Source organism: Aeromicrobium sp. (assembly GCF_047606445.1).
In the GTDB taxonomy this organism is placed as follows: domain Bacteria; phylum Actinomycetota; class Actinomycetes; order Propionibacteriales; family Nocardioidaceae; genus Aeromicrobium.
This window is the reverse complement of the sequence record NZ_JASGEK010000055.1, coordinates 1-40,625: the sequence shown is the minus strand read 5'-3', so window position 1 is coordinate 40,625 and position 40,625 is coordinate 1. Positions and strand designations below refer to the sequence as shown.

The following is a 40,625-nucleotide window of genomic DNA, read 5'->3' as shown; positions in this document are numbered from 1 at the left end:
GCGCCGTGTCCAGGGTCTGCGTCAACAGATGCCGCGTCGCCTCCTCGAAATCGGCCCGCGTGACACTGACCTGCTCGTCTTTGTCCTGATAGCGGCAGCGCACCTTCACCTCGCCGCGCCGCGTCAACCGGATCTTGGTGTCCTCCGCCTGACTCAACAGCTCGACCTCGAAGTCCGGATCGCTCATCGGATCCTCGTCACCGAGACCAGCCTGCGTCACGAACTTCTCCACGATCAACTCCGCCAGCGCCTGGTCCCAATCCGCGCCACCCAACGACCGGTTCCCATCAATCGCGACGACGTCGACCTTGCCTGGACCGACCGTCATGACCGTCGTGTCGAAAGTACCGCCACCCAGGTCGTAGACCATCACGGTCTCCTCCTGCTCACCTCGGACACCCACCGACAGCGCCGCGGCGACCGGCTCGGTCACGATCCCGACGACCTCCAAGCCCGCGATCTCGCCAGCCTGCTTGGTGGCCTCCTTCTCTCGCACGCCGAAGTACGCCGGCACCGTGATGACGACCTTGCTGACATTGCCTCCCTGCTCGGAGTTCGCAGTTCTGACCAACTCGGACAGGGTCAGCGCAGAGATACTCTCCGGAGTGAACGACTTACCCCAGAACTCCAACTCATAGTCGTCACCCATACGGCGCTTGATCAACGAACAAGTGTTGTCCGGCTCGGTCAGCTGCGACCGCTTCGCCTCCGCGCCGACCACGACGTTGCTCTCGTCCTCGAAGAAGACCACCGACGGCGTCGTCTCATCGCCCTCGAAGTTCTTCATCACCTCCGGCTGGTCGAGGTCGTTGATGTGGGCGATCGCTGAATAGGTCGTTCCCAGATCGATGCCATAGACCTTCTCGCTCATGCTTCAGACTCCTTCAGTGGGTGGGGTATCGGTGGCACCGACGACGGGCGGCTCATAGACGTACGCACGGACCCGAGCGGGCAGGAGCACTCGCTCGGCACCGATGTAGGCGAATCCCTGACGGATCACCTTCTGGATCCGGCGATCGAGCGTCGGATCCTCCGTCGCGACTTTCTGCACGACGTGGTGCTGACGCGGGTTGACCTCGAGATTCACGGTCGCGCCGACCGATTCGATGTCGAGATCGTCGAGCGCCTGCTCCAACTGATGTACGAAGTCGGCGAAGTCCCGTTCGGAACGGGCCTCCTCCCGGACTCGGGCATCCTCACCAGCCTGACGGGCCAACTCGTGGAGGCCCGCAAGCTTGGTGATGACGGGTTTGAGCAGCTCCCGCACCTGATCACCCTGCAACTTCTCGATGCGCGACTGGGCGGTACGAATGTTCTCCTCGTACCGTTCGGCTCGCGTGTGGAAACGACCAACCTGCGCGCCAAAGCCGTCGACCGTCTCCTGCAACGAGCGCACCGTGTCACTCAGCTCCATGAAAGCCTCCGACTCGACGAACGATGAGGCAGCCGCAGGCTGGTCGACCTCGACCTGGTCCGGCCTCGACTCCCGCTCCGACGTCTCCTCGTCCAGTAGCCCGTCCTCGAGGATCACAGTCCCGTCCGACGTCCCAGTGGCGTCGTCGCCGTCCGGATCCCCGGGATCGGGTCGCGACGGCGGCACAGACCGCTGACCTGCCGACTGCGGCGGAGGCGGAACCATCGGTTTCACCACTGGCCGATGCAAGCCTTCGTCTTCCTGATCGTAAAAATCGTCGCCCTGACTCACACGGGCCTCCTTGAGGACCATCAACACACCTGACCTCTGGAACATAACGGAAGAAGACTCCGCAGCGCAGCACTTCCTTGTCCCCATTTTCGGTGACAGGCAACCTCTTGACCCGCCACCCGTGAGCGGTTAGCTTGACCCCGTCGCCAAGGTTCCTGAGGCTGATGCGAGACGGCAGGCGCCACCAACCGTTCTCCACAACGCCCGCCTGCGGGACTGCCGCGAGGATCGCCACATCCACGAACCCACGTCGTAGTAAGGGAGCACCATGGGCATCGGCTGGAAGGTGACACGAGGCGTTTTCGCGGCGAGCAACTCCATCGGAAAACAAATGTCCAACTCCGCCGCCACAAGCGCCGCGATACGCAAGGCCAACCGCGGCCAACGAGCTGTCAAACGTGGCTTCATCGGCCCCTGGGACGAGGTGCCCGCCAACGCTCAGGACTTTCTTGACTACTCGGGCGTCGCCACCCCCGAAGACTTAGACATCCCCCCGTGGGCATTCCCCCTCGGCCGCTACGTCCTACCCAAAGCCACCATGTTCGGCGGTGGCTTCCCCTCCAAGAACGAGATAGGCCTCTCCCCGGAACTCGCCAACCGCCACACCGTGGTCTACGCGCCAGCCGGCAGCGGCAAGACAGCCTCGGTGATCGTGCCGTGGATCTACGAGGCCATGGAGCAAGGATATCTCGTCGTCGCCCTCGACCTCAAAGGAAACGGCGACCTTCTCTCCCAAGTACGGCAATACGCCGCGGCCAAGAAACCGTTGCCCGACGTGGCCATCACCAACTTCGACTACACCGATCCGCGCGAGTCGGTGACGTGGAACTGGATTCGCGACCTCAAAGACGACGAGGCCGCGACCGAGGCCGCGACCGAGGCGCTAGTGGGCCGCAAGCGCGACAACGACCCGAACAAGGAATTCCATCTGCGTGACATGAAGTGGATGCGTGGCCTCCTGGAATACGCCAGTTCCAGCGGCCACAGTTGGACCGTCGGCTCACTGCTGCGGCTGCTCGACGACCAGCCACGCTTCGCCCGCTACATCACCAATGCCGCCCCGGAACGGGCCCGCAGCCGCCTCGCCGACCTCGTTTACGACGCCGACTACTACACCAAAGTCCAGTTCGTGAGCACTTACCTAGAAATGCTCAACACCCCGGGATTCAACAGAGTCACCTCACGACGTGGGCTGCGCATGAAGAACACCGGTGATGAACCAGGACTGCTCATGGTGACCGCCCCCCTTGCGGACGGCAAGATGTCCGAGGCGGTTTCAGGACTCTTCCTCTCACAGTTCCTCACCACACAGCTGCACAAGTTCAACACAAGTTCGCGACCAGTCCTGCTCGTCCTCGACGAGGCTCCCCGCCTGCAAGAACGCCTCAACCTCCCGAAACTCATGGCGACTTCACGGAGTTCCGGTTTGAGCGCGCTACTCGCCCTGCAAGAGATTGAGGATTTCAAGAAAGACGACCGAGAGACGATCCTGTCGAACTGTGTCACGCATATCCTGCTGCCCGGAGCTGGCGCCGAGACCACCGGTTACTTCGGCAAGCGTCTGGGAAGCCGTCAGGTTTCCCGCAAGACACAGTCGCTCAACTATTCGCGCCAAAGTGGGCCGACCTTCCAGACCGGAGTACAGATGAACGAGGTTCCCGTGCTCGGGCGCACTGAAATGATGTCGCCACCCGGCGGATCCCACCACGCGCTCGTGCATTGCCACGAGTTGTCGCACAAACCGATTCTCGTCGACTTGACCCGCTACGATCTGCTCGACGGCTGACCCGCTGCGACGTTAGCGCCCCCGCTCCCGCTCCCGCTCCCGCTGAGCCTGCACTGTCTGACGAGTGGCGTTCTGACCGACCTTACGGACCGCCTCCTTACGCGCCGCCTCTTGACTGGCGACGATTCCGCTACGCCCCAGCGCACGATCACGTGACTCATTCCGCTGAGCGACGATCCTAGGCCGTTCGACGGGTTCACTCCCTCTATCCAAGTTGCGTTCAGGGGAACGCCCCCTCTGCTCACCAGCCATGTCTGCCTCCTTCTCCGACACAAATAATTAATGAGATTCATTCTCATGAATTTTAAATAAGACACCCCTCTTTCTAACAAGATCCGTCGCACCCGGCAACCCTCACTTTCGGTGACACCGAAACCTATTCATCTCCGCCCCAACCCTGCTACGTTCACAGAAATCACCCCTTCCCATTCGAGGAGAGACCATGTCAAAGATCGCCAAGTGCCGCCGCTGTTCGTCCGATGTCTACAAGTGCACCAGCTGCAACGGCCAGACGGCCAGAAGCTTCCTGGGCGACCGTCTGACCTGCACCCGATGCAACAACAGCGGTGGCCTCTGCCCCCAGCACGACGGCCACTGGCAGTGAGTGACCGGCGGCGTCGACACAAGGTCGACGCCGCCGCTCTGCGGGTCAAGTCCCTAGTCGAAGGATCACACGATGCCCACGCCTAAGCCAGCCGCCAAACGCTGACGCGCATGCCGGAACGCCACTACTCGACCTTCTGGCAGATCGGACGAGTGCAACTCTCACCGCGCTACCAAACGCACGTTGAAGTCGAGGTCGAGACCTCCCCACCCGCGCCGCCGACAGCTAAGCGCTGAACGGACGCACCGTTGACGTGCCGGGAACTTCCCATCACGCCGACTCGACGCGACCATTACGAGATTCTCCCAGGCTTCCACTCCGAACCCACCGGTTCCCAAGACGGGGTCGCGGCGAGTCCAGCGTCCGATAGCAAAGGCTCTCGGCGAAGCGGCTCCGCGCCGAACACGACGCGGTGATGGATGGGACCTACTACTACGACGCCGACGCACCACCACATTTCGACGATGCACCGGCACTTGTCCGTCCACACCAGAAACGCCCCGGCGTCTATCGACTGAAGCAGTTTCCCCACTTTCATGGGGAGCCGAGAGCGACGTCAGAGCAGGTGGAGGTCCGCGGAGGTGATGACGCCGGTGGAGACGACGTGGTCGACCAGGTGTTGGCGACGGTAGGTCTGGGGTTTGCCCGCGACGCCGCGCAAGCCGGGGACGCCACGCGCGGCGAACGCCTCGCACACGGAGTCGAGCATGCGCTGATAGGCGTAGACGGTCCAGCCGAGCGCGCGGGCGGCGTCGGCGTTGCTGGGCACGTCGACCACCGACCCAGGACGACGCAAGAGCCCTTCGGCCAGCACGACGAGCAGTGGCGCTGCGCCGGGGTCAAGGCCGCTCGGGCCGCGTCGGACGCCGAGTCCGTGGGGACGGACTCCTCGAACACCGGGTCGCAGGCCCGGACGACCGCCTCGTGCTCGGCCCCCGCCCACCTGATCGACACCACCGTCTCGGGCAGGACCACCGGCACAGGCCGCGACGGCGACACGGCAGACCGGAGCTGCCCCCGGTCGCCGCTGACCACGACACGCGCCGCCGGCTCCAGCGCCCCCAGCCACCACAGGCCGTCGCGTCGCCGGAGCTCGACCACCGGCCGTCCGCCGTCAGGCTCCTCGCCCCACTCGACCAGTCCGAGCGCGCCGCCGTCGCCGACGGTGAGCGCATGGTCGTCGACGACCACGAGCGTGACGCCCTGGAGCGTCACTTTCAGGCCCGACATGCGTCCTCCTCCGTCCGTCGTCTCACCTCAGATCATTCTTCCGAGAGCGCGACACGAACGCGAGCGCCTCTTGTCCTCATTTCTGAGGACAAGAGGCGCTGAGAAGGGGGAAATTCAGAGGGCGAGGTGGGCGCGCACGACGTCGGCGAGCTGGTCGGCGACCTGGGCCGCCTCCTCCTGCGTGGGAGCCTCGACCATGACACGGACCAACGGCTCGGTGCCGGACGGGCGCAGCAGCACCCGGCCGGTTCCGGCGAGCGCGGCGGTCGCGGCGACGACCGCGCCCTGCACCGCCGGGTCGGTGTCGGCGCGCGCCTTGTCGACGTTCGGCACGTTCACCAGGACCTGCGGCAGCCGGGTCATCACCGACGCGAGGTCGGCCAGCGAACGACCCGTGGCGACCATGCGCGCGGCCAGCAGCAACGCGGCCAGCACGCCGTCGCCGGTGGTGGCGTGCTCGGCGACGATCACGTGGCCGGACTGCTCCCCGCCGAGCGAGAAGCCCCCGGCGCGCATCGCCTCCAGGACGTAGCGGTCGCCGACGGCGGTCTGCACCGCCGTCAGTCCCGCAGCCTCCATCGCCTGGACGAAGCCGAGGTTGCTCATCTGCGTCACGACGACCGTGTCGGCACGCAGCGAGCCGGACTCCTTGAGCGCCAGCGCCAGGACCGCGAGGATCTGGTCGCCGTCGACCTCGCGCCCTGCGGCGTCGACGGCCAGGCAGCGGTCGGCGTCGCCGTCGAAGGCGAACCCGGCGGCCGCGCCGTGCTCGACCACCGCGGCCTGCAGGCCCGCCAGATGGGTCGAGCCGCAGCCGTCGTTGATGTTCAGGCCGTCGGGCTCGGCGTTGATCGTGACGACCTCCGCGCCGAGCACGGCGAAGACCCGCAGAGCCGACTCGTAGGCGGCGCCGTGCGCGCAGTCGAGCACGACCTTCAGCCCGTCCAGACCGGCGGGCGAGGCGGCGACGAGGTGGTCGACATAAGCCGACAGCTCGTCGTGGGCGTCGCCGACCCGGCCGACCTCGGCGCCGGTGGGACGCTCCCACGGCTCGCCGAGGCGCGCCTCGATCTGCCGTTCGACGGCGTCGTCGAGCTTGAGCCCGCCGCGCGCCAGGAACTTGATCCCGTTGTCGGGCATCGGGTTGTGGCTCGCCGAGATCATGACGCCCAGGTCGGCGCCGAGGCGCTCGGTCAGATAGGCGCAGCCCGGCGTCGGAACCACGCCGAGCCGCAGCACGTCGACGCCCGCCGAGGCGAGGCCCGCCACGACCGCTGCCTCCAGGAACTCCCCGGAGGCACGCGTGTCGCGAGCGACGACGGCCGTGGGACGGCCCGGAGCCGAGAACTCGCCCCGCTCGCCCAGCACGTGGGCGGCGGCGACCGCCAGATCGACGGCCAGCTCGGCGGTCAGATCGCGATTGGCCAGACCCCGCACGCCGTCGGTTCCGAAGATCCGACCCACGAGTCGATCAGCGCTTGCTGTACTGAGGCGCCTTGCGGGCCTTCTTGAGGCCGGCCTTCTTGCGCTCCTTGACGCGCGCGTCGCGCGTGAGCAGGCCGGCGCGCTTGAGCACCGGACGGTTGGCCTCCTCGTCGACGCCGTTCAGCGCGCGGGCGACGCCGAGACGCAGCGCGCCGGCCTGGCCGGTCATGCCGCCGCCGTCGACGCGGGCGATGACGTCGTAGCTGTCCAGCTGGCCGGTGGCCGCGAGGGCCTCCTTGGCGATCTGCTGGTGCAGCTTGTTGGGGAGGTACTCCTCCAGCGGCTTGCCGTTGACGGTCCAGACGCCGGTGCCGGGCACCACGCGGACGCGGGCGACGGCCTCCTTGCGGCGGCCCGTCGCGTTGCCGGGGGCCACGACGGCCGGACGGTCGGTCGCCGAGGCGGCGATGCCGGCGGACTCGGAGGTGTAGGCGACGCCGCTCTGGGTGTCGTCGAGGGTGCTCTGGGCCACGGTGCTCTGCTTCCTAATGCTCACTGAGAGATCTGCGTGATCTCGAACGGCTGGGGCTTCTGCGCTTCATGCGGATGGCTCGGGCCCGTGTAGACCTTCAGCTTCGAGATCTGGGCACGGCCGAGACGGTTCTTCGGGAGCATGCCGCGGACCGACTTCTCGATCGCCTTGCGGGCGTCCTTCTCGAGCAGGTCGCCGTAGGCGATCTGCTTGAGGCCGCCCGGGTAGCCGCTGTGGCGGTAGACCTGCTTGTCGGTGCGCTTGGCGCCCGAGAGGGCGACCTTCTCGGCGTTGACGATGACGACGAAGTCGCCGCCGTCCACGTGCGGCGCGTAGGTCGGCTTGTGCTTGCCCCGCAGCAGCGTGGCCGCCTCGACGGCGAGACGGCCCAGGACGACGTCCTCGGCATCGATGACGTGCCAGCGACGGTCGATGTCAGCAGGCTTGGGGCTGTACGTGCGCACGGCGTGACCCTTTTTCTCGAAGAAGTTGACAGACTCGGAGCGGGCTCCGAGAGAAATTCCACAGCGCCCGGGCGAACGGCTCGCGGGCACAACGACTCACAAGACTAACCAGACACGGCCCGTTGGTCAAAACGAGGGGGCGAACTCCACCTCGACTCATCACTTCCACGCCGCGCGTGAGCGCGGGTAGACTTCCGAACATGACCACGGCCGAACTGTTGAAGCAGGCGCGCAAACTCCCGCGCGAAGAACAGTTGCGGCTCGCCCACGACCTCTACATCGAAGCCGACGGCCCCTACGAGGATGGCGCCGAGGTGGAGTCCGCATGGGCTTCTGAGATCGGCCAGCGCCTCCGAGGAATCGTCGATGGCAGCGAGCCGGGCGTCCCTCACGATGAAGTGATGAAGCGCTTCAGCCGATGAACCCTGAGCCACGATGGCACACGGAGGCCATCGGCGATCTTGATGACGGCTACCAGTGGCACGAGGAACGCCAACCCGGCTTGGGTAGTGATCTCGCCGCAGAGTTGGACGTTCTCATCAAGCAGGCAATGGCGAGCCCGCTCCAACAGAAGCAGTACGAACACCCGAAACTCCCCGCCGGATGGCGGGTGCGCAAGATCCAACTGAGACGGTTCTCCGAGTACGGGCTGATCTACACGGTCGTCGAAAACACCTTCTGGGTCGTCGCTGTCGCACATGCGAAGCGACGGCCAGGCTTCTGGATCGACCGAATGAAGGCCTTCGTCCGACAGCAGCCCTGAGGTGTGAGCGAGTCCTACGAGCGAGCCTTGAAGGGACAGGGAGCGCAACGCGCCGACCGCGCCGCCAGATCGTCTCGCCCCCCGCGCGAACCCACAGATGCGCGCGGGGGCGAGGACGGGCTAGGTTTGCCTGCAGCGAGCGTCACACCCCGGCGCCACCGTGTACGTCACAGGAGACCCATCGTGACCGGAAAAGACACCCTGACCGTCCGCGACAACCGCACCGGCGAGGAGTACGAGGTCGAGATCACCGACGGGGCCGTGCGCGCCACGGACCTCGGCCGGATCGGCAAGACCGACGACTCCCCCGGCCTCAGCCTCTACGACCCGGGCTTCACCAACACCGCCTCCACCCGCAGCGCCGTCACCTACATCGACGGCGAGAAGGGCGTCTTGGAGTACCGCGGCTACCCGATCGAGCAGCTGGCCGAGCACTCCACCTATCTCGAGGTCGCCTACCTGCTGATCCACGGCGAACTGCCCACGAAGGAGCAGCACGACCAGTGGGTGCACGACATCACCTTCCACACCTTCGTGCATGAGAACCTCAAGGACCTCATGCAGAGCTTCCGCTACGACGCGCACCCGATGGGCCAGCTGCTGTCGAGCGTGGGCGCGCTGTCGACCTTCTACCCGGAGGCGACCAACGTGAAGGACCCCGACGTCCGCATGGCCCAGATCGTCCGGCTGATCGCGAAGATGCCGACGCTGGGCGCCTGGTCGTTCCGGCACGCGCAGGGCAAGCCCTACGTCTACCCGAACAACGAGCTGAGCTACACCGAGAACTTCCTCTCGATGCTGTTCAAGATGAGCGAGCTGAAGTACGACGCCGACCCCCGCCTGGTCAAGGCGCTGGAGGTCCTGTTCATCCTGCACGCCGACCACGAGCAGAACTGCTCGACGAACGCGGTCCGTTCGGTGGGCTCGTCCCAGGTCGACCCGTACTCGGCGGTCAGCGCCGGCATCGCGGCCCTCTACGGCCCGCTGCACGGCGGCGCCAACGAGGCGGTCCTGCGCATGCTCAAGCGGATCAAGACCAAGGAGAACGTCGCCGACTTCATCGCCGGGGTCAAGCGCGGCGAAGAGCGGCTGATGGGCTTCGGCCACCGCGTCTACAAGAACTACGACCCGCGCGCGAAGATCATCAAGAAGGCCTGCGACGACGTCTTCGAGGTCACCGGCGTCAACCCGCTGCTGGAGGTCGCGCAGGAGCTGGAGAAGATCGCGCTGGAGGACGAGTACTTCGTCAAGCGCAAGCTCTACCCGAACGTCGACTTCTACTCCGGCCTGATCTACGAGGCGCTGGAGTTCCCGCCGGAGATGTTCACGGTGCTGTTCGCGATCCCGCGCACCGCCGGCTGGCTGGCCCAGTGGGTCGAGCTGGTCGACGACCCGGAGCAGAAGATCGCCCGCCCGAAGCAGATCTACACCGGCCCCCGCACGCTCGACTTCACGCCCGCCGCCCAGCGCTGGGCCTGACGTCGGCGGAGCAGTCCGGCTGATCCCGTCGAACGAACGCCGGGCCGACCATCCCCCCGAGATGGTCGGCCCGTGCGGCGCATCACAGAGACTAGTCACACGTAGTCCTTTGTGACTAGTCCGCTGATGAGACCCCTCGACCGGACGGCGAGCGGAACACGGACTGGCCTGAATGAAAAGTGTCCTGACCTGCGACGACGCGCCTCGAAGCCATTCCGCGACATCTCACCCGCCCACTCACCCGCGTCTCACGATGCGGGACGAACTACACGTCGTAGGCGGCGACGATGCGGTCGGCGGCCTCTGCGGCGCCCAATCGGCCGGCCAGAATCTCCTCGCGCACCCGCTCTCGCTCGGCCTTGACGCCGTCGTGTCGGGTCAGCCGGTCCTCCAGCTCCTCGCGCACGAGCGCCCAGGTGAAGTCCAGCTGCTGGCGCGCGCGCTTCTCGGCGAGCCCGCGATGCCCCATGAACTCGCGGTGGCGCAGAATCCGGCTCCACACCGTGTCCAGGCCCGCGCCCTCCAGGCCCGAGCAGGTGAGCACCGGCGGCACCCAGTCCTGCGTGCCCGCGTAGACCAGCCGCAGCGCTCCGGCGAGGTCCTTGGCGGTGATCTCGGCCTCGCGGACCCGCTCGCCGTCGGCCTTGTTGACCGCGATGACGTCGGCGATCTCCAAGATGCCCTTCTTGATGCCCTGCAGCTGGTCGCCGGTGCGGGCGAGGGTGAGGAAGAGGAAGGTGTCGACCATGCCCGCGACGGTGATCTCGGACTGGCCGACGCCGACGGTCTCCACCAGCACGACGTCGAAGCCGGCCGCCTCCAGAATCGTCATCGCCTGGCTCGTGGCCCGCGCGACGCCGCCGAGGGTGCCCGCCGACGGCGAGGGTCGGATGTAGGCGTTCGGGTCGACGGCGAGCCGCGCCATGCGGGTCTTGTCGCCCAGCACCGAGCCGCCCGTGCGCACGCTCGACGGGTCGACCGCCAGCACGCCGACCTTCTTGCCCTGCCCCGTCAGATGGGTGCCGAGCGCCTCGATCGTCGTGGACTTGCCGACCCCGGGGACGCCCGAGACGCCCACGCGCACCGCGCCGCCCGCGTCGGGGGTCAGCTCGGTCAGCAGCTCGCGCGCGGCGACCCGATGGTCGGGACGACGCGACTCGACGAGCGTGATGGCCCGTGAGACGGAGGCGCGCCGACCCGCCCGCACGCCGTCGGCCAAGGCAGTCACGTCGATCACCCGCCCGAGTCTAGGGGTCGGGACCGAGCGGGCCGGACGCCACTCACGAGAAGACGCGCAGCACCAACGCCAGAAAGAGCCACGCCGTCAGGACCAGCACCGACGTGAAGGCCACGCCTCCGCCGATCCGATACCAGGCGCCCGACGTCAGACCGCTCGGCGCCACGGCGAGGTCGAACCGTCGCGGATCGCCCAGGTCGTAGACGACCTCGACCGCCTGACCGACCGCGACCGGCTCGATGGTCGCCCCGGTCAGCGCCCGCGCCTCGACCCGCGCGCCGTCGCGCGCCCTGAACTGGACGACGGGGAAGAACAACGCGACTCCACGTCCATGCCGACGACGAGGCCCTCGACGCGCGACACCCCACGCGCGTAGTCCGATTCCTCTTGTTCGACACGCGCGGCGTGACCGAAGACGGGGATCGCCACGAGCGCGAGCCCCAGCCCGGTCAGCAACAGCGTCATTCCGACGGTCATCACCGCTTCCTCTCCGTCGCCTGCCGTGAGCGCCTAACCCTATCGCTTCCCATACCTAGAGGAACGAGGTATATTACCTAGCAGATCTAGGCATGGAAGGTACTCATGCGCATCGACAAGGACCTCGTGGCCGCCTCGGCCACCCCTCTCGTCCTGGCGATCCTCGCCGAGACCGAGTCGTCCTACGGCTACGCCATCGCCCAGCGCGTCGGCGAGCTGTCCGAGGGGCGCATGGCCTGGACCGACGGCATGCTCTACCCGCTGCTGCACCGGCTCGAACGACTCGGCCACGTCTCCTCGTCCTGGCGGCGCGCCGAGGACACCGGCCGCCGCCGCAAGCACTACACGATCACCGACGCCGGCCGTTCCGCGCTCGCCGAACGACGTCGGCAGTGGCAGGTCGTCGCCGACGTCCTCGACGCCGTGTGGCGCGTCCCCCTCCCCGCTCCCACCCTGACAGGAGTCCGCGCATGAGCCCCCTCGACACCCAGATCGGCCAATGGCGGAGCTATCTCGAACGCCGCCCCGCCGTCACCGCCGGCGACCTCGACGAGTTGGAAGGACATCTGCGCGACCAGATCGACGCGCTCACCGGGGCCGGGCTGAGCGCCGACGAGGCCTTCCTCGTGGCCGTCAAACGCCTCGGCGCCGTCGACGCGATCTCCCGCGAGTTCGCCGTCGAGCACTCCGACCGCCTCTGGCGCCAGCTTGTGCTGCTGCCCGACGAGCCGCGCAGCCAGGCCGTCGTCGACGAGCGGCGGGCCGCGCTGGTCGTCGCGGTCGTGCTGGGCGTCGGCGCCGGGCTGCTGCTGCGCGCGGCGACCCTGTGGCTGCCGGAGGAGGTCGCGTTGCGCAACGCCAGCCTGATCGCGCTGGCCTTCCTCGCGGTCTACTTCATGCACGCGCGCAAAGCGCCTCCGGCGACGATGGCCGTCGTCGCGGCCGGCTTCGGCGGGACCTCGCTGCTGGTCAACCTGTTCCCCTTCGAGCTGGGCGGGGCGACCGAGTTCCTGGTCATCGCGCACACCCCGATCCTTCTGTGGAGCCTGGTGGGCCTGGCGTACGCCGGCTGGCGGTGGCGCGACAGCGCGGCGCGCATGGACGTCGTCCGCTTCACCGGCGAATGGGCCGTCTACTACGTCCTGATCGCGCTCGGGGGCATGCTGCTGCTCGGCCTGACACTCGCGCTGTTCGCCGCCGTCGGCTCCTCCGTGGCCGAGGAGCTGGCGCCGTGGATCGTGCCGATCGGGGCGGCGGGGGCGGTCCTGGTCGGCGCGTGGCTGGTCGAGGCGAAACAGAGCGTCGTCGAGAACATGCTCCCGGTGCTGACGCGACTGTTCACACCGCTCATGGTCGTGGTCCTGCTGGCGGCGCTCGCGGCCTTCGCCACCCATCCGGACCTGATCGGCGTGAACCGGGACCTGCTGGTCGTGATGACGCTGATCCTCATGGTCGTGCTCGCCCTGCTGCTCTACGCGGTCTCCGCCCGCGACCCCCTCGCCCCGCCGGGCCTGTACGACCTGCTGCTGACGGCCGTCGTCGCGCTGGCGCTCGTCGTGGACGCGGCCCTGCTCGTGGCGATGCTGATCCGGATCGCCGAGTTCGGCGCCTCGCCCAACAAGGTCGCGGCGCTGGGCCTCAACATCGTGATCGCGGTCAACCTCGTGTGGTCGGTGGTCCTGTCGTGGCGCTTCCACCGCGGCCGCGCCCCCTTCACGGCGCTGGAGGCCTGGCAGACGCGCTACCTACCCGTCTACGCCGTCTGGGCCGCCGTGGTCATCGCCGTCCTGCCTCCGGTGTTCGGGTTCGCCTGAGATCGAAGCCGGGCAAAACTGTCCGCACCCCGTGAGATGGTGTGTCACGATATGAGGGAATGGAGAAACAATCATGGCCCCACTTCTGACACCTAGCCGAGATGATCTGACCACCGAACGTGACAGCATCCTCGCCACAGTCGGCCTCAGCTACGAGGAGTTAGCAGAGAGGTCCGCGCGCTATCAGCTCGATGCCACGACCGACCGCCTCTTCCGTCGCCTGACCGACATTGCCTATTTGCTCGGCGATGAGTGACGACGCGCCTCTCCCTGGCCTCGACGACCAAGCACGACGATTCGCCACCGACCTCACCACCATGCTCCACACGGTTCTGGGCGATGGGGTACCCGGCTTCATATCGGAGGCTTCTCCGGTCACTGACAAGCCACAACGCCGTGTCATCGTCAAGACCATCGACGACCAAGAGATACCGCTACGAGTGGACGGTGTCGAGGCTCTTCAGCTCATCGCCAAGTTCACCTGCGAGTGGGACCATCAAGACGCTTATCTCGCTGTCCGCACGTCAGAGTTCCATGTCCGTTCCGCTGGCTCCCGCTCGAACGAGCCGCTGTTCCGCTATGAATTCGTCGACGCTATGCAGTCAGTGCTCCCCTCAGCACACCTGCACGTGCACGCTCATCGGGACGAGACGCTCTTCCAGCTCTTCCGCTCCACTACCTCGAAACGCGCCCAGAGCCGAGCCCGCAAGGCACTCGATCATCATCTGACCTCGCCTCGTCTGTCTGACATCCATTTCCCGCTCGGCGGACCTCTCATGCGTCCCGGTTTGGAAGACGTTCTCGGCCTACTCATCACCGAATTCTGTGTCGACACCGTCAAGGGAGCCGAGGAAGCACTGACCCAAGGACGACTTCATTGGCGACGTCAACAAGTCGGCGCCCTCGTCCGCGAGGCGCCTGAGCAAGCGGTCCGAGTGCTCAGGGAGATGGGATACGACGTCCGGTGGCCAGATTCCAAGAACCCGGAGCCGTGCGAGCGCACCGAACGCCTCGCCCGTCCCTGAAGCCTCGTCACCAGGTGTCGATGTAACGACCGTCGGAGAGAAGTCCGGGAGCCTATTCGTCCACGTCGGCGATGATCCAGCGGCGAGTGTCGGCGGCCCAGAGTTGGCGGCTCTGGCACAGCGCTCGTTCACGCTGACGCCCATGAACGCGAGCACGCGCGGCTCGACCAGCAGGTCGACGTTCCCGCGAGCGGCCTGGCCCTCCAAGTACCGCGTCGTGCGCTGGGCCACGTGGTCGCGGATCGACCGGCACAGCTCGCGGATCTCGGGGTCGGACAGTGGCCGCGCCGTAGCCGAGCCGTTCGAAGACCGCGCGGGCCGCGGCGACCAACTGCTGACGTCACCACGTCCCCTCGCGGTCCCTCTCCTCGCGGACCGCCCACGCCTTACCCCTGAGGCCATGGCGTCGCCGGTCAGCCGTCGAGTTGCGCGCGCAGCTTCTCGAGCAGCGACAGGGCCGAGTCGGCGATGACCGTGCCCGGCAGGAACACCTCGGCGGCGCCCATGTCCTTGAGCGTCGGCACGTCGTCGGGCGGGATGACGCCGCCCATGACGACCATGATGTCGCCTCGGCCCTGCTCGGCCAGCGCCTTCTTCAACTCCGGCAGGAGCGTCAGGTGGCCGGCCGCCAGCGAGGACACGCCGACGATGTGCACGTCGGCGTCGATCGCCTGCTGGGCGACCTCCTCGGGGGTGGAGAACAGCGGGCCCACGTCGACGTCGAAGCCCATGTCGGCGAAAGCCGTGACGATGACCTTCTGGCCGCGGTCGTGGCCGTCCTGGCCCATCTTGGCGACGAGGATGCGCGGACGGCGACCCTCGGCCTCCTCGAACTCGGCCGTCGCGTCGATGACGCGCGCGATGTTGCCGCCCTGCCCGGCTTCCGTGCGGTACACACCGGAGATCGTACGGATGACGGCCTGGTGGCGTCCGTAGACCTTCTCCAGCGCGTCGGAGATCTCGCCGACCGTCGCCTTGGCGCGGGCCGCGTCGACCGCGAGCGCCAGCAGGTTGCCGTCGAGCGAGCCGTCGGTGGTCGAGCCGCGCTCGGCCGAGGCGGTCAGCGCGTCGAGGGCGCGGCGCACGTCGTCGGCGTTCCGCTCGGCGCGCAGCCGCTCCAGCTTGGCGACCTGCGCGGCGTAGACGGCCGCGTTGTCGACCTTCAAGACCTCCAGCGGGTCCTCGTCACGCAAACGGTAGGTGTTGACGCCGACGACCGTCTGCTGGCCGGAGTCGATGCGGGCCTGGGTGCGCGCGGCGGACTCCTCCACGCGCATCTTCGGGATGCCCTCCTCGATGGCCTTGGCCATGCCGCCGGCGGCCTCGACCTCCTGGATGTGCGCCCAGGCGCGGTTGGCCAGCTCGCGGGTCAGCTTCTCGACGTAGTACGAGCCGCCCCACGGGTCGATGCTGCGGGTCGTGCCCGACTCCTGCTGCAACAGCAGCTGGGTGTTGCGGGCGATGCGCGCCGAGAAGTCGGTCGGCAGCGCGATGGCCTCGTCGAGCGCGTTGGTGTGCAGGCTCTGCGTGTGGCCCTGGGTGGCCGCCATCGCCTCGATGGCCGTGCGTTGAACGTTGTTGAACACGTCCTGGGCGGTCAGCGACCAGCCCGACGTCTGCGAGTGGGTGCGCAAGCTGAGCGACTTGACGTTCTTCGGGTCGAAGTCCTTCACGAGCCGCGCCCACAGCGCGCGACCGGCGCGCATCTTGGCGATCTCCATGTAGAAGTTCATGCCGATGGCCCAGAAGAAGCTCAAACGCGGCGCGAAGGCGTCGACGTCGAGACCCACGTCGAGGCCGGCCCGGATGTACTCGACGCCGTCGGCCAGCGTGTAGGCCAGCTCCAGGTCGTTCGTGGCCCCGGCCTCCTGGATGTGGTAGCCGGAGATCGAGATCGAGTTGAAGCGCGGCATCTTGGCCGCCGTGTACGCGAAGATGTCGGAGATGATCCGCATCGACGGCGCGGGCGGGTAGATGTAGGTGTTGCGGACCATGAACTCTTTCAGAATGTCGTTCTGAATGGTTCCGGCGAGCTTCTCCGGTCCGACGCCCTGCTCCTCGGCGGCCACGATGTAGAGCGCGAGCACCGGCAGCACCGCGCCGTTCATCGTCATCGACACGCTCATCTCGTCGAGCGGGATGCCGTCGAAGAGCGTGCGGGTGTCGTAGATCGAGTCGATGGCCACGCCCGCCATGCCGACGTCGCCGCGCACGCGCGGGTGGTCGGAGTCGTAGCCGCGGTGAGTCGCGAGGTCGAAGGCGACCGACAGGCCCTTCTGGCCGGCCGCGAGGTTGCGGCGGTAGAAGGCGTTGGACTCCTCGGCGGTCGAGAAGCCCGCGTACTGGCGGATCGTCCACGGCTGGGTCGTGTACATCGCCGGGTAGGGGCCGCGCAGGAACGGAGCCTGGCCCGGGTAGGTGTCGAGCGCGTCGGCGCCGTCGAGGTCGGCGGGCGTGTACAGCTCCTTGACGCCGATGCCCTCAGGGGCCAGCCACGGCTCGGAGCCGCCGACCGCTTGGGCGTAGGCGTCGGCATCGGGGGTGGGCGCCTGCTCGGGATCGAGCGGAAGTCCGGCGAAACTGCTCGGGACGGTCATCGCGCGAGCTCCTCTCGGGTACGGCGCAGGAAGGCCAAGGCGTCGAGACCGGCGAAGGCCTCGTCGACGGGGCCGATGTCGCGCCAAGAATCCGGCACACGTCCAGCGACGATGATGTGACGGGCGCCCGCCTCGCGCAGCGCGGCGACGAGGTCGGCTCCCCACTCGGCGTAGAGGCCGTCGGCTCCGGCGAGGACGGCGACGGGCGAGCCGTCATAGGCCGCGACGACGCTCTCGACGCCGTCGGTGGCTCCGGCGACGGTGACGTCGATGCCGCCCGCCGCGAGCAGGTTGGTGGCGAAGGTGGCGCGCGCGGTGTGCGCGGCGACCGGGCCCATGGTGGCGAGGAAGGCCTTCACAGCGACCGGCTCGTCGCGCATCGCCTCGTACTCGTGGGCGTAGCGGAAGACCTGAGGCGCGCTCGGGTACCGGCGGCGCTCGGGCAGCTCCTCGTACAGGTTCGGGAACTCGCTGACGCCGGTCAGCGGCATCGAGCGCTTGGCGATCTTGGCCGCCCGGGCGGTCGTGATCTGCTCGATCTGCTCGGCGATCCGCTCCCGCGCGGCGAGCACGCCGCCCGCCGCCTCGATCTCGCCGAAGGCCGTCCAGGCGGCGCGGGCGAGGTCGTCGGTGAGCTTCTCGATCACATGCGAGCCGCCGCCCGGGTCGGTGACCTTGGCGACGTGGGACTCGGAGATGAGCAGGCTGGAGGTGTTGCGCGCGATGCGGCGGCTGAACGCCTCCGGCAGGCCCAGCGGCTCGTCGAAGGGCAGCACCGTGACCGCCGTGGCCCCGCCGACGCCGGCCGCGAAGGAGGCGACCGTGGTGCGCAGCATGTTCACGTAGGGGTCGTAGCGGGTCATCATCGGCCGCGAGGTGACGCCGTGCTGACGCTGGCCTCGGTTCTCCTCGGCGACGCCGCTCAGCTCGGCCACCCGCGCCCAGGCGCGGCGGGCGGCGCGGAACTTGGCGATGGTCGGGAACTGCTCGTCGGTCGCGGCGATGCGGAACTCCAGGAGCCCGGCGGCCTCGTCGGCGCTGAACCCGGCCTCGGTCAGCAGCCGCAGGTAGGCCGCGCCCGCCGCCAGCAGGTAGGCGAGCTCTTGGACGTCGGAGGCTCCCTGGTCATGTACGGCCGTGCCGTCGACCACGAGGGCGCGGACGCCCAGCGGCAGCGCGATCTTCGCCGCCTCGACCGCCACGGCGAGGTCGGTCTCACCGGTGCCCCGGATGGCATTGCCAATCGGATCGACGCCGAGGTTCGTGCCAGGATGGGCGGTGATCGCCTTGTCCTCGATGACGGCGGCGAGCGCGCGGGCCGCGCCGAGCGGGTCGTGCGCGTCCTGCACGACGACCGGCGCGAGGTCGAGGAAGACCGGCTCCAGAATCGTCGCGAGCGCGTCGGTCGGCACGCCGTCGGCGCCGACGGTCAGCCACAGCGAGTTGACGCCGTTCTCCAGGTCGCCGAGCACGTCGTCGGCGGTGCGCTGACCGTCGGGATCGGTGAACCAGCCGCGGATGTCCCAGGCGCGGTTCTCCCGCGCGGCCTCCGTGCCCCGGGTGAACGAGCCTTGGCCGGGCAGACCCGGCTCCGGCAGCGACGCGGACGCCGCGGGCGTGCCCAGCGGCGTCACCTCGATGCCGTCGAGCGTGCGAGTGGTGAGCTTGGCCCAGGCCTCGGCGTCGGGAGCGTCGTCGGCGAGCTTGCGGGTCTTGCGCAAGACGGCGGCGGTGGCTTTCTCCCATGCCTCCAGGGTCGGCGTGAGTCCCTCGGCGAGCGGAATCGTCTGCTCGGCGGGGACGGCCGGCGAATCGGCTGACATGAGGGGCATCGTATCGAGACGCCTCACCGGCCCGTTGGCGCGGGCGTCAGGCGCGGCGAGGAAGCCGGCTTTTCATTCCCCGGGGCACGCGGGAGCCGCCGCCCGAAGCTGTCGAGGGGACGTCACGGCGCTAAGCGGTCGCGGACCCACCCGTCCCCGTCGCGGGTGAAACGAATCCGGTCGTGCAGGCGGTTCGCGCGGCCCTGCCAGAACTCGAAGGACGCCACGACGAGGCGCAGACCGCCCCAGCCCTCGGGGCGCCGCCCGGCGTCCGGGGAGGCGGCCGCCTCGGCCCAGCGGCGCTCCAGCTCGGCCCGGTCGGCCACGACCTGCGACTGCGGCGAGGCGGCGGCGCTGATCCGGCCGCCCTCGGGCCGGGTGGCGAAGTAGGCGTCGGACTCCTCGGCGCCCACCTTCTCGACCATCCCCTCCAAGCGCACCTGACGCGCCAGGTCGTGCCAGAGCAGCACCGCCGAGGCGCGCGGATTGGCGGACAGCTCCCGGCCTTTGCGCGAGTCGTAGTTCGTGTGGAAGACCGCGCCCGCGGCGTCGAGCGACTTCAGCAGCACGATCCGCACCGACGGCGTTCCGTCGGGCGTCGCGGTCGCCAGGGCCATCGCGTTGGGCTCGCCGATCCCGGACTCGACCGCCTCGGCGAGCCAGCGGTCGAACAGGGCGTGCGGATCGTCGCCCGCGTCGGACTCGTCCAGTCCGGCCTGGCCGTACTCGTGTCGCATCGCGGACAGTTCAGGGGTGACCATGCCCGCAACGCTAGCCAGGTGGCACGATGATGACCATGACTGAGGTACACCACGGACTCGAAGGGGTCATCGCCTTCGAGAGTCAGATCGCCGAACCGGACAAAGAAGGGTCGGCCCTCCGCTACCGCGGTGTCGACATCGACGACCTGGTCGGCCGCGTCCCCTTCGAGAAGATCTGGGGACTGCTCGTCGACGGGACCTACGAGCCGGGCCTTCCGCCGGCCGAGCCCTTCCCGATCCCCGTCCACTCCGGCGACATCCGCGCCGACGTGCAGAGCGCCATCGCGCTGACCGCGCCGGCGTGGGGCATGGGCCAGCTCTACGACATCAGCGACGAGCAGGCGCGCGAGGATCTCGCCCGCACCGCCGTCATGGTGCTGTCGTATGTGGCGCAGGCGGCGCGCGGCGTCGGCCAGCCGATGGTCCCGCAGGCCGAGATCGACAAGGCCTCGACCATCACCGAGCGCTTCCTGACCCGCTGGCGCGGCGAGGTGAACCCGGCGCACGCCAAGGCGATCGACGCCTACTGGGTCTCGGCGGCCGAGCACGGCATGAACGCCTCCACCTTCACCGGCCGTGTCATCGCCTCCACCGGCGCCGACGCGGCCGCTGCTCTGTCGGGCGCGGTCGGCGCGATGTCGGGTCCGCTGCACGGGGGCGCCCCGGCCCGCGTGCTGACGATGATCGAGGAGGTCGAGAAGCGTGGCGACGCGCGCGCCTACGTCAAGGAGCTGCTCGACTCCGGCGAGCGTCTGATGGGCTTCGGCCACCGCGTCTACCGCGCCGAGGACCCCCGCGCCCGCACGCTGCGCCGCACCGCCAAGGAGCTGTCCGCGCCGCGCTCCGAGGTCGCCGAGGCGCTGGAGCAGGCGGCGCTGGCCGAGTTGCGCGAGCGTCGTCCCGACCGCGTGCTGGAGACGAACGTGGAGTTCTGGGCCGCGATCGTGCTCGACTTCGCCGAGATCCCGCCGCACATGTTCACCGCGATGTTCACCTCGGCCCGCACCGCGGGGTGGAGCGCGCACATCCTGGAGCAGAAGAAGACCGGCCGCCTGATCCGCCCCTCGGCGATCTACACCGGCCCCCAGTCGCGTCGCGCCGACGAGGTCGAGGGCTGGAACCCCGCCTGGGCGACCGCCTGAACCACCCGCGCCCTTCCGGAGACGCAGGATGATGGTTTAAGGCAGCGATAGCTGCCGCGATCCATCATCCTGCGTCGAAGCACCGCGATCAGCGCGCTCGACCAGGGTCGCCGCGTGGGACCGCGACCCCGCCGGGTTCCACGTGCTCTGAGTCACGCGCTTATTGTTGGGACAGTGAATTCCTGGGTGGTCAAGTCCGTCGCGGCGGTGGTGATGTGTGTCGCCATCGTCGCCATCGCGTTGGGCTTGAACTCCCCCGACGGCTCGGTGCGCGACGACGACGCCCCGAACACGGTGGCCTCCGACGACCCGAAGCCCACTCCGTCGGCGGAGCCCGCGACCGAGGACGAAGCCGAGCCGGAGCCCGAGGCGACGCCCGAACCGACGTCGACCTCCCCGGCCGCCGGCCTCTGGCCGGGCCGTCCTGCGGCGGCGACCGAGAACGGCGGCGTGGTCGACTGGTGCCCCGCCGTGCAGGTCGAGGTGTCAGCGTCGGCGCGTTCGGCCGTCGGCGACGAGGCCGCACGCCAGGCGGCCTGCCGGGCCATCGCTTTCACCTTCGATGTGCGCTATTCCCGGCTGTCGCTGCCGCGCCAGTCGTACACGGCGGCCGACTTCGCGCCAGTGGAGGCCTTCCTCACCGACCACGCGCGGACGAGCGTCTACCCGCCGCGTGTCGACGCGGTGATCGCCTCGCCGCGCGACCGCGCCGCCCGGGAGGGCACCGGCGTGGTGCTGCTCGACGGCCCGGGCGCCGGCGCGGGCCGCAGCTACTTCGGACCGGCGTGGAGCGACGCGGGTTACGCGAACGGCGCGTGGATCCATCCCACATGGTCGACGATCTCGGTCGACCTCGACCGGGGCGGCTCCCGTCCGCGCCTCGCCGTCTCCTTCACCGCTTCGGCCGACCTGCCGGTGCGCGCCCCGGACGGCTCCACCGAACTGCTCACCGTCGACACCGACGCCACCTACATCATGGTCGGCGGACCCGACTGGAAGATCAACGGCTGGACCCTCCAGACCAGCTCCCACGGCTACACGCCGATGCGCTGACAGTCTCACTGGATCTCCTCGGCGATGCACGCCTCACGCATCGTGAAGGTCTGGGCAGTACCGTGAGCGGGTGAGACTGCGCATCGACCTGGCCTACGACGGCACTGAGTTCTCCGGATGGGCCGCCCAGCCCGGACTCCGCACGGTGCAAGGCGAGCTGGAGCAGGCGCTCGCCACGGTGCTGCGGCTGTCGGAGCGGCCTCAGGTGGTCTGCGCGGGACGCACCGACGCCGGGGTGCATGCTCGCGGCCAGGTGGCGCACGTCGACCTCGACACCCACCCGGGAGTGCTGGAGCGACGGCTGCGACGGCTCGTGCCCGGCGACATCCGGGTCAAGTCCGTCACCGAGGCGCCCGAGGGGTTCGACGCCCGATTCGCCGCCGTGGAACGCCGCTACGTCTACCGCATGACCGACCATCCGGCCGGCCCCGACCCGATGAGCCGGCGCATGATCGTGGCGAATCCCCGCCCGCTGACCGTCGACCTGATGAACGAGGCCGCCGACCACCTGCTCGGCGAACACGACTTCGCCTCGTTCTGCAAGAAGCGCGACGGCGCGACCACGATCCGCAACCTGCTGGCCCTGCGCACGATGCGCGGCGGCGAGACCATCGCCACGACCGTCCGCGCCGACGCCTTCTGCCACTCGATGGTGCGCGCGCTGATGGGCTGCCTCGTGGCCGTGGGCGAGCGTCGGCACCCGCCGGAGTTCGCCGCGGAGATCCTGGCCGCGCAGGTCCGCGACCCGCGCGTCAAGGTGATGCCCGCGCACGGCTTGGTGCTGGAGGAGGTCGTCTACCCGCCCGACGACCAGCTCGCCGCCCGGGTGGAGCAGTCCCGCCGCCGCCGCGACGAGCGACCCCTCCCCCGCCTCACCACCCCCTGAGGCGGTGAGTTATCCACCTTTGCCGCCAGGTCGGTGTCTCATCCACGTTATGAGCGCTCATAGGGTGGATGAGACACCGGCTTGACGGGGATCAGCCGAAGACCTCCTCGAGCGTCGGCGCGGTCACCGCTCGGTCAAGCCACCGCTCCAGTTGCTCGCGGTCCGCGCCCATCACTCGCTCGCGGACCGACTCGGACACGTCGAAACTGCGCCCTGCCAACACCCGCAGCAGACTTTCGGCCTTGCCCTTGACTTCGCCCTCGGCCTCGCCCTTGACCCAGCCCTTCTCAAAGGACTGCTGGTACTCGTCGCTGAGCCACATCCGAGGAATCGCCGTCGTGCTCATATACCTACTCCATTCGTCACGCACCGCTGCGCTCATCACGGCCTTGACCAGATCATCGTACGCCGCGACACCGTCAGCGCCCAGCTTCGCGAACACCTCGTCCAATGCTGCCGTGTACGCCGGAAACGCCTCGACCACACTCGCCTCCCGCATATGGGCCACCATGCCCAGCACCGCCGCCGCGGGATTCCTCACCGCCTGCTCCGGGTCGACGACCAACGGCACATCATCGGGCGTCACGATCAACGGCCGCACCAACAAGCTGATCCCCGACCCGTCGAACGTCTCCCGATACCGGGCGCCAAGCCGTCGGTCGGGGCAATACACGACCAGCGCGGCATGCGCCTTCACCTCGTTCTCCAGATGCGCCAGATACGCCCGCCACGTCCACAGCTTCCCCCGGTCGAGCGCACGCTGCACCTCGAACACCACCGCGAGTTCAGCCTCACCGTCCTCACCGGCGTAGACGAAGGCGGCGTCCGCGTGGAAGGTGCTCGGCTCCACGACACGCGACGACTCGGCGAACGGTGTCGCCGTGACCGACGGCGACACCTTCACCCCGAACGTGGACGACAACATCTCCGTCACCAGTTCGGGGGCACGTCGGACCAGTTCGATCACGACTTCATGTTCAGCGGACGGCATGGACCGACCCAACCGCAGAACGCCTGATCTGTCACCGGACTTATCCACACCACGGCCCTTGAGACACGAGCTCAGTGAGCCGTCATTTCGAGACCCCGGACGGGCCCGTGCGAACACGCGGGGTGGAGACGACGATCTGAGGCCGGGCCTTGCGGGCCGCCGAGGCGCCCGTGGCACCCCAGCGGCCCTTCCTCGGCCGTCTGGCCGCGCTGCTCAGCGGAACAGCACCCGCGCCGTGACGACGAGCTTGCCCTGCTGCTGGTCGACGGAATAGCCCGCCGACTCGATCACGTCGGCGAGGTCCTCGCCATTGTCGGCGATCATGTCGTTATTGACGAACATGAACAGGTCGCTCTTCCCGGCGTCCGGGATCACCTGGGTGAAGCTGTCCTGCGAGCCGAGATCGCCGGACTGGTCGGCGGCCTGCTCAGCCCAGGACTCGTCGTCCGTCCAGACCGAGAAGCCGTCCATGTCCTGGGCTTCCACCGACGTCGTCTCGCAGTACGCGTACGACTCGCTGTCCGTCCAGTCGTCGAGGTCGATGCGACCCTCGTCTTCCATCGCGTAGATGAACTCCTCGAAGTCGTAGTAATAATCGTCGTCGAGGTACTCGTCCCACCAATAGGACTCCTCCAGCGCGTACCAGTCGATGTCGCTCTCGTACTCCTCCTCGTAGAGCTCGGCGTCGAGGTAGGCGCCTCCATCGCTGAACACCGACTCCCCGCTGGCGATCACCAACCGGCCGGTGTCCTCGATCACGCAGTCGGCATCGCTCTCCGGCTCGTCAGGGAAACCCGAGTACGGCGATTCCGGCGTCGAGGCGGCCACCGCGAAGAAGTCGTCGTCGTCCCAGTCGTCGACATCCCCGACATAACCGATATCGAACGGATCACCTTCGACCGGGCCGAACAGCCAGCTGATGAACTCCCCTCCGTAGAGGTCCATCGAGTCGGAATACCCGAAGCCGTCAGAGTAGTCGTCGGCGACGTGCGCGCCGGCGCTGTCGCCCAAATTTCCCCAGTAGGCCGCGTACACCGAGTCGCCCGGCAGCGTGGTGGGGTCGAAATCGCCCTGCTCGACGCCGACGATCTCCTCGCCGAGCACGACGCCCGACACCTCGGCCACATCGCCGTCGACCCGGAAGGTGACAGCCTGCGAGGCGAACACCTCCTGAAGGCCGTCACGCGTGTCGGAGGTCATGTAGTCGTCGCCCAGCTCGGTGAGCCGCTCGCCGCTGAGCCACCCGGTCGCGATGCCCAACTCGCCCAACTCGGCGATGGTCTTCGAGAAATGCTCGTCGTCGGCCAACGACTGCTCCTTCGCCGCCTCCAGCGCGTCGTCGGCGGCGTTCTGATTGGCCGCGACGACCGCCCACTCGCCGTCGTAGGCGACGCCGAGGTCGTCGTCGAACTGGTCGGCGAGGTCGGGCAGGGAGTACTCCAACTCCTCGCCCCACTCGTCGTAGTAGTCGTACGCGCAGTCGTAGAGGTCGCGCAGTCCGTCCTCGGAGGCCTCCGCGTCGGTGGTCCGCACGACCAGGATCGGCGTGCCGCCGTCCTCCGGCGTCACGGCCGCGGCGATCGTCGAGCCGAGCCACGGCTCGATGTCGTCCTCGTAGTCGGTCGAGGAGCAGAACAGGTCGAGGACGGCCTGACCGGCGTCACGCTGCGCCGTCGCCGGGTCCTCGTCGACGGTGTAGTCGAGCGCGTCCAGGCCCTCGCTGAGCCGGTTCAACAGCTGCGCGGCCTCGACCTTCTGCGCGGCGCCCGGATCGGCGGTGAACTCGACGTAGGCCACCGCGTCGGCGGGGATGTACTGGGCCGCGTCGAGGTTGGATCCCTTGAGGAAATTGACGGCGAACACACCGCCCACCGCCACCAGCGACAACGCGGCCACGCCGACGACGCCCGCGACGGCCGCCCGTGCGCCGTAGCGAGGGATCTGCGCCGGCGACGCGCCGGTCTCTGTCGGGGGGGTGGAACGAGGGGTTCGGTCATATCGGGCCTTTCTCGGAGCGACGAGCGGGCTGTCTGAAAGCAGACTAAGGGCGCTGCCGATGTCCCGCCATGGGGAGAAGTCCCCTCATCTGCTCGGCTCCGGCCAGGGCGGAGACGCTCGCGAGCGTGAGTGCGAGACTGAAGTGTGAGCCACTACTTCGAGACGCCGGACGGGCCGACCACGACACGGGAGGTGGAGGCGACGATCTGGGGGCGGGAGCTGCGCTTTCAGACGGCGGGAGGGGTGTTCTCCGCTGACGGCCTCGACCACGCGACCGCCGTGCTGCTCGGCCACGACGACGCGCCGACCGGACGCGTGCTCGACCTCGGCTGCGGGTGGGGGCCGATCGCCTGTGGGGTCGCCGCCGCCTCACCGGAGGCCGAGGTATGGGCGGTCGACGTCAACGAGCGCGCCCGCGACCTCACCGCCGCCAACGCCGAGCGACTCGGCCTGCCGGTGCGGGTGGCCGCCCCGGAGGACGTGCCGACCGACCTCCGCTTCGACGCGATCTGGTCGAATCCGCCGATCCGGATCGGCAAGCAGGCGCTGCACGAGCTGCTGCTGCTCTGGCTCGACCGGCTGGCCACTGGCGGCGAGGCCCGCCTGGTCGTCGGCAAGAACCTCGGCGCCGACTCATTGCAGCGTTGGCTCGTCAGCCAGGACTACCCCACCGACCGCCTCGCCAGCGCCAAAGGCTTCCGTGTCCTGCGGACGAGACGCCGCTAGTCCGCGAAGACGTCGTCCAGAGCCGGGGCCGCGAGCACTCGGTCAAGCCACCGTTCCAGTTGCTCATGGCCGACGCCCATCACCCGATCACAGAGCGACTCGGACACGTCGAACCCGCGAGCCGACAGAAGCCGCAGCAGACTCTTCACCTCGCCCTTGACCCAGCCCTTCTCAAAGGACTGTTGGTACTCGTCGCTGAGCCACATCCGAGGAATCGCCGTCGTGCTCATATACCTACTCCACTCATCACGCACCGCTGCGCTCGTCACGGCCTTGACCAGATCATCGTACGCCGCGACACCCTCAGCGCCCAGGCTCTCGAACACCATGTCCAAGGCCGCCTCATAGGCCGGGAACGCCTCGCTCACCGACGGCGACACGCTCACCCCGAACCGCGACGACAACAACTCGGTCACCAGGTCGGGCGAACGCCGGAACAACTCGATGACGACCTCGTGTTCGGCAGAAGGCGTGGACCGACCCAACCCTGGAACCTCAGATCTGTCACCCGTGTTATCCACAATGAGGTGACGCACGCCGAGACGGCTCCGACACGTCACTCCTTCAAGAAGTCGTCGAAGAAGTCCGCGCTTCGACGAGTGACCTCATGATCGGGTCCGAGCACCTCCCGCTGCCGCTCCCACACCTCCATGAACAGCCGCCTCGCCTCAGGCGTCACGCCCGCGCACAGCATCGCCACCGCCTGCAGGAGCCGCGTCGCCAGAGTGGACGCGTCATCGGCTCCCCGGACGCGAGCGAGCCTTTCGGCCGCCTTCGCGAACATGTCGGCGGCCAGCTGGTCCTGGTCGTCGGCCATGGCCAGCTCCCCCGCCTCGAACCACGCCTCCATCGTGTCGGCGTGGTCAGGGCCGAGCGTCCGTTGCCGCCCGTCGGCCACCAACGACGCCACGTCAACGGCCGCGTGCGTCCGACCGTCCTTCTTGCGCGCCATCACCACCCACGCCAGGGTGTCGAGCACCGCCGGGTGGTCGAGGTCGTGATGGCGCTCATAACCACGAGCGGCCTCCCAGAAGAGCTTCTCGGCCTGCGCGTACAAACCCGCGCCATACAGCGCCTTGCCCTCGTCGACGCGCGCCGCAGAAGTCTCAGGATGGTCGTCGCCCAGCTCACGCGAGCGCCACCGGACCGTCTCGCGGAAAGCCGACGCCGCCACGTCGTAGCGACGGACCATCAGTGCCGTGTTCCCGGCCAACGTCACCATCATTCGGCGACGCGCGTCGTCCGCGCCGAACACCCGTGTCCGGCGCTCGACGACTTCGAGGAAGACCTCCAACGACTCGACCCACCGCTTGACCTGGCCCAGACGTATGCCCAGCATCTCCAACTGCTTCAGCGACTCCACGTCGTCGGGGCCCTTCGCCCGCGCCAGGGCCTCCACGTGGGAACGCCGAACCTCGATCTCCTCCTCGTCGCGGCCCGCCTCGGTCAGCGCCTTGACCCACAGCTCCTGCGAGACCAAGGTCTGTCGGTGCTCAGATCCCCACACTCGTCGGCCCCTCCGCACCACGTCCTCGAACAGCCGCGCCGCCTCATCGAACTCGTCGAGGCACAGACGCACCGTCGCCACCGACTGTCGCGCGTCGAGGACACGTGGGTCGTCAGCCTCGTACAGCCGTTCTCTCGCCTCGCTCAGGCGTACGCACAACGGCAACGCCTCCCGGTACCGCTTGGCATGGAGCATGTCGTTCGCGAACAGCCCCACCACCCGTAGCGTCTGCTGATCGTCAGGCCCGGACACCGCCTCCCGCCGTGTCAGGACGCCGCGATATCGGCTCGCAGCGTCATCGACGGCGCCGGAGCGAACGAGACTGCCCGCGTAGGCGAGTTCGGCCTCCATCGTCGCGTCGGCTTCCGGCCCGTCGTGCCGAACGTGCCAGGCGACCGCATCGCCGTGGTGCCGGGCCGCCTCGTCGTAGCGTTCCCGGTCGAACGCGACCAGCGCGGCCGCCCGCGAACACGCCGGAATCTCCGTGTCGCCCGGATTCTTCGCGTGCTTCGATTCTTCGACCAAGTCGTTCAGCACGCCTGCCGCCTCCTCGAGGCGACCTGCCCGGTGGAGGCGCTCGCCCAGAATCCGCCGACCCATATAGACGAAGCGGCTGTTCGGACCGTGCGCGTCGGTCAACGCGTCGAGGTAGAAAGCCTGGCAGGACACCGCCATCGCCCATTGGCCGGCGTACGCGAGGCAGTCGGCCGTTCGCCCCAGGGCGTAATGCGTCAGCCAGTGATGCTCGCCCAACGCGCGACGCGACTGGTGGTAGACGTCCCGGTACCCAGACGCAGCCGCCTCGAAGTCTCGCCGCTCCCAGAGGGAGACCGCCGCCGCGTACCGCTCTGCCAACGCCTCGGCGCTCTCACGCCCGTGCGCGGCCTCGGCGGCGCTCACTGCCTCTCGAACCTGGTCTGCGGAAGGGACGCTCATAGCGGCACTCTACGGCGCAGCGCCCGGCACCCAGCTCCCCTGGGGGCGGTGAGCTGTCCACGTTTCCCCGTGGAGCGGTGGCTCATCCACCGTATGAGCCCGTATAACGTGGATGAGCCACCGACAACCCGCCAAAGGTGGATAACTCACCGCCTCAGGAGGCAAAAAAACGAAGCGCCCGCCACCTGCGAAGGGTGACGGGCGCTTCTGAGGCGAGAGGCCTCAGGCCTCGGACTTCTCCTCGGCCGGAGCATCGTCGGCGGTGTCGGCCGCCTCGACCACGTCGGACTCGGTGGCCTGCTCCTCGGCGGGAGCCTCGGTCACGACGTCCTCGGGCTCAACCGGGACGGCCTCGGCCTTCGGGGCGGTGTTCTGCGCGCCGAACTCCTTGGCCTCGACGATCTCGATGACGGCCATCGGGGCGTTGTCGCCCTTGCGCGGACCGATCTTCGTGATGCGCGTGTAGCCGCCCGGACGGGTGGCCATGGCCGGGCCGATCTCGGTGAACAGGGTGTGCAGGACGCCCTTGTCACGGATGACCTTGACGACCTGACGGCGGTTGGCCACCGTGTCGGTCTTGGCCTTGGTGATGAGGTGCTCGGCGTACGGACGCAGACGGCGGGCCTTGGCCTCGGTCGTCGTGATCTTGCCGTGCTCGAACAGCGACTGGGCCAGGTTGGCCAGGATCAGCCGCTGGTGCGCGGGGCTGCCGCCGAGGCGGGCTCCCTTGGTGGGGGTGGGCATGATGTCTCCAGATGTGTGGGTCCGGTCCGCCCGCGGCTATCGCGGGCGGACCGAGAGTGACTCAGTACTGCTCGTCCTCGGCGAAGCTCGTGTCGTCGTCCTCGAAGGCGGCCGCGGACGGGTCGAAGCCCGCCGGGCTGTCCTTGAGCTGCAGACCGAGCTCGACCAGCTTCTCCTTGACCTCGTCGATCGACTTCTGCCCGAAGTTGCGGATGTCGAGGAGATCCTGCTCCGAACGGGTGACGAGCTCACCGACGGTGTGGATGCCCTCGCGCTTGAGGCAGTTGTACGAGCGCACGCTGAAATCGAGGTCCTCGATCGGCAACGCCAGGTCGGCGGCCAGCTGCTCGTCGACCGGCGACGGGCCGACGTCGATGCCCTCGGCCTCGACGTTGAGCTCGCGCGCCAGGCCGAACAGCTCCACCAGGGTGGAGCCGGCCGAAGCGAGCGCGTCGCGCGGCGCGATCGACGGCTTGGTCTCGACGTCGATCACCAGGCGGTCGAAGTCGGTGCGCTGCTCGACGCGGGTCGCCTCGACCTTGTAGGTGACCTTCAGGACCGGGCTGTAGATCGAGTCGATCGGCATGCGGCCGATCTCCTCGTCGCCGGTCTTGTTCTGCGCGGCCGAGACGTAGCCGCGGCCCCGCTCGACGACGAGCTCGACGTCGAGACGGCCCTTCTCGTTGAGGGTCGCGATGTGCAGGTCCGGGTTGTGCACCTCGACGCCCGCGGGCGCCTCGACGTCACCGGCGGTCGCGGCCCCGGGGCCGTCGGCCCGCAGGTACATGACGACCGGCTCGTCGATGGTCGAGGAGACCACGAGGCCCTTGAGGTTGAGGATGATCTCGGTGACGTCCTCGGTCACGCCGGGGACGGTCGAGAACTCGTGCAGCACCCCGTCGATCTTGATCGAGGTGACCGACGCGCCCGGGATCGAGCTCAGGAGCGTGCGGCGCAGCGAGTTGCCGAGGGTGTAGCCGAATCCCGGCTCCAAGGGCTCGATGACGAACTTCGAACGGAAGTCGTCGAGCACCTCTTCGGACAGGGTCGGACGCTGGGCGATCAGCATATGTTCTTCCTTTCCGGGCCACCGCTATATGAGACCCGGTCGATGGACGAGGGGATCAGATCTTCGAGTAGTACTCGACGATCAGCTGCTCGGTGATCGGCACGGTGATCTGCTCGCGGACCGGGTTCTGGTGGACCAGGATGCGGCCGCGGGTCGGCGAGACGTCGAGCCAGCCGGGCACCGTGTCGGGGTCGTGCGTCTCACGCGCGACGATGAACGGCGTCGTGTTCAGGCTCTTGGGCTTGACGTCGATGATGTCGTGCTTGCTGACCTGGAAGGACGGGATGTTCGTCTTGACGCCGTTGACGATGAAGTGACCGTGGGTCACCAGCTGGCGGGCGTGACGCCGCGTGCGGGCCAGGCCCGCGCGGTAGACGACGTTGTCCAGACGCGACTCGAGCAGGCTCAGCAGATTGTCGCCGGTCTTGCCGGGACGGCGCGAGGCCTCCTCGTAGTACCGACGGAACTGCTTCTCGAGGATGCCGTAGGTGTAGCGCGCCTTCTGCTTCTCCTGCAGCTGGGTGCGGTACTCGGACTCCTTGACGCGGGCGCGGCCGTGCTGGCCGGGCGGGTAGGGACGACGCTCGAAGGCGGCGTCGCCACCGACGAGGTCGACGCCGAGGCGGCGCGACTTCTTGGTGAGAGGACCGGTGTAACGGGCCATAGTCGAAAACTCCTGAAAGAGAAGGGCGAGCCGTCAGAGACGACGGTGCTTGGGCGGGCGGCAGCCGTTGTGCGGGCTGGGGGTGACGTCGGAGATCGTGCCGACCTCCAGGCCGACGGCGCTCAGCGAGCGGATCGCGGTCTCACGGCCCGAACCGGGGCCCTTGACGAAGACGTCGACCTTCTTCATGCCGTGGTCCATGGCCTGGCGGCCGGCGGCCTCGGCGGCCATGCCCGCCGCGAACGGCGTCGACTTGCGCGAGCCCTTGAAGCCCACGGTTCCGCCCGAGGCCCACGCGATGACCGCGCCGTTCGGGTCGGTGATGGTGACGTGCGTATTGTTGAACGTGCTCTTGATGTGGGCCTGGCCCTGAGCGATGTTCTTCTTCTCCTTGCGGCGCACCTTCTTGGCGCCGGCGGTCTTGGGAGGCATCAGGCGATCACTTCTTCTTTCCGGCGACGGTGCGCTTCGGGCCCTTGCGGGTGCGCGCGTTGGTCTTGGTGCGCTGACCGCGGACCGGCAGGTGCGCGCGGTGACGGCGGCCCTGGTAGCTGCCGATCTCCATCTTGCGACGGATGTCGGCGGTGACCTCGCGGCGCAGGTCGCCCTCGACCTGGTAGTTGGCCTCGATGTGGTCGCGCAGCGCGACGAGCTGCTCGTCGGTGAGCTCGTGGACGCGCAGGTCGCCCGAGACGCCGGTGGCGGCGAGAGTCTCGACGGCGCGGGTGCGGCCGATGCCGTAGATGTAGGTGAGCGCGATCTCCAAGCGCTTCTCGCGCGGGAGGTCGACTCCGATGAGGCGTGCCATGTGCTGGCAGTTCCTTTCATTCGGCGAAGGTGTGGTCACCTGCGGCGCCCCAGCTGCCTCCCGTGGCCTTCCTTGCGGGCCACGGAGCCGGGCCCCGGCCTTCGCGCCGGGGGTGACGCCCGATCCCGAGGGACCAGGCGAGCCGTCAGATGTTCAGTGATGCGGGTGAGGAAGTCTGGATCAGCCCTGGCGCTGCTTGTGCCGGGGGTTCTCGCAGATCACCATGACGCGGCCGTGGCGACGGATCACCTTGCACTTGTCACAGATCTTCTTCACGCTCGGGTTGACCTTCATGGAGAAGCTCTTTCCTGATTCTGAATGCGTGATTGTCGTTATGAAGTTGTCACCGGGCACAGGTGTGCCCGGCGGTCACGCTCGACCGGCGAGCGTCACTTGTAGCGGTAGACGATGCGTCCGCGGCTGAGGTCGTAGGGCGAGAGCTCCACCACGACCCGGTCCTCGGGGAGGATGCGGATGTAGTGCTGGCGCATCTTGCCGCTGATGTGGGCGAGCACCTTGTGCCCGTTGGTCAGCTCGACACGGAACATCGCGTTGGGGAGGGCCTCCACCACCGCGCCTTCCATCTCGATGACGCCTTCTTTTTTCGCCATGAACCTCATGCCTCGGATTGCTTACGTCTGACGGCCGTACGCCTGCGCGAGCGCAGAGCAAGGCCGACGTGCGAGTCTACTCCGCCCTCGCCGCGCTGGCAAATCGGGCCGGGCTCCGCTCAGGCGCCGAGGCAGCTCGCCCCGATCACCTCGTCGGCTTCCTCGTAGCCGTCCGCGCCGAGCACCTCGACGCTCTGGCGCAACAGGGTGCTGTACGAGTCGTCCTCGACCTGCTCGCCCGTCGTGGTGACCCGGGTGCGTCCCGAGGCGGTGGCGCAGACCACCGGCGTCTCGTCGGCGACCGTCCACCCGTCACCGTCCCACGAGGTGTTCGTCGCCGCGAGATGGCTCGTGTCGCAGTAGAAATCGGAGCAGTCGTTCACCGTCGCGTCGAGCGTGCCGTCGTCGCGCAAACTCATCGAACGAATGCGTGAGCCATCGTCGGCTGCGGGGATCTCGCCGGTCTGCTCCATCGTCTCGGCGTCGAGCAGGGCGATCTCGCCGGACGCCGTCACGACGGCGAGGGTCGTGCCGTCGGGACTCAGATCGACCGCCTGGCCGCCGAAGATCGCCTGTTGCTCCATCGAGAAGTCCTCCGAACGGGTGACCTCGCCGTCGTTGCCGAGTCGGATCAACCGGTAGCCAGGGATCTCACCCTCCTCGCCCGTCCAGTCCGTCGTCATCACCAACAGGTAGGCGGCGTCTTCGCTCGCGTCACGCAGATAGGCCGGCGGTGGCGCCTCACCGAACTCGACCTCTTGGAAGTGGCCTTCCTCCTCCGGGAAGTCCACCGCGTCCACCTCGTCCAAGTCAGCGTCGAGACGCCTCACCTGCAAATGGTCCTCTCCATATTCGAAGAACACCACTTCCGAGCCGGCGACCTGCGCGTCGTCGCACACCGAGCAGTCAGCGGACGCGACGAGCGAGCCGTCGTTGACGTCGTAGCCGTACAGCATCCACGAGTGTCCATGCGCGCCGCCAGCGTCCTTGAAATACGCGGTCTCACCGATGAAGCCGATCGGCGTCAGCGTGTCCGAGCCGTTGTCCCTGGGATTGCCTTGAGTTGTCACGATCTCTTCGCCATTCCAGATCTGAGCCACCGGCTTGTAGTCGCTTCCGTAGCTGCTCGCCCAGGCGATGTAGTCGCCGCTGCCGTCGCCGACGGGGGCGATCGCCTGCTCGCCGGAGTCGACGTCGACGTAGGTCAGCGTGGACACCGGCTCGGGCGCCGGGCGCACCGAGACGACCCGCTTCGGCGCGTAGCCCTTCCACGCCCCGTCGGGCGAGTCCGGGACGGTCACGTCGCGGTCCAACGTGCCCAGCGGGTTGCCGCAGGCGCAGCGCACGACCGGCGTCCCCGCCGCGTCGACCAAGACTGCGCTGCCGGCCTGGAGCACCGCGTCGTAGGGCGTGGCGCGACCGTCCTCATAGCCGTGGTTGACGACGGCGGTGTCGCGGGTGAGCGCCACGGCGGCGAGGGTTCCGACATAGTCCGCGACGTCGCCCTCGTCGACGTCGAGCGCGCCCGCCCACGCCTCGCGCTTGTCGTCGTCGGCGTCGAGGAAGTCGACCAACGCCTCCTTGTCGCAGGAGCCGACGTCGTTCGTGCCGCCGTACAGACCCGGCGTGGAGCCCTCGACCTCGGCGCTCAAGGCCAGGTCGTCGACGTACGCGCGCGCCTCGTCGGAGAAGGAGACCTCCGAGGCCACGCTGTCGGTGAAGGGCGACTGTCCCGGATCGTCGACGGCCTCCAACACCACGTCGCCGGAGCCGGGTCCGCCGTCACGCGTCAGCCACCACCAGCCGCCCGCCCCGACGGCGCCGGTGACCACCAGCGATCCGGCAAGGGCCACCGCCGCCCGGCGCGACAGGCCTCGGGACGGTCCAGGGGGCGACGACGCCGACGGCGGGGGAAGCGCACTCATACGGTCGACCTAAGCACCCGCGCTGCGGGGAGAACTCCCCTGGGTCCGCGCCCGATGGCGTCGGACGACGACCCACGCCACCAGAGCCATGACCAGGCCCGCCACGATGGCGGCCGGCGCCTCCCAGGTGTACGCGCCCATCACCGTGATCGGCTGTTCCACCCGGAGCCATGTCCCGTCCTCGTCGAAACCCTCTGGTCCCTCGAGCAACGCGTCGTCGCTGACCAGCTCGGCCAAGGTGTCGCTATCGAGGTAGACCGCATGGCTCTCGGCGTCCTCGCAGATCGTGTGGTTCGGCTGGAAGGCCTCGGCGACGTCCGACACGAAGCACAGAGGCGTCGGAGGTGCTCCCGTCGACCGGCGGCGGTGGCAGCGGCGTGTCGCTCTCGGACATATTCCTCCCAGATACGGTCGCTCCGATCTTGGCACGGAAACACGGCGCTGACCATGGCCGACGGTGTCCACGAATTCGAGGACAGCGCGAGACCGGCTCGCTGTGGTCCAATGTCGTGGAAGAGAAGGGAACCCCATGACAGCCACCATCGACGTCGACGCGCCGACGATCAACATCGCGGCGTTGGACGACCACCCGGTCGTGCTCGACGGCATCGCCGTCGGGCTCTCCCGGCTGCGCCCGGACATCCAGCTGCGCTTCGTCGCCCAGAGCATCGACGAGCTGCTGGCCCACGACCTCGCCGACATCGACGTGGTGCTGCTCGACCTGGAGATCCCCGGTCCGACGACCGCCGCCGACCACGTCGCCGCGATCCTCGCACGGGGTCCGCGCGTGCTGATCTTCACCGCAGAGAACGAACGCGCGGTGCTGATCCAGCGCGCCATCGCGGCGGGCGCGTCCGGGCTGGCGCTGAAGGCCGACCCGATGCCCGATCTCGCCGCGGCCGTCACCGCCGTCTCCGAGGGCGATCTCGCCTTCTCCGGCGCCGTCGCCCAGGCGCTGCTGGCCGACTCCACGATCCTGACCCTGTTGACCGACCGGCGGATCGAAGTGATCCAGGAGGTGGCCACCGGACTGCCCTACAAGTCGATCGCCCGTCGTCTCGGCGTGACCGAGGCGACGATCCGCGAGCACGTCAAACGCGCGGTGGCGGCCTACCAACGGCGCGGCGTCGAGGTGGGCAACGCCCACGGGCTCGTCCGGCAGGCACGCAAAGACGGTTTCATCGACGACTGACGATGACGACCTCCGCGACCGCCCCCGGGCGGCACGCGCGTCGGATGGCGCTGTTCTGCCGGGGCAGCCTCGCCGCGTGGATCGCCGTGTCCGTCCTGCTCGACCTCGTCCGCTGGTCCTCCGGGACCGGCGCGACCGCCGTCGGCGACCGGTACGGGCGCGGCCTGATCGTGCTGGCGCTCGCGGCCGCCGCCGACGGCCGCCATCTTCGTCGGCCTGTCACTCGCCGTCGCCGTGACGGTGCGCGAGGGGGCGTCCGGCGTCTCGGCCGACGCCGGCGGCCCGGCGTTCAACCTCTTCGTCATCGCGATGATCGCCGCCGCCCTCCTGCTGCCGAGGCGAGGCGCCCTCGCCGCCGGCGCCGCCGCCGCGGCTCTCCACGCCCTCGGGCGCCTGCTCGGCGCGGGACACTCCTGGCTCGACCTCGCCGACGAGCTGGTCGCGGTCGGCTGCACGGCCCTCGCCCTCGGCGTCCTGATCGACGCCCTCCGCCGCCTGACGACGTCGCTCGACGAGGCCGAGGCGTTCCAGTCCGCCACCGCCGCGTACCTGGCCGAACGGTCCCGTCAGCTCCATCACGACGCCCGGACGCGCCGCCTGCTCCACGACGAGGTGCTGTCGACGCTCGCCCTCGCCGCCGCACGGCCGACGGCGCCGACCCGTGCGGTCCACGAGGCCGCCGCCCACGCGCTCGCCACGCTCTCGGCCCACGGCCACCGCCCCGGGTCGGCCTCCTTCGACCGCGACGGCGTCCACGTCGACCATCCCTCCTTCCAAGCCTTGAGCGACCTGCCCGAGCCGGTCGTGGACGCGATGACCGCCGCTGCGGCCGAAGCGGTCCGCAACGCGCTGCGGCACAGCGGCGCCACCGTCATCACCGTGCGCGCCCACCGCACGTCCGACCACGAGACGGTCCTGGAGGTCCGCGACGACGGTCGCGGCTTCCATCCGACGGCCGATGCCGCCTTCGGCGTCAACTCCTCCATCCGGGACCGCGTCCGGGGCGTCGGCGGGGTCGCCGAGATCCACTCGGCCCCCGGCGACGGCTGCCTCGTCCGCCTGCGGTGGTCGTCGCGACAGCTGACACCGCTCCCGCAGCCTCCGTCGGCTCCGTCCCGTCCAGCGCCCAGCCGTCGCGTCATCGCCTGGTTCGGCGTCGCGCACGCCTGCGGGAACACCTGGCTCGCCCTGCGCCACCTCGACCATCCCGGCTCTCTGCGGGTGTCGCTCGCCTGCGTCGCGCTCGCCTGGCTGCTGCTGGCCCTCGCGGTCCGTCGCGCCCGGCTCGCCCCGACCTCGACCCTGGCGGTCACGCTGCCGTTCGCGCTCGCGCTGCTGACGGTCGGCCTCGCGGACGCCGGCAGCGGGTCGCTGGCGACCTTCGACTCGTGGATCGTCGGCCTCGCCACCGCGCCGCTGCTCGTGTGCGGCGTCTACGCCTCGATGTCGGCCGGCGTCGCGGCCGGCCTGGTCTACTCGGCCGTCGTGGCCTCCTGGGCCGCGGCCGATCCGGGCATCGCGGTCACCGGCGCGCTGGGCGTGATCGCGCAGCCCCTCGCGCAGATGACCGGCCTCGCCCTCGTCGGGCGCTACGCCCGCGGCCTGTCGTCGTCGGTCGAACGCGCCGAGGACGACACCGCCTCGCAGATCGCCGCGCAGCTCCGGCACGGCGAGCCGCTCGCGCTGCCGGAGCTGCCCGACGGACTGGACGGCCGCCTCCACGCCCTGCTCGACCGTCTGCGCCGCCTCGCCGACGGCCCCGACGACCAGCTGCTCGGCGAGATCCGGCTCGTCTCCGGCGAGATCCGCGACGCGCTCACCGCCCCGGGCGCCCTGACCCCGTCGGCGCGCGAACGACTGCGGCGCGTCCGGGAGGCCGGAGCGACGGTCACGCTGCGCGGCAGCGGGCGTCCGGTGGTCGCCGGAGACCGGGTGTCGCAGGTGCTCGCCCGCCTCCCGGCCACCGACGGCTCGATCACCGTCACCCTCCCCGACGCCGACCGGCCCGTCCTCCGCGTGGTCCTGGTCCCCGCCGTCCCCGCCGACCTCCTCCCGGAGCTCTCCGCCCTCGCCGCGACCGTCGACGGCGAGTTCTACCACGACACCGACGCGACCGAACTATCGGTCGATTTCTCCTGAGCCCGCGTGTCTGGAGGAGCGCAGACCGTGTCCGGCGCCTTAATCTCGGGGGCATGAACATGCCGGCGGACACCGTGGACACCACGCCGACGACTCCTGCCGCCGCCCCCCGCCTGACCCTCGGCCAGAAGATCAACGGGACGCTGGCGGTCCTCGTCGGGGCCTACGCGACGGCCGTCGGCGTCCAGCGCGTCCTGAAGCTCGACGGGGCCTGGGACCTGCTGAGCCCGTTCGGCCCGCTCGGCCATCTCGCGGGGTCCTCGCAGCTGCTCGGCGTGCTCGCCCCGCTCGTCGGCCTGCCGCTGGCGGTCGCCGGAGTCCTGTCGCTGCTGCCTCGCTTCGAGCGCGGCCGGACGATCCTGCTGGTCGCCGCGCTCGTCAACCTGACCGCCTGGCTCGTCTACCTCATCGTGCTGGCCGTCGCCGACTACCGCCACGGCGGCGTGCTCGCCGCCTACTACTCCAGCCGGAGCCGCTGGCCCTACGACATCGTCACGATGACCCTCGTCCCGGCGCTCTCGCTGGTGATCGTCGACCAGTGCTTCGCCACCCGGGTCCGGGCTCCGGACGACGAGGACGAGTCGGCCGTCGTGGGCCCGGCCGACGTCGATCCGATCACGGTCGAGCCCGAAGAGGTCGAGCCGGCCGAGCCCTCCCGCTCGCGTCTGGCGTCGCTGCGCGGCCGCAACCGCCGCCGAGACGTCGACGCCCCCGCCGGGCCCCCGGTCGTTCCGGCCATGGAGTCCCCCGGCGTCGAGCCGACGCGGCCCACCCTTGCCGAGCTCCTGGCGCAGTCCAACGCGGCGGCCGCAGCGACGCCCGCGCCCGCGCAGCCGTCGGCTCCGCCAGTCGCCCCGGCGACGCCCCCCGACGGTCGCCGAGGCCGTCACGCGGCCCCTGAGCCGTCCCCGTCTCCCGTCGAGCCGGACCTCGCCGCCGAGATCGAGGCGACGCCCGAGCCTGAGCCGGTCGTCCCGGCCGCGCCGATCCTGCCCACACGCCCGGAACAACCCCTGAGCGCCGACCCGCTCACGGCGCCGGCCGAGCACCGGCCCGAGCCGACGGCCGACCCGCTGGAGGCCCTGCTGACCCACGACGCTCTCAACGAGGAACTCGTCGAGCCGTCGGAGGCGCCACAGGGGCACCGCGCGGCACCGCGCGGCGAGGACGTCGTCGCGCCGACCTCGCCGGTCGCCCCGGTGTCGCCCGAGCCGCGTCCGAAGCCGACCTCGGCGGCCCCCGCAGTGGTCCCGACGATCGCCGAGGCCCCGGTCGAGGCGACTGCGGGCTACCCCGCGTTCACCGACGATCTGCTGCCGCTGCCCGACCCGACGACCCAGGCGTACTTCATCCGCATCGCCCGCGGCGAGTACGGCCCCTACAAGTGGGAGCAGGTGCACGGCTTCATCGCCGAGGGCCGCATCCGTCGCACGACCGCGATCCGCACGATGGACACTGATTTCCGGCCCGCCGGGGAGTTTCCCGGGCTCTTCTCGTGAGTCGGGTGCGCGCGACGAGCGCCTGCGGCTTAGTCTTCACGCCATGACGAGTTCCACGCACACGTCCGAGCCCGCCTCCTGGGCCCGCCGCTTCGGCGCGGCCCGCGTGTTCGGTTTCGCCATCGCCGTGTTCCTCGGCGGCTATCAGGCCAACAGCGTCCTGGGCCACCTGTTGGTGATCGTCCGCGACAGCGCGCTCAGCCTCTACAGCCCCTTCGGCGACGGGCGCGCGCGCGGCGTGCTGCTGTTCCTGGCCTTCTGCGCGGCCCTGTTCGGAACGCTGGCCGGGCTGACCGCACTGTTCGGCCTGGTCGCGCGACGCTGGACCATCGGCGTGCTGGTGCTCACCGTCTTGTCGGTGCTGGCGCAGGTCGGGCTGCTGCTGCTGGCGCTCGACAGCTCCAGCCGCGACACCTTCCTGCGCCCCGGCACCGGCTGGGAGACCGACGAGGGCCTGCCGTACACGGCCGCAGCGCTGGTCTTGCAGTCGCTCGTCATCGTGTTCTGCCTGATCGCCGGCCGCAAGCCGGTCGTCGAGGACCCGTCGGTGCTCGACGAGACGCCGCGCATCTTCTGGGCCGACGAGCCGAGCCCCTGGGCCGAGGAGGCCGATCCTGTCGAGGCTCCACCGGTCTCCTCCTCGCGGGCCGAGGACGACTACGCTCTGGGCGGCCTCGACCGGCACGACCGTCCGACGCTCGCCGCCGAGCCAGCCGACGAGGAGCCCGAACCGCAGGAGGACGCCGACGAGCCCGAGGAGGAGCCCGACGTCTTCCTCATCATCCACGGCGAGGAGTACGGCCCCTACACCCCTCGGCGCGTCCGCGACTTCATGACCGAGGGCCGCATCCACCCCGGCACCCTGGTCCGCATCGGCGACGAGCGCAAACCCGTCTCCGCCGTCCCCTCCATCTTCGGCTAACGACCCCCTGAGGCGGTGAGTTGTCCACCTTTGCCTCGGTAGCGGTGTCTCATCCACCCTATGAGCGCTCATAGGGTGGATGAGACACCGG

40 protein-coding genes are annotated in these 40,625 nt (G+C 69.1%); 16 read left to right on the top strand and 24 right to left on the bottom strand.

The features are described from left to right. A partial coding sequence (locus tag QM621_RS10360; protein WP_414990301.1) for an Hsp70 family protein occupies positions 1-871 on the bottom strand: 871 nt, incomplete at its 3' end. Positions 872-874: 3 nt separating this feature from the next. Beyond that, the gene (grpE, locus tag QM621_RS10355) at positions 875-1,705 is read right to left on the bottom strand and encodes a nucleotide exchange factor GrpE (protein ID WP_414990300.1); all 831 of its coding nucleotides are present in this window, start codon (positions 1,703-1,705) and stop codon (positions 875-877) included. A 268-nt stretch (positions 1,706-1,973) separates the two neighbouring features. Between grpE and QM621_RS10350 the strand changes: the two genes are divergently transcribed. After that, the gene (locus tag QM621_RS10350) at positions 1,974-3,491 is read left to right on the top strand and encodes a type IV secretory system conjugative DNA transfer family protein (RefSeq protein ID WP_414990299.1); all 1,518 of its coding nucleotides are present in this window, start codon (positions 1,974-1,976) and stop codon (positions 3,489-3,491) included. 1,160 nt (positions 3,492-4,651) lie between these two features. Here QM621_RS10350 and QM621_RS10345 read toward each other — a convergent pair. The 4 genes from QM621_RS10345 to rplM all read right to left on the bottom strand — a co-directional run bounded on the left by QM621_RS10345 (position 4,652) and on the right by rplM (position 7,746). Then, positions 4,652-4,909 carry a hypothetical protein gene (locus QM621_RS10345; RefSeq protein WP_414990298.1) on the bottom strand — a complete coding sequence of 86 codons (258 nt, stop codon included), beginning with the start codon at positions 4,907-4,909 and terminating at the stop codon, positions 4,652-4,654. Between the two features lie 530 nt (positions 4,910-5,439). Then, a complete protein-coding gene (gene glmM / locus QM621_RS10340) occupies positions 5,440-6,789 on the bottom strand; it encodes a phosphoglucosamine mutase (RefSeq protein WP_414990297.1) in 1,350 nt (449 codons plus the stop codon). Positions 6,790-6,796: 7 nt separating this feature from the next. After that, positions 6,797-7,282, bottom strand: coding sequence for a 30S ribosomal protein S9 (rpsI, locus tag QM621_RS10335; RefSeq protein WP_414990296.1), 486 nt, complete (start codon positions 7,280-7,282; stop codon positions 6,797-6,799). A 20-nt stretch (positions 7,283-7,302) separates the two neighbouring features. After that, a complete protein-coding gene (gene rplM / locus QM621_RS10330; protein ID WP_414990295.1) occupies positions 7,303-7,746 on the bottom strand; it encodes a 50S ribosomal protein L13 in 444 nt (147 codons plus the stop codon). A 200-nt stretch (positions 7,747-7,946) separates the two neighbouring features. Between rplM and QM621_RS10325 the strand changes: the two genes are divergently transcribed. From QM621_RS10325 to QM621_RS10315, 3 genes are all read left to right on the top strand, one after another. Beyond that, positions 7,947-8,168, top strand: coding sequence for an addiction module protein (locus QM621_RS10325; protein WP_414990294.1), 222 nt, complete (start codon positions 7,947-7,949; stop codon positions 8,166-8,168). Further along, positions 8,165-8,509 carry a type II toxin-antitoxin system RelE/ParE family toxin gene (locus tag QM621_RS10320; RefSeq protein ID WP_414990293.1) on the top strand — a complete coding sequence of 115 codons (345 nt, stop codon included), beginning with the start codon at positions 8,165-8,167 and terminating at the stop codon, positions 8,507-8,509. The genes QM621_RS10325 and QM621_RS10320 overlap by 4 nt, the downstream gene beginning before the upstream one ends. Before the next feature lie 183 nt (positions 8,510-8,692). Continuing rightward, positions 8,693-9,988, top strand: coding sequence for a citrate synthase (locus QM621_RS10315; RefSeq protein WP_414990292.1), 1,296 nt, complete (start codon positions 8,693-8,695; stop codon positions 9,986-9,988). 265 nt (positions 9,989-10,253) lie between these two features. On the opposite strand, the gene meaB is transcribed toward QM621_RS10315, so the two are convergent. Both meaB and QM621_RS10305 read right to left on the bottom strand, forming a co-directional pair. Continuing rightward, positions 10,254-11,225, bottom strand: coding sequence for a methylmalonyl Co-A mutase-associated GTPase MeaB (meaB, locus tag QM621_RS10310; RefSeq protein WP_414990291.1), 972 nt, complete (start codon positions 11,223-11,225; stop codon positions 10,254-10,256). Positions 11,226-11,268: 43 nt separating this feature from the next. Further along, complete coding sequence (locus tag QM621_RS10305; RefSeq protein WP_414990302.1) at positions 11,269-11,607, bottom strand: DUF3592 domain-containing protein; 339 nt, start codon at positions 11,605-11,607, stop codon at positions 11,269-11,271. Between the two features lie 200 nt (positions 11,608-11,807). Between QM621_RS10305 and QM621_RS10300 the strand changes: the two genes are divergently transcribed. From QM621_RS10300 to QM621_RS10285, 4 genes are all read left to right on the top strand, one after another. Next, entirely contained in the window at positions 11,808-12,176 is a 369-nt protein-coding gene (locus tag QM621_RS10300) for a PadR family transcriptional regulator (RefSeq protein WP_414990290.1), read from the top strand. Beyond that, positions 12,173-13,516: a permease prefix domain 1-containing protein gene (locus tag QM621_RS10295; protein ID WP_414990289.1), complete on the top strand. Its 1,344-nt coding sequence runs from the start codon at positions 12,173-12,175 to the stop codon at positions 13,514-13,516. Before QM621_RS10300 ends, QM621_RS10295 begins: the two co-directional genes overlap by 4 nt. A gap of 73 nt (positions 13,517-13,589) precedes the next feature. Continuing rightward, a complete protein-coding gene (locus QM621_RS10290) occupies positions 13,590-13,772 on the top strand; it encodes a hypothetical protein (protein WP_414990288.1) in 183 nt (60 codons plus the stop codon). Continuing rightward, positions 13,765-14,541, top strand: coding sequence for a hypothetical protein (locus QM621_RS10285; protein ID WP_414990287.1), 777 nt, complete (start codon positions 13,765-13,767; stop codon positions 14,539-14,541). Before QM621_RS10290 ends, QM621_RS10285 begins: the two co-directional genes overlap by 8 nt. A 413-nt stretch (positions 14,542-14,954) precedes the next feature. Here the strand turns inward: QM621_RS10285 and scpA are convergent, their stop codons facing one another. The 3 genes from scpA to pdxH all read right to left on the bottom strand — a co-directional run bounded on the left by scpA (position 14,955) and on the right by pdxH (position 19,722). Beyond that, positions 14,955-17,138 carry a methylmalonyl-CoA mutase gene (gene scpA / locus QM621_RS10280; RefSeq protein ID WP_414990286.1) on the bottom strand — a complete coding sequence of 728 codons (2,184 nt, stop codon included), beginning with the start codon at positions 17,136-17,138 and terminating at the stop codon, positions 14,955-14,957. Continuing rightward, on the bottom strand, positions 17,135-18,961 hold the full coding sequence (locus QM621_RS10275; protein WP_414990285.1) for a methylmalonyl-CoA mutase family protein: 1,827 nt from the start codon (positions 18,959-18,961) through the stop codon (positions 17,135-17,137). Before QM621_RS10275 ends, scpA begins: the two co-directional genes overlap by 4 nt. A gap of 122 nt (positions 18,962-19,083) precedes the next feature. After that, positions 19,084-19,722: a pyridoxamine 5'-phosphate oxidase gene (pdxH, locus tag QM621_RS10270; RefSeq protein ID WP_414990284.1), complete on the bottom strand. Its 639-nt coding sequence runs from the start codon at positions 19,720-19,722 to the stop codon at positions 19,084-19,086. A gap of 35 nt (positions 19,723-19,757) precedes the next feature. On the opposite strand from pdxH, the gene QM621_RS10265 reads away from it, so the two are divergent. From QM621_RS10265 to truA, 3 genes are all read left to right on the top strand, one after another. Then, entirely contained in the window at positions 19,758-20,864 is a 1,107-nt protein-coding gene (locus QM621_RS10265; RefSeq protein ID WP_414990283.1) for a citrate synthase 2, read from the top strand. A 174-nt stretch (positions 20,865-21,038) separates the two neighbouring features. Continuing rightward, on the top strand, positions 21,039-21,917 hold the full coding sequence (locus QM621_RS10260) for a hypothetical protein (RefSeq protein WP_414990282.1): 879 nt from the start codon (positions 21,039-21,041) through the stop codon (positions 21,915-21,917). A 70-nt stretch (positions 21,918-21,987) separates the two neighbouring features. Further along, positions 21,988-22,803, top strand: a complete 816-nt coding sequence (gene truA, locus QM621_RS10255; protein ID WP_414990281.1) for a tRNA pseudouridine(38-40) synthase TruA — start codon at positions 21,988-21,990, stop codon at positions 22,801-22,803. A 91-nt stretch (positions 22,804-22,894) separates the two neighbouring features. On the opposite strand, the gene QM621_RS10250 is transcribed toward truA, so the two are convergent. Both QM621_RS10250 and QM621_RS10245 read right to left on the bottom strand, forming a co-directional pair. Continuing rightward, positions 22,895-23,770, bottom strand: a complete 876-nt coding sequence (locus QM621_RS10250; protein WP_414990280.1) for a hypothetical protein — start codon at positions 23,768-23,770, stop codon at positions 22,895-22,897. Positions 23,771-24,007: 237 nt separating this feature from the next. After that, entirely contained in the window at positions 24,008-25,690 is a 1,683-nt protein-coding gene (locus tag QM621_RS10245; RefSeq protein WP_414990279.1) for a DUF3352 domain-containing protein, read from the bottom strand. Between the two features lie 246 nt (positions 25,691-25,936). Between QM621_RS10245 and QM621_RS10240 the strand changes: the two genes are divergently transcribed. Then, on the top strand, positions 25,937-26,518 hold the full coding sequence (locus tag QM621_RS10240) for a class I SAM-dependent methyltransferase (protein WP_414990278.1): 582 nt from the start codon (positions 25,937-25,939) through the stop codon (positions 26,516-26,518). On the opposite strand, the gene QM621_RS10235 is transcribed toward QM621_RS10240, so the two are convergent. The 11 genes from QM621_RS10235 to QM621_RS10185 all read right to left on the bottom strand — a co-directional run bounded on the left by QM621_RS10235 (position 26,515) and on the right by QM621_RS10185 (position 35,106). Continuing rightward, positions 26,515-27,003: a hypothetical protein gene (locus tag QM621_RS10235; RefSeq protein WP_414990277.1), complete on the bottom strand. Its 489-nt coding sequence runs from the start codon at positions 27,001-27,003 to the stop codon at positions 26,515-26,517. The two genes, QM621_RS10240 and QM621_RS10235, sit on opposite strands and share 4 nt — an antisense overlap. A 71-nt stretch (positions 27,004-27,074) precedes the next feature. Further along, positions 27,075-28,961 carry a tetratricopeptide repeat protein gene (locus QM621_RS10230; RefSeq protein ID WP_414990276.1) on the bottom strand — a complete coding sequence of 629 codons (1,887 nt, stop codon included), beginning with the start codon at positions 28,959-28,961 and terminating at the stop codon, positions 27,075-27,077. A 222-nt stretch (positions 28,962-29,183) separates the two neighbouring features. Beyond that, positions 29,184-29,705 carry a 50S ribosomal protein L17 gene (gene rplQ / locus QM621_RS10225; protein ID WP_414990275.1) on the bottom strand — a complete coding sequence of 174 codons (522 nt, stop codon included), beginning with the start codon at positions 29,703-29,705 and terminating at the stop codon, positions 29,184-29,186. Between the two features lie 61 nt (positions 29,706-29,766). Next, positions 29,767-30,774 (bottom strand): DNA-directed RNA polymerase subunit alpha, encoded by a 1,008-nt coding sequence (locus QM621_RS10220; RefSeq protein ID WP_414990274.1) that lies wholly within the window; start codon positions 30,772-30,774, stop codon positions 29,767-29,769. 55 nt (positions 30,775-30,829) lie between these two features. Further along, a complete protein-coding gene (gene rpsD, locus QM621_RS10215) occupies positions 30,830-31,438 on the bottom strand; it encodes a 30S ribosomal protein S4 (protein ID WP_414990273.1) in 609 nt (202 codons plus the stop codon). A 33-nt stretch (positions 31,439-31,471) separates the two neighbouring features. Then, entirely contained in the window at positions 31,472-31,870 is a 399-nt protein-coding gene (gene rpsK / locus QM621_RS10210) for a 30S ribosomal protein S11 (protein WP_414990272.1), read from the bottom strand. 7 nt (positions 31,871-31,877) lie between these two features. Beyond that, on the bottom strand, positions 31,878-32,246 hold the full coding sequence (gene rpsM / locus QM621_RS10205; RefSeq protein ID WP_414990271.1) for a 30S ribosomal protein S13: 369 nt from the start codon (positions 32,244-32,246) through the stop codon (positions 31,878-31,880). A gap of 180 nt (positions 32,247-32,426) precedes the next feature. Next, a complete protein-coding gene (gene rpmJ, locus QM621_RS10200) occupies positions 32,427-32,540 on the bottom strand; it encodes a 50S ribosomal protein L36 (protein ID WP_008361054.1) in 114 nt (37 codons plus the stop codon). 95 nt (positions 32,541-32,635) lie between these two features. Beyond that, the gene (gene infA, locus QM621_RS10195) at positions 32,636-32,857 is read right to left on the bottom strand and encodes a translation initiation factor IF-1 (RefSeq protein WP_023647000.1); all 222 of its coding nucleotides are present in this window, start codon (positions 32,855-32,857) and stop codon (positions 32,636-32,638) included. 119 nt (positions 32,858-32,976) lie between these two features. Continuing rightward, entirely contained in the window at positions 32,977-34,782 is a 1,806-nt protein-coding gene (locus QM621_RS10190) for a DUF6777 domain-containing protein (RefSeq protein WP_414990270.1), read from the bottom strand. 9 nt (positions 34,783-34,791) lie between these two features. Continuing rightward, positions 34,792-35,106 carry a hypothetical protein gene (locus QM621_RS10185; protein WP_414990269.1) on the bottom strand — a complete coding sequence of 105 codons (315 nt, stop codon included), beginning with the start codon at positions 35,104-35,106 and terminating at the stop codon, positions 34,792-34,794. Between the two features lie 205 nt (positions 35,107-35,311). Between QM621_RS10185 and QM621_RS10180 the strand changes: the two genes are divergently transcribed. The 4 genes from QM621_RS10180 to QM621_RS10165 all read left to right on the top strand — a co-directional run bounded on the left by QM621_RS10180 (position 35,312) and on the right by QM621_RS10165 (position 40,534). Further along, positions 35,312-35,974, top strand: coding sequence for a LuxR C-terminal-related transcriptional regulator (locus QM621_RS10180; protein WP_414990268.1), 663 nt, complete (start codon positions 35,312-35,314; stop codon positions 35,972-35,974). A 234-nt stretch (positions 35,975-36,208) separates the two neighbouring features. Next, entirely contained in the window at positions 36,209-38,113 is a 1,905-nt protein-coding gene (locus QM621_RS10175; protein ID WP_414990267.1) for a sensor histidine kinase, read from the top strand. Between the two features lie 53 nt (positions 38,114-38,166). Beyond that, on the top strand, positions 38,167-39,612 hold the full coding sequence (locus tag QM621_RS10170; protein WP_414990266.1) for a hypothetical protein: 1,446 nt from the start codon (positions 38,167-38,169) through the stop codon (positions 39,610-39,612). Between the two features lie 43 nt (positions 39,613-39,655). Next, positions 39,656-40,534, top strand: coding sequence for a hypothetical protein (locus QM621_RS10165; protein WP_414990265.1), 879 nt, complete (start codon positions 39,656-39,658; stop codon positions 40,532-40,534). The last annotated feature ends 91 nt before the right edge of the window (positions 40,535-40,625 follow it).

Excerpts from the sequence above, each read along its gene's own strand:
- rpsM (WP_414990271.1), bottom strand. The coding sequence starts at position 32,246 with ATGGCACGCCTCATCGGAGTCGACCTCCCGCGCGAGAAGCGCTTGGAG.
- scpA (WP_414990286.1), bottom strand. The coding sequence starts at position 17,138 with ATGACCGTCCCGAGCAGTTTCGCCGGACTTCCGCTCGATCCCGAGCAG.
- QM621_RS10265 (WP_414990283.1), top strand. The coding sequence starts at position 19,758 with ATGACTGAGGTACACCACGGACTCGAAGGGGTCATCGCCTTCGAGAGT.
- QM621_RS10300 (WP_414990290.1), top strand. The coding sequence starts at position 11,808 with ATGCGCATCGACAAGGACCTCGTGGCCGCCTCGGCCACCCCTCTCGTC.
- QM621_RS10295 (WP_414990289.1), top strand. The coding sequence starts at position 12,173 with ATGAGCCCCCTCGACACCCAGATCGGCCAATGGCGGAGCTATCTCGAA.
- QM621_RS10170 (WP_414990266.1), top strand. The coding sequence starts at position 38,167 with ATGAACATGCCGGCGGACACCGTGGACACCACGCCGACGACTCCTGCC.
- QM621_RS10220 (WP_414990274.1), bottom strand. The coding sequence starts at position 30,774 with ATGCTGATCGCCCAGCGTCCGACCCTGTCCGAAGAGGTGCTCGACGAC.
- QM621_RS10325 (WP_414990294.1), top strand. The coding sequence starts at position 7,947 with ATGACCACGGCCGAACTGTTGAAGCAGGCGCGCAAACTCCCGCGCGAA.
- QM621_RS10285 (WP_414990287.1), top strand. The coding sequence starts at position 13,765 with ATGAGTGACGACGCGCCTCTCCCTGGCCTCGACGACCAAGCACGACGA.
- rpsK (WP_414990272.1), bottom strand. The coding sequence starts at position 31,870 with ATGCCTCCCAAGACCGCCGGCGCCAAGAAGGTGCGCCGCAAGGAGAAG.
- rpmJ (WP_008361054.1), bottom strand. The coding sequence starts at position 32,540 with ATGAAGGTCAACCCGAGCGTGAAGAAGATCTGTGACAAGTGCAAGGTG.
- QM621_RS10180 (WP_414990268.1), top strand. The coding sequence starts at position 35,312 with ATGACAGCCACCATCGACGTCGACGCGCCGACGATCAACATCGCGGCG.
- QM621_RS10190 (WP_414990270.1), bottom strand. The coding sequence starts at position 34,782 with ATGAGTGCGCTTCCCCCGCCGTCGGCGTCGTCGCCCCCTGGACCGTCC.
- infA (WP_023647000.1), bottom strand. The coding sequence starts at position 32,857 with ATGGCGAAAAAAGAAGGCGTCATCGAGATGGAAGGCGCGGTGGTGGAG.
- QM621_RS10350 (WP_414990299.1), top strand. The coding sequence starts at position 1,974 with ATGGGCATCGGCTGGAAGGTGACACGAGGCGTTTTCGCGGCGAGCAAC.
- pdxH (WP_414990284.1), bottom strand. The coding sequence starts at position 19,722 with ATGGTCACCCCTGAACTGTCCGCGATGCGACACGAGTACGGCCAGGCC.
- rpsD (WP_414990273.1), bottom strand. The coding sequence starts at position 31,438 with ATGGCCCGTTACACCGGTCCTCTCACCAAGAAGTCGCGCCGCCTCGGC.
- QM621_RS10165 (WP_414990265.1), top strand. The coding sequence starts at position 39,656 with ATGACGAGTTCCACGCACACGTCCGAGCCCGCCTCCTGGGCCCGCCGC.
- QM621_RS10275 (WP_414990285.1), bottom strand. The coding sequence starts at position 18,961 with ATGTCAGCCGATTCGCCGGCCGTCCCCGCCGAGCAGACGATTCCGCTC.
- QM621_RS10290 (WP_414990288.1), top strand. The coding sequence starts at position 13,590 with ATGGCCCCACTTCTGACACCTAGCCGAGATGATCTGACCACCGAACGT.
- QM621_RS10320 (WP_414990293.1), top strand. The coding sequence starts at position 8,165 with ATGAACCCTGAGCCACGATGGCACACGGAGGCCATCGGCGATCTTGAT.
- rplQ (WP_414990275.1), bottom strand. The coding sequence starts at position 29,705 with ATGCCCACCCCCACCAAGGGAGCCCGCCTCGGCGGCAGCCCCGCGCAC.
- QM621_RS10230 (WP_414990276.1), bottom strand. The coding sequence starts at position 28,961 with ATGAGCGTCCCTTCCGCAGACCAGGTTCGAGAGGCAGTGAGCGCCGCC.